The 57355-nt window shown below is 47.2% G+C and carries 57 protein-coding genes and 1 pseudogene; 5 read left to right on the top strand and 53 right to left on the bottom strand.

Annotated elements, in window-relative coordinates:
* The 8 genes and pseudogenes from GPL15_RS24460 to GPL15_RS28230 form a co-directional block, all read right to left on the bottom strand.
* Positions 1–270 (bottom strand): annotated as a pseudogene (locus tag GPL15_RS24460) (hypothetical protein); the annotation flags it as partial.
* Positions 271–598: 328 nt separating this feature from the next.
* Entirely contained in the window at positions 599–835 is a 237-nt protein-coding gene (locus GPL15_RS24455; RefSeq protein WP_215701296.1) for a hypothetical protein, read from the bottom strand.
* A 23-nt stretch (positions 836–858) separates the two neighbouring features.
* Positions 859–1401 (bottom strand): VanZ family protein, encoded by a 543-nt coding sequence (locus GPL15_RS24450; protein ID WP_215701295.1) that lies wholly within the window; start codon positions 1399–1401, stop codon positions 859–861.
* A gap of 353 nt (positions 1402–1754) precedes the next feature.
* Positions 1755–2321, bottom strand: coding sequence for a hypothetical protein (locus GPL15_RS24445; protein ID WP_215701294.1), 567 nt, complete (start codon positions 2319–2321; stop codon positions 1755–1757).
* Positions 2322–2332: 11 nt separating this feature from the next.
* On the bottom strand, positions 2333–4483 hold the full coding sequence (locus GPL15_RS24440; protein WP_215701293.1) for a hydantoinase/oxoprolinase family protein: 2151 nt from the start codon (positions 4481–4483) through the stop codon (positions 2333–2335).
* A 27-nt stretch (positions 4484–4510) separates the two neighbouring features.
* Complete coding sequence (locus tag GPL15_RS24435) at positions 4511–5791, bottom strand: hypothetical protein (protein ID WP_215701292.1); 1281 nt, start codon at positions 5789–5791, stop codon at positions 4511–4513.
* Positions 5792–5850: 59 nt separating this feature from the next.
* On the bottom strand, positions 5851–7209 hold the full coding sequence (locus tag GPL15_RS24430) for an FAD-dependent oxidoreductase (protein ID WP_215701291.1): 1359 nt from the start codon (positions 7207–7209) through the stop codon (positions 5851–5853).
* A 267-nt stretch (positions 7210–7476) separates the two neighbouring features.
* Positions 7477–8226 carry an IclR family transcriptional regulator gene (locus tag GPL15_RS28230; protein WP_215701290.1) on the bottom strand — a complete coding sequence of 250 codons (750 nt, stop codon included), beginning with the start codon at positions 8224–8226 and terminating at the stop codon, positions 7477–7479.
* 342 nt (positions 8227–8568) lie between these two features.
* On the opposite strand from GPL15_RS28230, the gene GPL15_RS24420 reads away from it, so the two are divergent.
* From GPL15_RS24420 to GPL15_RS24410, 3 genes are all read left to right on the top strand, one after another.
* Entirely contained in the window at positions 8569–9051 is a 483-nt protein-coding gene (locus GPL15_RS24420) for a MarR family transcriptional regulator (protein ID WP_215701289.1), read from the top strand.
* A gap of 85 nt (positions 9052–9136) precedes the next feature.
* The gene (locus tag GPL15_RS24415; RefSeq protein ID WP_215701288.1) at positions 9137–10048 is read left to right on the top strand and encodes a YafY family protein; all 912 of its coding nucleotides are present in this window, start codon (positions 9137–9139) and stop codon (positions 10046–10048) included.
* Between the two features lie 81 nt (positions 10049–10129).
* Positions 10130–10891 (top strand): N-acetyltransferase, encoded by a 762-nt coding sequence (locus tag GPL15_RS24410; RefSeq protein WP_215701287.1) that lies wholly within the window; start codon positions 10130–10132, stop codon positions 10889–10891.
* Between the two features lie 381 nt (positions 10892–11272).
* Here GPL15_RS24410 and GPL15_RS24405 read toward each other — a convergent pair whose 3' ends face one another.
* The 30 genes from GPL15_RS24405 to GPL15_RS24265 form a co-directional block, all read right to left on the bottom strand.
* A complete protein-coding gene (locus GPL15_RS24405) occupies positions 11273–12517 on the bottom strand; it encodes a glutamate-5-semialdehyde dehydrogenase (protein ID WP_215701286.1) in 1245 nt (414 codons plus the stop codon).
* Between the two features lie 24 nt (positions 12518–12541).
* The gene (locus GPL15_RS24400) at positions 12542–13090 is read right to left on the bottom strand and encodes a 5-formyltetrahydrofolate cyclo-ligase (protein WP_215701285.1); all 549 of its coding nucleotides are present in this window, start codon (positions 13088–13090) and stop codon (positions 12542–12544) included.
* A complete protein-coding gene (locus tag GPL15_RS24395) occupies positions 13068–13289 on the bottom strand; it encodes a DUF896 domain-containing protein (protein ID WP_215701284.1) in 222 nt (73 codons plus the stop codon). The genes GPL15_RS24400 and GPL15_RS24395 overlap by 23 nt, the downstream gene beginning before the upstream one ends.
* Positions 13290–13298: 9 nt before the next feature.
* Positions 13299–14162 (bottom strand): glutamate 5-kinase, encoded by an 864-nt coding sequence (gene proB / locus GPL15_RS24390; RefSeq protein WP_215701283.1) that lies wholly within the window; start codon positions 14160–14162, stop codon positions 13299–13301.
* Between the two features lie 86 nt (positions 14163–14248).
* Complete coding sequence (locus GPL15_RS24385; RefSeq protein WP_215701282.1) at positions 14249–15844, bottom strand: FAD-dependent protein; 1596 nt, start codon at positions 15842–15844, stop codon at positions 14249–14251.
* Positions 15845–15871: 27 nt separating this feature from the next.
* Positions 15872–17098 (bottom strand): NAD(P)/FAD-dependent oxidoreductase, encoded by a 1227-nt coding sequence (locus GPL15_RS24380; RefSeq protein WP_215701281.1) that lies wholly within the window; start codon positions 17096–17098, stop codon positions 15872–15874.
* A gap of 127 nt (positions 17099–17225) precedes the next feature.
* Positions 17226–17624, bottom strand: a complete 399-nt coding sequence (locus GPL15_RS24375) for a hypothetical protein (RefSeq protein ID WP_215701280.1) — start codon at positions 17622–17624, stop codon at positions 17226–17228.
* Between the two features lie 54 nt (positions 17625–17678).
* On the bottom strand, positions 17679–19340 hold the full coding sequence (locus tag GPL15_RS24370) for a polysaccharide biosynthesis protein (protein WP_215701279.1): 1662 nt from the start codon (positions 19338–19340) through the stop codon (positions 17679–17681).
* Positions 19327–20469 carry a DUF3048 domain-containing protein gene (locus GPL15_RS24365; protein ID WP_215701278.1) on the bottom strand — a complete coding sequence of 381 codons (1143 nt, stop codon included), beginning with the start codon at positions 20467–20469 and terminating at the stop codon, positions 19327–19329. The genes GPL15_RS24370 and GPL15_RS24365 overlap by 14 nt, the downstream gene beginning before the upstream one ends.
* On the bottom strand, positions 20466–20963 hold the full coding sequence (gene ybeY / locus GPL15_RS24360; RefSeq protein ID WP_215701277.1) for an rRNA maturation RNase YbeY: 498 nt from the start codon (positions 20961–20963) through the stop codon (positions 20466–20468). The genes GPL15_RS24365 and ybeY overlap by 4 nt, the downstream gene beginning before the upstream one ends.
* An 11-nt stretch (positions 20964–20974) precedes the next feature.
* The gene (locus GPL15_RS24355; protein ID WP_215701276.1) at positions 20975–21970 is read right to left on the bottom strand and encodes a PhoH family protein; all 996 of its coding nucleotides are present in this window, start codon (positions 21968–21970) and stop codon (positions 20975–20977) included.
* The gene (gene yqfD / locus GPL15_RS24350) at positions 21957–23198 is read right to left on the bottom strand and encodes a sporulation protein YqfD (protein WP_215701275.1); all 1242 of its coding nucleotides are present in this window, start codon (positions 23196–23198) and stop codon (positions 21957–21959) included. The genes GPL15_RS24355 and yqfD overlap by 14 nt, the downstream gene beginning before the upstream one ends.
* Before the next feature lie 21 nt (positions 23199–23219).
* A complete protein-coding gene (locus GPL15_RS24345; protein WP_215701274.1) occupies positions 23220–23492 on the bottom strand; it encodes a YabP/YqfC family sporulation protein in 273 nt (90 codons plus the stop codon).
* 167 nt (positions 23493–23659) lie between these two features.
* Entirely contained in the window at positions 23660–23836 is a 177-nt protein-coding gene (rpsU, locus tag GPL15_RS24340) for a 30S ribosomal protein S21 (RefSeq protein ID WP_004613829.1), read from the bottom strand.
* A gap of 110 nt (positions 23837–23946) precedes the next feature.
* Positions 23947–26556 carry an alanine--tRNA ligase gene (alaS, locus tag GPL15_RS24335; RefSeq protein ID WP_215701299.1) on the bottom strand — a complete coding sequence of 870 codons (2610 nt, stop codon included), beginning with the start codon at positions 26554–26556 and terminating at the stop codon, positions 23947–23949.
* A 77-nt stretch (positions 26557–26633) separates the two neighbouring features.
* Positions 26634–26759: a hypothetical protein gene (locus GPL15_RS27830; protein ID WP_275950530.1), complete on the bottom strand. Its 126-nt coding sequence runs from the start codon at positions 26757–26759 to the stop codon at positions 26634–26636.
* A 67-nt stretch (positions 26760–26826) separates the two neighbouring features.
* Positions 26827–27603 (bottom strand): lysozyme inhibitor LprI family protein, encoded by a 777-nt coding sequence (locus tag GPL15_RS24330; protein WP_215701273.1) that lies wholly within the window; start codon positions 27601–27603, stop codon positions 26827–26829.
* A gap of 180 nt (positions 27604–27783) precedes the next feature.
* Positions 27784–28266 carry a ribonuclease HI gene (rnhA, locus tag GPL15_RS24325; RefSeq protein WP_215701272.1) on the bottom strand — a complete coding sequence of 161 codons (483 nt, stop codon included), beginning with the start codon at positions 28264–28266 and terminating at the stop codon, positions 27784–27786.
* A gap of 14 nt (positions 28267–28280) precedes the next feature.
* Positions 28281–29882, bottom strand: a complete 1602-nt coding sequence (locus GPL15_RS24320) for an MBL fold metallo-hydrolase (protein WP_215701271.1) — start codon at positions 29880–29882, stop codon at positions 28281–28283.
* 48 nt (positions 29883–29930) lie between these two features.
* Positions 29931–31406, bottom strand: coding sequence for a stage IV sporulation protein A (gene spoIVA, locus GPL15_RS24315; RefSeq protein ID WP_215701270.1), 1476 nt, complete (start codon positions 31404–31406; stop codon positions 29931–29933).
* A gap of 94 nt (positions 31407–31500) precedes the next feature.
* Positions 31501–31917, bottom strand: coding sequence for an HD domain-containing protein (locus GPL15_RS24310; protein ID WP_215701269.1), 417 nt, complete (start codon positions 31915–31917; stop codon positions 31501–31503).
* Between the two features lie 70 nt (positions 31918–31987).
* The gene (locus GPL15_RS24305; protein WP_215701268.1) at positions 31988–32698 is read right to left on the bottom strand and encodes an ABC transporter ATP-binding protein; all 711 of its coding nucleotides are present in this window, start codon (positions 32696–32698) and stop codon (positions 31988–31990) included.
* A 12-nt stretch (positions 32699–32710) separates the two neighbouring features.
* Complete coding sequence (locus tag GPL15_RS24300; RefSeq protein WP_215701267.1) at positions 32711–33469, bottom strand: ABC transporter ATP-binding protein; 759 nt, start codon at positions 33467–33469, stop codon at positions 32711–32713.
* A 2-nt stretch (positions 33470–33471) separates the two neighbouring features.
* A complete protein-coding gene (locus GPL15_RS24295; protein WP_215701266.1) occupies positions 33472–34551 on the bottom strand; it encodes a branched-chain amino acid ABC transporter permease in 1080 nt (359 codons plus the stop codon).
* A 10-nt stretch (positions 34552–34561) separates the two neighbouring features.
* Positions 34562–35443 (bottom strand): branched-chain amino acid ABC transporter permease, encoded by an 882-nt coding sequence (locus GPL15_RS24290; RefSeq protein ID WP_215701265.1) that lies wholly within the window; start codon positions 35441–35443, stop codon positions 34562–34564.
* Between the two features lie 205 nt (positions 35444–35648).
* Entirely contained in the window at positions 35649–36923 is a 1275-nt protein-coding gene (locus GPL15_RS24285; RefSeq protein WP_252198601.1) for an ABC transporter substrate-binding protein, read from the bottom strand.
* Between the two features lie 152 nt (positions 36924–37075).
* Entirely contained in the window at positions 37076–38086 is a 1011-nt protein-coding gene (locus GPL15_RS24280; RefSeq protein WP_215701264.1) for an NAD(P)H-dependent glycerol-3-phosphate dehydrogenase, read from the bottom strand.
* A gap of 39 nt (positions 38087–38125) precedes the next feature.
* On the bottom strand, positions 38126–38761 hold the full coding sequence (gene plsY, locus GPL15_RS24275) for a glycerol-3-phosphate 1-O-acyltransferase PlsY (protein ID WP_215701263.1): 636 nt from the start codon (positions 38759–38761) through the stop codon (positions 38126–38128).
* 3 nt (positions 38762–38764) lie between these two features.
* Entirely contained in the window at positions 38765–40093 is a 1329-nt protein-coding gene (der, locus tag GPL15_RS24270; protein ID WP_215701262.1) for a ribosome biogenesis GTPase Der, read from the bottom strand.
* 3 nt (positions 40094–40096) lie between these two features.
* A complete protein-coding gene (locus GPL15_RS24265) occupies positions 40097–41455 on the bottom strand; it encodes a DUF512 domain-containing protein (RefSeq protein WP_215701297.1) in 1359 nt (452 codons plus the stop codon).
* Between the two features lie 269 nt (positions 41456–41724).
* On the opposite strand from GPL15_RS24265, the gene GPL15_RS24260 reads away from it, so the two are divergent.
* The gene (locus tag GPL15_RS24260) at positions 41725–42933 is read left to right on the top strand and encodes a ribose-phosphate pyrophosphokinase (protein WP_215701261.1); all 1209 of its coding nucleotides are present in this window, start codon (positions 41725–41727) and stop codon (positions 42931–42933) included.
* 84 nt (positions 42934–43017) lie between these two features.
* Here GPL15_RS24260 and GPL15_RS24255 read toward each other — a convergent pair whose 3' ends face one another.
* The 4 genes from GPL15_RS24255 to GPL15_RS24240 form a co-directional block, all read right to left on the bottom strand.
* A complete protein-coding gene (locus GPL15_RS24255) occupies positions 43018–43464 on the bottom strand; it encodes an SseB family protein (protein WP_215701260.1) in 447 nt (148 codons plus the stop codon).
* Between the two features lie 97 nt (positions 43465–43561).
* Entirely contained in the window at positions 43562–45622 is a 2061-nt protein-coding gene (gene recG, locus GPL15_RS24250) for an ATP-dependent DNA helicase RecG (RefSeq protein ID WP_215701259.1), read from the bottom strand.
* Between the two features lie 89 nt (positions 45623–45711).
* A complete protein-coding gene (locus GPL15_RS24245) occupies positions 45712–47349 on the bottom strand; it encodes a DAK2 domain-containing protein (RefSeq protein ID WP_215701258.1) in 1638 nt (545 codons plus the stop codon).
* 13 nt (positions 47350–47362) lie between these two features.
* The gene (locus GPL15_RS24240; protein ID WP_103230199.1) at positions 47363–47719 is read right to left on the bottom strand and encodes an Asp23/Gls24 family envelope stress response protein; all 357 of its coding nucleotides are present in this window, start codon (positions 47717–47719) and stop codon (positions 47363–47365) included.
* A 268-nt stretch (positions 47720–47987) separates the two neighbouring features.
* Here GPL15_RS24240 and rpmB point away from each other — a divergent pair, with 268 nt between their 5' ends.
* On the top strand, positions 47988–48173 hold the full coding sequence (gene rpmB / locus GPL15_RS24235) for a 50S ribosomal protein L28 (RefSeq protein ID WP_006775035.1): 186 nt from the start codon (positions 47988–47990) through the stop codon (positions 48171–48173).
* Between the two features lie 88 nt (positions 48174–48261).
* On the opposite strand, the gene GPL15_RS24230 is transcribed toward rpmB, so the two are convergent.
* From GPL15_RS24230 to GPL15_RS24180, 11 genes are all read right to left on the bottom strand, one after another.
* Entirely contained in the window at positions 48262–48399 is a 138-nt protein-coding gene (locus GPL15_RS24230) for a hypothetical protein (RefSeq protein ID WP_180994863.1), read from the bottom strand.
* An 80-nt stretch (positions 48400–48479) separates the two neighbouring features.
* Positions 48480–48890, bottom strand: a complete 411-nt coding sequence (locus GPL15_RS24225; RefSeq protein ID WP_215701257.1) for a GerW family sporulation protein — start codon at positions 48888–48890, stop codon at positions 48480–48482.
* A 68-nt stretch (positions 48891–48958) separates the two neighbouring features.
* Positions 48959–49924 carry a DUF2953 domain-containing protein gene (locus tag GPL15_RS24220; protein ID WP_215701256.1) on the bottom strand — a complete coding sequence of 322 codons (966 nt, stop codon included), beginning with the start codon at positions 49922–49924 and terminating at the stop codon, positions 48959–48961.
* Positions 49925–49928: 4 nt separating this feature from the next.
* Positions 49929–50243: a hypothetical protein gene (locus GPL15_RS24215; protein ID WP_215701255.1), complete on the bottom strand. Its 315-nt coding sequence runs from the start codon at positions 50241–50243 to the stop codon at positions 49929–49931.
* A complete protein-coding gene (locus GPL15_RS24210; RefSeq protein ID WP_215701254.1) occupies positions 50230–51537 on the bottom strand; it encodes a hypothetical protein in 1308 nt (435 codons plus the stop codon). The genes GPL15_RS24215 and GPL15_RS24210 overlap by 14 nt, the downstream gene beginning before the upstream one ends.
* Before the next feature lie 19 nt (positions 51538–51556).
* Complete coding sequence (locus tag GPL15_RS24205) at positions 51557–52804, bottom strand: competence/damage-inducible protein A (protein WP_215701253.1); 1248 nt, start codon at positions 52802–52804, stop codon at positions 51557–51559.
* Between the two features lie 2 nt (positions 52805–52806).
* Positions 52807–53349, bottom strand: a complete 543-nt coding sequence (gene pgsA, locus GPL15_RS24200) for a CDP-diacylglycerol--glycerol-3-phosphate 3-phosphatidyltransferase (protein WP_215701252.1) — start codon at positions 53347–53349, stop codon at positions 52807–52809.
* On the bottom strand, positions 53333–54670 hold the full coding sequence (gene rimO / locus GPL15_RS24195) for a 30S ribosomal protein S12 methylthiotransferase RimO (protein WP_215701251.1): 1338 nt from the start codon (positions 54668–54670) through the stop codon (positions 53333–53335). The genes pgsA and rimO overlap by 17 nt, the downstream gene beginning before the upstream one ends.
* Before the next feature lie 78 nt (positions 54671–54748).
* Positions 54749–55006: a DNA-directed RNA polymerase subunit omega gene (gene rpoZ / locus GPL15_RS24190; RefSeq protein WP_215701250.1), complete on the bottom strand. Its 258-nt coding sequence runs from the start codon at positions 55004–55006 to the stop codon at positions 54749–54751.
* A 20-nt stretch (positions 55007–55026) separates the two neighbouring features.
* Complete coding sequence (gmk, locus tag GPL15_RS24185; protein WP_215701249.1) at positions 55027–55647, bottom strand: guanylate kinase; 621 nt, start codon at positions 55645–55647, stop codon at positions 55027–55029.
* A gap of 12 nt (positions 55648–55659) precedes the next feature.
* Positions 55660–56538 (bottom strand): YicC/YloC family endoribonuclease, encoded by an 879-nt coding sequence (locus GPL15_RS24180; RefSeq protein WP_215701248.1) that lies wholly within the window; start codon positions 56536–56538, stop codon positions 55660–55662.
* Positions 56539–57355 lie beyond the last annotated feature (817 nt).

The following is a 57355-nucleotide window of genomic DNA, read 5'->3' as shown; positions in this document are numbered from 1 at the left end:
CGTGTTCTGGATGCCGACCTGAAACTCACGGTAACGGATCTGCATGGATGGTGCTTCCAGGCCATCCATGGGATAGGAATTAGCAGGAAGTTCAACAAAAGCCGGGGCGGGGCTTTCTGTGCTCTCTAGGTCCTTTACTTTTTTCTCCCAGTATTTATAGGTGTCATATTTCAAACCGTTGAGTTCGCACCAGTTCCGTATAGAGAGGCCGCTTTGAATCCGCTGGTTGAAAATATCTTTCCATTCGTCAATGCTGTAATGTACATTCACGTTTGATATCCTCCTTCAATCTTTTGAAAAGAGTATAGCAGATGGTTATCAGTTGTACACTACGGTCTGTTTTGTATCGCTTACCATCAGTTATTTGAAATGTCTATACCATAATCTGCTCTAAATACCAAGCAACGTCTCAATCAAACGCGTCTTTACTTTTTCTACATGCCTTCTCTAAATCTTTATTTATCCTTCATCAGACCAGTACACAGCCATGAATCCCGGGAATGGGGATGGACGGGGGCAGAGGGCTGCTTGGAGGTTTGACGCCAGGCGGAGCGGAATCCGTTGGCGATGAAAGCCGTCTGGAAACCGTTAGTGAAACTTAGGCTCCAGGGATGGAAAAAGACGGGCAGAAACTGAAAACCAAATCAGTTTCTGAGATGCCCACTGAACGGTAAAGTCCCATAAAGAGTTTACCGTGAATGGGCATCGGACCGTCTTTTTCCGTCCCTGTAGCCTTAGTTTCACTTACGGTTGGAAGCCGGTTTTCATCGCCAACGGATTCCGCTCCGCCTGGCGTCAAACCTCCAAGCAGCCCTCTGCCCCCGTCCGTCCCCATTCCCGGGATTCATGGCGTTACTTTCACCAATCAACTAAATAAAGAATCACCGCATAAATCCCCCACCCAATTCCTGCTCCCAGCGTATTCATCACCACATCGTCAAGCTGGCAATGCCCCCTCATGGTCATCCACTGTGCGAACTCCAGGGCGCTGCTGGAAAGGAGCGCGGTTAAAATGCAGAGCCAGCCCTTTTTAATGGTTCTCCATTCCGCAAGCATAGAAATAAAAAGCCCATAAGGAATGAACATCAGCACATTTTCAATCACATAAGCATGGGATTGGGCCGTAGTTCCCCAGGTCTGGAAGAGCGTCATGCTGACCGTATTGCGGGATCCCGGCGGCCGGGAAAAAAACGCTTCATACAATAGCACATAACAGTAAACGCTGAATAAAAAGATCACTCCGCTTTTATGGGACAGCCATTGGAATATATGGCTGCGTTTAAATATGATTTTTCCCAGCCAAATGAAAACTGCGATTAAAACAGCCGTGCCGGCCGCCATGGGCAGATAGTTGATTGGATGGGAAAGATCACGGATCATGTATTCAAATATATCGTTCATTATCGGTGTACTCCTTCATTTCGCTGTCATTTTAAAAGTATACCACCATTTCCAGGTAAATAAAGGGGATTCTGATAATTGTCCCAATTAACTGTCACATGGCCTTAGGACCAGCATATTCTATATTATACAAGCAATCATGAGTACGATTGAATATAAACACAGATATGGATCCCATAGCCGCCACAAATGCTGCCATATAAATGCCCTTGCCTGTTGATCCATATCTGGAAGTGTGAAAAAATAATGTAATAAAGACAAACGCTGCGGCCTGATGAACATTCCGCGTAACAGTTCAGACCTGCCTGAACCCTTACCATTCCGCTCAATCCGGCCGCAGCTTGATAATAAAATCAGATATTATCCGTGTCAAAATAATATTTTTCAATGATCTGGGGATTAAAATCCAACCCCAGGTATGTTTTTGTAAAGCTGTTTGCCGCCAGTTCCGATGCAGGAAGCATTCTCCGCTTTACGGGAATTAATCCAAAGAGCTTTACGGTTCTTATAAATCGCTCAGAAGCTCTTCCCCATCTGGCCAGTTCAAAATAGTGATACAATTCATGGCATAAAATAATATCCTCTGCCAGCCCCTTTTTCATCTTATGGTCCAGTTTTTTTACTGCCGGTCCGTTCAAACGGATTACTTTTGTTTTAGCATAGAATTCTGCAAATTTTACATAATTTTCGTTCAGCTTTTGAGCGCCGGTTTCATATTCCACCCTGATCCCCAGGGATTCCAGCAGGGCTTTCGGCATTTGCAGGCCAAACTCTTTCCTGATCTCTTCCGCCTGTAAAGCCCCTAGTTCCAGGGCCTCCTGAATGATCTGAAGTTTATCCCCATTTTCCAGATTATCCGCAAATACAAATTGATTGAATATTTCCAGTTCCGTTTTATATTCCGGTATCATTTCAGCCATTCTAACCCTTCCTATCTCTTCTTGATAACAGCCAGATAATGATCTTCTTCCCCCAGTCTCTGCAATTCAATATCCGCAAGAGATGAAATCTGCTCCAAGCTGTCCAGACCCGACAAATCCGCGATTTTACCGTTGATCAGCAGATAGATCATCGGTGAGGTCTTTCCCGATTCGTCGAATTTCATATGATCCTCTATCTGTTTTTCCAGCATTGATTTGGAACGTCCTTTGAACTCATAGAAATCCGCATTTTCTATGCTCAGTTTAATAATCCCGCTGCAGTCGATCACACACAGCATATTGATTTTTTGTTTCAAAAACGGGATTACTGATTTTTTCCGGGCCTCAATATGGAAGGCATGGAGCGTGGAGGAACCGAACACTTTTTCTACCCGGCAGTTGTCCAACTGGTTAAAAGAATCTCTCACCGTTTTTTCCAATTCCTCATCCGTCAAAACCTCTCCCATGGATGCCTTTGCACTCAGATCCGTGGTTCCCACAGCCACCGCTTTAACAATATTTTTTGCCGTATCGATATCAATGGTGACTTCTACGGTGGATGGTGCCGCCCCGGCTTTGATCACCGCCTGTTCCGCCTCATTTCTGATCTTTAAAATGTCTTCCTGGGTGGGATTTATAATCGTCCGTTCCACAGAATCCCTCACCATGGCCAGGGCTGCCCCGATTGTAGCGATGACAGGGGCATTTTCCGCAATCTTATATTTCAGCTTCATCTTATCCGCCACAGCAGGAACTACGGAACTTGCTCCGCCGCCTCCTCCGGTGAGAATCAGATAATTCTGCGACAAATTATATTCCTTTATAAATTCCTCCACAGCGGGCACCACCTTGCCAACCGCCGTATTCACAATATCCTGGGCGATTTTCTCCGGATTTTTGCCAAATGCCTCCGCCAGTATCTCAAACGCGGTCTTCACGCTCTCTTCATTCCCCCGCGCATAATCCCCTTTTGGCATATAACCGAGGCGGTTGGCAGCGCAGGTCAAGGTAACCGCGTACCTGTTTCCTGACGGGGTTTCCAACGCCAAAAAGTCCGTGGTTTTATCCTTTGGAGTGGTCACACTGACCACCTTTGAACCTTTCAGCTCTTTTGGATCGGCAAAACACGCATAGGGCAGCCCTGCGATATGGGAACTTCTGGGCCCTACGTCGATGATATTCTGGTTTTTAAACCGCACCATGCTTCCGCCCCCAATGCCGATGGTATGAATATCCAAAGAGCTGACATAGGTATTGTGTCCGCCGATTTTGGAATATTTGGTTATAACCCTGCCGTTTTGTATTGCCGATATATCCGTGCTGGTCCCGCCCACTTCCAGGAAAATGCCGTCTGAAATCTTTTCGTACATCAAAGCGCCGGCCACCCCTGCTGCCGGACCGGAAAGCACCGTGAGGATGGGCCGTTTTTTTACCTCTTCCACCTGCATGACCCCGCCGTCGCTCCGCATGATCATGAGAGGGGCCTTCACCTTTGCGTCCTTCACCGCCTGTTCCGTCATGGAGGCGGTCTGCATCATCTTAGGAAGGATTGACGCGTTGATGACAGCGGTTTTGGTTCTGGCCCTGAGGCCGTAAAGTTTGGACAGTTCATGGGTTGCGGTGACGATCATATCATTTTGGGCGGCCATTGCTGCCACCTCCTTTTCATGAGAAGGATCATCCACGGAAAATGCCTCGCTGACCACGATCACATGCCTGCCTTCCGCCTCGAAATCCTTCAGTATGTTTTCCACTTCTTCCCGGACGATTCCATTTGCCGTATTCAGGAAACGGTAGGAAGTTTTGATCGCTTTATCATCTTCCAGGGAAACATTGCCCACATCCGTATCGGCTTTAATCTTGGCAGTTCCGATCCCGCTTCCCATACCGATCACCCCGATATCAGCCACATCGCCTTCCAGCAGGGCGTTGGTCGCCTGGGTGGTGCCGTGGGCGATGAAAACCACGTCGTCAGCGTTACATTTGATTTCTTTCAGCAAAAGATTCAGAATATCAATAACGCCTTTGGTCACTCCTTCTTTCGCTTCGTGGGTGGTATGCACTTTTTTCATTCCTATAATCTCATAGGTATCATTATCCAGCGCAATTGCATCTGTGAAGGTACCTCCTACGTCAATCCCAATTCTGATTTTTCTTGCCATTTCCTATCTCCTTATACGAATAATTATTTAAATCATAAAGAAAGCCACTGCCATAATAACGCCTGTCAGTACAAATACGGCATCAATTAAAAATGTGCCCCTGGTGTATTTCCCAACTGTGAGCTGCAAATATCCGCACGCCCAGGTCACCTGGGATGCCGTGGGATCGTTGACTGCCACATAATAATCATACAGCCACGCCAAAGTCACGATCAGCCCGATCGGAAGGCTTGTGGTTAAAAGAATGCCGATTAAAGCCGCTCCAAGCCCCCATGGATTCAGCGGGCCGCGGTACATAGTCAGGAATGGGCCTGCAACGCCGAACAACAGGATCACCGGAAGGGGTGATGTGGGAACAATGCCCATAAGAAGGGTCTTGATGGGTTCCAGCAGGGCTTCCTGCTTTGCGGCTGCCAGCACCATGCCGATTCCCATCATCAGCACCACGGTTACCGCCACATTGGCAAATCCGTCATATGCCGATTTGTTCACCAGATCCAAAACACCCTTGAATTTGTTCTTCCACTGGGTCGTTAAAACTGCGTAAATGATTCCAATAATCAGCGCCGTATTCACGTTCCATTTTAAAATAAGAACCAATAAAAGGGGAATCACCGGAGCAAGAACCGCATACAGAGGGACATCTTTTCCGCCTTCTGAATTTCCCCTTTTAGCCGCCCAGGAAAATACCGGCCCCTTGATCTTAATGCCTGCTGCAATCAGCAGGATGCTGATAATGATACCGGGAATGATAACCATAATGGCTGTATTCTTCACCAGCGGATCTGTAGCTTCCAGCCCAACCAGATTGCCGATAAATGTCCATCGCGCCACGTTCATGAAATATCCGATGGACGTGCCAGCCAGCATGACGAACGCGGCTATTACTTTCGGTACGCCGACAGAGAGCATGATCGGGAATACAATCAAACCCAGCATGATCTTAGCGCCCACGCCGCTTAAACCGATGAAACAGAACGCGCAGGCCAGGAAACAAAGAATTGCCATGATATAGGGGTTATCCCCGCCAAGCTCAGCCGCGCTTCTGATCAGTTTTTCAGCAATCCCTGTCTTTCTTATCACCTCACCTAAAATTGCCGCTATCAGTGTGGAAAAAATTGCTCCGGATAAGCCGGAGATTCCTCCCCCGACCACGTCATTCATGATCGTTTTCAATGGAATGCCCACAATGACACAGAGGGAAACCGCCATCAATGGCAGAGCCACAACTGCGTTGATTTTATCGCTTACCATCAGACCTACGATCAAAAGAAATACCGCTATAATTAAAATTGTCGTAATATTCATACCCATTCTCCTGTTCTATTTTATATGATGCAGTTGGGACATCCAACTTTTCTATTTTGTTAAACTTCCAGACACTGCCCCTGTTCCCGTAATATCCGCTGCAGTTTTTTTATATCCACATCCTCCGGCCTGCAGTTGTCCTTTATACAGACCGCCGCCGCGGTCCCTGCCGCCTGGGCCATGGCGAATACCGGAGGCATTACACGAATCGCTCCCAGGGCTTCGTGGGTTGCCGACACGCATCTGCCGGCCACAAGGAGGTTATCCGCCTTTAGCGGAACCAGAATCCGGTATGGAATCCCGTACACCTCTGACACATCCGTTTTATGGCCGGTTCCCGTCATCGCTCCATTGGCCGGATGGAGGTCTACCGGATAGCTGCAAAGCGCGATTGCATCTTCGAATTCCGTGTTCTCAACCAGGTCTTTTTCCGTCAGCGTGTACACTCCCTGGATCCTTCTGGATTCCCTGATGCCCACGCTTGCGCCGCTTTGGGCAATTCTGGCATTTTCCAGTCCCGGAAGTGTTTTAAAGAAATTCATAAGAAAATCTACCTGTTTTAACCCTTCTGCATATGCCCTGCTCATGTCATTGCTGTCAACAGGGTTTAATCCCTGGATTCTGGTGGTATTCAGCCTCCATTCCCCTTCATTGATCATGTGATACATGCCGATCTTGTTGCGGTTAATGGGGAATTCCCCACGTTCTCTGGCTTCCTCAATCAATTTGTGATAGGGAAGATACCTGTTTTCTTCATCCTGGCTTAAATATTCCTCAATCTTTTTATCGTCGGCATTGTAGATCCAGAAAAACAAAGTCATGGGCTGAAGGCCTTCTGCCGGATCCTCCATATAGCAGGGAACCCCTGCCTTCAGGCTTACGATTCCGTCCCCGGTACAATCAATGATCACTTTCCCGTCAAACTGCACCAGATCGGTTCCGTCAAATGCAATTACAGACCTGATCTGGTTTTCTTCTTTCACCACATCCAGAATGCTGATGCCCAGATGAAGTTCCACCCCTGCTTCTGAAAGCATCTCCATCATGACCAGCTTCAGCGCCTCCGGATGGAACGGCGTCAGATTATTATGTCTTAACTTTATGTAACAGCCATAAGAACTGACCTGGCCTGTTTTGGATGGGTGGATTGCCCCGCCCCGCTTTTCCATTCTGAGAATCATTTCATCAAAGATCCCCTTAATCAGTTGTTTTTCACCTTTCGGATCAAAACATGTCATAAAAGGCCCCACCAATCCGTTCGTAGCCGTCCCCCCGACTACAGATGTTTTTTCCAGCAAAATGGTTCTGGCCCCATTTCTGCTGCTGGCAATTGCCGCCGCCACGCCGGCACAACCGCCTCCGCAGACAATCACATCCGCCTGCGTCACACTTTGAATCTGACCTGCGTAATTTCCCATACCATACTCCTTTCATTTTTGAGAAATTCAGTTTCGTATTACGAAACTCTATATTTGTAGAATACAATAATGAATAAATGATGTCAATGATTTTTTCTCATTTTAGCAACTTTGCACAAAACAAACGGCTGCTGTCCACATCCTTCACCAGTAAATCCGGCATACTGCCAAAGCATAGCGGCCATCAAAAAGAGCCTGTTATACAGACATCCGTAAATTCATATCTGTATAACAGGCTCTCTATCCCGTTTCCCTTATATTATGTTCTTAAATATAATTCACAAATCCCAGATCGCTTGACACCCGGCCGGCTAAATCCAGCAGTGTCAGAATCCACTTTGACATGATTTTCTTATCGGCCAGCAAACCGGAGTGGAGACTTATCACATAAACCACATTTTTAGAAAAATTAAAGACCGGAGCGGCAACCGCCGGCAAATTGGCCATATCCGAACTGTTCTCCGCATAACCCTGCAGGGCGATCTGCTTTAACTCCTGCCTGAGAACGGCATCTTCCCGGAAAGAAGCCCCGGACATGATGCTGCGCCCCTGCTGCCAAAGGGAAGCGTGGGCCATGAACGTCTGCGGGATTACCTTGCTGTTTGTGATCATCTCACCTTCATGCAGCTCCAGGCCGTCCCCATTTCCTGAACATATCCGGTCCACAGCCATGTATTCCCGGTTCAGCTCTTTGGAAATTAAAATAGTCCCCTGGAATTCTTCAAATAACTCAGACGAATGTTTCCTCACAAATGCCCTGATATCCATCTTTTCGTATAGGGCGCTGGCAATGCTCAGTATTTTCAGTCCCAGAGAATACTTTCCTGTAGTTTCGTCCTGCTCCACAAATTCCTTTTCCAGCAATGAGGTGAGGAGACGGTATACCGTCGTCTTATTCATCCCCACTTTATTGCTGATATCAATCAGCCCCATTCCCCCCGGTTCCTTACTCAATTCCTCTAAAATCGTCAGCGCTTTGCTGACAGAAGCCACTTTATCTTCAAATCTGTTTGCCACTTTTTTCCACCTGCGTCTATTTCATAATATTATAATTCTACTCTAGTGACCTTATTATTGCAACCACCAAATCAAATCCCCGTCCGGGATGAAACTCTCTCCGAAAAATAATCCCTGCAATATTGTTTAGCCATTAAACAATCCATAAGCATATCATCCATTTCTGCCGTCACTATTGCTTTTGATTGTTTAGTTATTAAACCTTTTTGTCTAAAATCCATAAATGGCGTTGTATATTTTTCCTATACTCTTCCAACATTGATCTTTATTTTAAACTATGCCATAATAGAAAAAGGAGCGGGCAGCCCCACCCCCAAAAATGCTCCGCCATAGAGGATTGATATGAAAAAAGTATCCAAAGAATCAAACCAACTGGACCAGACCTTTCGCATATTAAATGAACGAACCAATTGCGTTTATCAGTTTGCCATGCTTTACAACAGCTATATTATGTCAGAACACAATTACGGCACCGGACAGAAAGTGACCATGATTGAAGCTCATATCCTGGCCTATATCGAAGAAAATCCCGGCACTACGATTACTGCGCTGGCCCGATACTGGAACCGGACAAAAGGCGCGATTTCCCAGACCGTTGCGCGGCTGGTGGATAAAGGCCTGGTATCCCGCCATAAATCGGCCATGAACGCCAAAACCGTACTGCTCTATCCCACAGAAGAAGGGCGGAAACTGAGCCAGGCCCATAAACTTTACAACACCATTGATCTGTCCAGAACCCTGAATGAGCTTTTAAAAGAATGCACCATGGAGGAAATCGATTCATTCTATAAGGTGCTGGGCTCCTACATTAAGCTTTTGAAATGAAAATTTTATCAGAATATGACAAACAGTTGTCATCATCTCCTGGTATAATTAAATGGAATCAAATAACCAGCAAAGAGGAAATCACATGCAGATCAACCGGCTTTTTGGAATCGTATATATCCTTATGAATCAGAAAATGGCAACGGCCAAGGAATTGGCAGCGCATTTTGAAGTGTCTAACCGGACAATCCTGCGGGATATCGAAGTGTTGTCTCAAGCGGGAATCCCGATCTATACAACTCCCGGAAAAGGCGGCGGCATCTCCATTCTGGACAATTTTATTCTGAACAAAACAGCGATTTCCGATGAGGAACAGAACCAGATACTATTTGCCCTGCAGAGTTTGGGTTCCGCTGAACACATGGATGTGGCTGATATCCTGTCCAGGCTTCAGACGCTTTTTGACAAAACGGACACAAACTGGATAGAGGTGGATTTTTCAAGATGGGGAAACACCAAACAGGACAAAGAGAAATTTGAGCTGCTGAAAACTGCTGTTATTAAAAAACTTGCAATTTCCTTCACTTACCCCAATTCCAATGGCGAAACGACGGTCAGAACCGTATATCCCTTAAAATTGGTATTTAAATCCAAGGCCTGGTATCTTCAGGCCTATTGCAAGCTGAGACAGGATTACAGGACATTTAAAATCAACCGGATTCTGACGCTGGAGATTTTATCTGAATCCTTTGCCGGCCAGGATCTTGAGCCTCCCCCCATCCTCCTGTTCGGCCCCTTCCCCTCCGGCCTGGTGCACCTGACCCTTAATTTCACCAGCCAGTCCGCTTACCGGGTCTTTGATGAATTCGACATGGAAAATATCCTCCAAAACAGCGACGGTTCCTTTACCGTAACAGCCGATCTGCCGGACGACAAATGGCTCTACAGCTTTCTTCTTTCCTTTGGAACGTCAGTCCAAATCATCAGCCCTCAGCGCATAAAACAAAACCTCATAAATGAGGTGGAAAAGCTCAGAAAGGCCCTGACAGAAACATAAGGTGACATACTATTGTCACCTTATTCATGTTATAATAACTCTGTCGTACATCATAAAACATTTTAGGAAATGGAGATCAACATGAATATCATAACCATAACAGAAGAAAATCTGGAAAAAGAACATATCTGCTGCGCAATTTCCTCCAACAAAGACTGTCAGGTCGCTTCAAAAAAAGCCTGGCTGTCCGCCCGTTTAAAAGACGGCCTTGTATTCAAAAAAGGCGATGTCAGGGGAAAATGTTTCATCGAATACATCCCAGCCGAAAACGCCTGGGCCCCCATCCAGGCTGAAGGATATATGTATATCAACTGCCTGTGGGTATCCGGCCAGTTCAAAGGCCATGGCTATTCCAGCCAGTTACTGGACGAGTGCATAAAGGACAGCAAAGAAAAAGGCAAAAAAGGCCTGGTCACTCTGTCCTCACAAAAGAAACTCCCCTACCTCTCCGACCCCAAATACCTACGCTACAAAGGCTTTCGCCCCGCCGACACAGCCGCCCCCAGCTACGAGCTCCTATATCTCCCCTTTACCGAAGATGCCCCCACCCCCTCCTTCACCCCCAAAGCCAAAACCCCCCGCACCGACGCCGACGGCTTCGTCCTCTATTACACCGACCAATGCCCCTTTACCGCCAAATACGTCCCCTTAATAGAATCCGCCGCCCGCGCCCAAAACATCCCCTTCCACCCAGTCCACCTGCAAACCGCCACCCAAGCCCAAGACGCCCCCTGCCCCTTCACAACCTATTCCCTCTTCCACCAAGGCGCCTTCCTCACCCACGAAATCCTCTCCGAAAAAAAGTTCCAAAAACTCTTTTCAGACTATTACCCCAATCCATAAACCTACGATCCTATAGTATTGGATACCTATAGAACTACACGATTTCCCTTCCTTCCCTCATCCAGCGAAGCGAAGGGGAATGGCCGGGAGGAGACGGGCGCAGAGCATGTGGTGCGGATACTCATGATGGAGGCGGGGTAAAAGTTCTTAGTTAAAAACGGCAGGAAAAGGCGGGTGAATATTGAATTCCGAATCAATATTCAAGGCGCCCTGAGAGAAGAGGTCATCAAGAGATCTTCTCGAATGGCGCCGGTCCCGCCTTTTCCTGCCGTTTTTAACTTAGAACTTTCCCCGCCGTAATCCAGAGTATCCGCACCACATGCTCTGCGCCCGTCTCCTCCCGGCCATTCCCCTTCGCTTTGCGTAACTCCCCGAACAAACCTACCCCCTTATCTGCCCTTCCCCATAAATCACATATTTTGTACTAGTCAGCTCCTTCAACCCCATCGGCCCTCTGGCATGGAGCTTTTGGGTGCTGATTCCGATTTCAGCCCCAAACCCGAATTCAAAACCGTCCGTAAATCTGGTGGAGGCATTGACATAAACAGCCGCAGCGTCCACTTCATTCAGGAATTTCTGGGAATTGGAATAGTCGGATGTGATGATGGCTTCCGAGTGCTTGGTATTATATCGGTTGATATGGTCAATGGCTTCCTGTATGTTATCCACAATCTTCAAAGAAAGGATATAGTCCAGATATTCTGTCCCCCAGTCCTCTTCTGAAGCAGGCACGAATTCCGGCACGATTTGGCAGGCAGCCTCATCCGCCCGGATTTCCACATGCTTCTCATCCAGACGCTCCTTCAGCAGAGGCAGAAAGCGGTCCGCAATCTTCCTATGTACCACCAGGGATTCACAGGCATTGCACACGCCGATTCTCTGGGTCTTGGCATTATAAATGATGTCCAGAGCCATATCAAAGTCTGCGGATTCATCCACAAAAACATGGCAGTTTCCTGTTCCTGTTTCAATCACCGGAATGGTGCTGTTTTCCACTACCGTCCTGATCAGCCCGGCGCCTCCCCGTGGTATTAACACATCCACATATTGGTTCAAACGCATAAATGATCTGGTTGTCTCACGGTCGGTGTCCTCGATCAACTGGATCGCATCCATCGGCAGTCCTGCCCGCTCCAGCCCTGCCCGTATCCACGTTACTATGGCTTTATTGGATTCAATGGCATCGCTTCCGCCTTTTAAGATCACCGCATTGCCGGTTTTAAAGCAGAGCCCGAATGCATCCGCCGTCACATTGGGGCGGGCTTCATAGATGATGCCGATTACTCCCAACGGCACCCGTTTCTGTCCGATTAAAAGCCCATTGGGCCGTTTTTTCATGGATAAAACCTCTCCTACCGGATCTTCCAGCGAAACCACTTCCAAAAGGCCGTCGGCCATGGATTTGATTCTGGATTCGTCGAGAGCCAGACGGTCTAAAAGGCCCTGGCTCATGCCGTTATTCCTGGCCCGCTCCATATCCTTCCGGTTAGCCGCCAATATCTCTTCCCTGCCTTCAAGAAGCGATGAAGCAGCCTGCTCCAGCCCGTTGTTTTTTTCAGTCTGTCCCAGCACATTTAAGCGCCTGGAAACTTCCCTGGCCCGTTTCCCTATCTCTAATAATTCCATAATTTCTGCTCCTCTCTTGGATTGTTACGGAGTCACCACTTCATCCATCTTCCGGTCAAAAGCTTCAGCCGGAATGATGTCAAACATCTGAAAATCAAAACAGATTCCAATTTTATAATGATCCGGTTCCCTTTCGAAGAAACGGTCATAATAGCCGCCTCCATAGCCGAGCCGGTTATTCTCCCTGTCAAATGCAACACCCGGCACAATGACAGGAGCATGAATGTCTGCGGCCGGTTCACAATCAGGCCCCGGTTCCATAATTCCCATACATCCTTTTTCCAGCTCCTCCGGTGACCGGACGAAGTAAAAATGAATCTGATCCCCTTCCACTCTTGGAACCGCCGTTTTTATTCCCCGTTCCTGTAGAAATTCCATAATCCGGCCCGTTCCCGCTTCATGATTCATATCCATATAACAATAAACGCAGGAAGCCGTTAAAAGTTCCTCTTTTACCGACAGCTTTTTAAAGATCCCATCGTTTTGAAGTTTTTCTTCCTCCGGACTTATGCCTTTTCGTTTTTCTCTGATAAAACTGCGGATTTCCGCTTTAGACCTCTTTGATATTTCCATATTTTTTACCCAGATCCGTTATGCTGCCGTCCTTTTCCTGGATGGATATGTTATTTAAATTGGCCCGCATATTCGTGCGGATGGCTTCGATATACTCTTTTCTCAAAGCAGCCTGCTCCGCTTTTTCTTCCTCAGTCAGTCCTACCGACTTCGATTTATGATATAGGGTATTGATCCGGTCTATCATCTCCTGTTTCATAGATACCTCCTAATATTCATTGTTGATATAGTGCATTAAGTCGAAATCCAGATTATTGTGGGCCATGAACAGAGTTCCTTTATCCTGTCCGTCCATGATCTGGCAGACGATTTCCACATCATCCCCATTGGCGATCACCATATCAGAACCTCCGTCCGTAGCAATTCTGGCTGCTGCCAGTTTAGCGGCCATACCGCCCGTTCCTACGTCGCTTCCTGATGTAGATTTCCCCATGGACATTAACTGGGGGGTGATCTCATTTACCATGCTGATGAATTCAGCATGGGGATTTTTGTGCGGATCGTCGGAATAAAGGCCGTCAATGTCAGAAAGCAGGATGAGAAGGTCTGCTCCGATCAAGGCCGCCACAATCGCTGACAGCCGGTCATTATCGCCGAAATTGTCCACAAGGGGGATCTCAGAGGTGGACACCGTATCATTTTCATTCACGATCGGAATGGCCCCCAGTTTCAGCAATTCATCAAATGTATTCTGAGCATTATACCGGGATGCGTCATTGACCATGGTATCTTTTGTCATCAGAATCTGGGCGGCTGTCTGGTTGTATTCGGCAAACAGCTTTTGATACACCATCATCAGCCTGGCCTGGCCGACAGCCGCAAATGCCTGCTTCTGGGAAATGCTGGTCGGCTTTTGATGGTGTCCCAGCGCCTGGCGTCCGGCCGCAATCGCTCCGGATGACACTAAAACCACCTCTTTTCCCTGGCCCTTCAGGTCAGAAATCACCCGGACCAGCTTTTCTATCTTCATAAGGTTCATATCGCCCGTTTCCGCATGGGTGAGGGAAGAAGAACCAATTTTAATTACCACTCTCTTTTTATCCCTCAGTTTTAATCTGTCTTCTGTCAACATACTCTCCTCTGTTTCCGCTGTGCCCTTTTTCACAGCTCTATCATTCGTTTTGTCATATCTTACACCATTTTCTGCCATCCGTCAATTTACTTTAACGGCCGGTAGCGCCTTCTGATTTCCTCAGCTATTTTTATTCCGTCCATGGCCGCAGAAGTGATTCCGCCCGCATATCCAGCCCCTTCCCCGCAGGGGAAAATGCCTTTCACGCCGCTTTCAAACCCGGAATCCCTGCTGATCCGGACAGGTGAGGAAGTCCGGCTTTCAATGCCCGCAAATATGGCGTCATACCTGGAAAATCCCCGGATCATGGATTCAAAGCCGTCCACTCCTTCGATCAAAGCCTGGGAAAGATAGGGCGGAAGCATGTCCCTTAAATTAGCAAAACGGAAACGGCCTTTAAATTCAGGCTCCACATCCCCAAAGCCGGTGGTTTCCTTTCCTGCTTTAAAATCTCCGTAAAGCTGGACCGGAATTTTACCCTCTCCGTACTGATAGGCTAAATCCTCCAACATTCTCTGGTATTTGACGCCGGCTAAAGCGGTCTGGTCCGGAAAGTCTTCAGGGGTAACCGTCACAATCAGTGCGCTGTTGGCATTTTGACCATCTCTCCCATGATTGCTCATTCCGTTGACTGCCAGACGGCCGGGCTCTGACGATGCATCCACCACATAGCCTCCCGGGCACATGCAGAAGGAATAAACCCCTCTTCCGCCCGAGGTCTGTTTTGTCAGCTTATAACTGGCCGCACCCAGGATTTCATCGTACCTGTCCGTCCCATATTGGGAAAGATTGATCATCCTCTGTGGATGCTGGATTCTAAGCCCCACAGCAAAAGATTTCTGCTCCATGGGCACATGTTTTCCATAAAGGACTTCAAATGTATCCCTGGCGCTGTGTCCGATTGCCAGAACCAGGGCATCGGTTTTTATCCGTGTAACGCCATTGACCGTAATTTCCGACAGCCGGTTGTTCTCCACCATAAAATCAGTCACACAACTGAGGAAATTTACGGTTCCGCCCAGACGGATGATCTCATTTCTCATATTTTTAACAATCCCGCTGAGCACATCCGTGCCGATATGTGGTTTGTTCTGATAGAGAATAGCCGGGTCCGCTCCGAACTCCACGAGAATCTCCAGCACCTTCTGATTCCTCTTCACAGGATCTTTGACCAGGGTGTTCAGCTTTCCGTCTGAAAATGTCCCGGCTCCCCCTTCTCCAAACTGCACGTTGGACTGAGGGTCCAGAACGCCGGTCAGCCAAAATTCGGAAACCTTTTTATTCCTGGCATCCACATCCTCCCCCCGCTCTAACACCACAGGGCAGTATCCGGCTCTGGCTAACATCAGGCCGCAGAACAGGCCTGCAGGCCCGAATCCCACAATTACAGGCGGATGATCCAGTTTCTCTTCACCCGGACCGGGAAAACGGTAGGGCTTTTCCTGCACCAGGGAAACGTTGGCGTTCTTTAATTTATGTACCGTCCCGCTCTCTTTCCCGGTTTCCACATCCACCACATAACTGTAATAAATATCCGGTTTCTTTCTCGCATCCACAGACTGTTTTACGATCCGGATGCTTTTTATCTGATCAGCCGGAAGTTTCAGGGTCCTGGCCGCTTTATAAAGAAGCTGGTCTTTTCCGTGATCCACCGGCAGTTTTAACTGATTGATACGTATCATTCTTATACCTCACATTTTTTCTGTCCCTCAATTGCCCTTTGCCGCATGGATACCCGCCAGGGCGCCGCTGGACCATGCAAACTGCAGGTTATATCCGCCGCAGATCCCATCCACATCCAGTAGTTCTCCTGCAATATAAAGGCCTTTTACAAGCTTTGATTCCATTGTACTGGAAACTATTTCCGCCGTATCCACACCGCCGCAGCAGACCTGGGCATTTTCATAGGGATTAACGGCAGATACCTTTACCACGAATTTCTTGATCTGGCCGGTCAGTGATTTTACCTGATCCGGGGAAATGGAAGAAACAGCCCCATCCCCATTGATCCCGGCCTGTTTAAGCAGCACAGCCGCAAGTTTTTTATTGAGCACTCCGGTTAAGAGCTCATCACATCTTTTATAGTGCATCCGTCTGATCCGTGCCTTTAAAAACTCCCATGTCTCATCCAATGACATGTCCGGGAGAAAATCAATGGACACAGAGACCTTTTTCTTCCGGTCCAGCGCCACAGACGCAAAACGGCTGATCTGGAAGGTGGGAATACCTGAAATCCCATAATCAGTCAGCTGCAGTTCCCCCCTGTCCCGGGCCAACGGTTTTCCATCGGCCAGCAGGCACAATTCGGCGTCTGTCCTGACGCCTGTTAGCTGTTTAAAGAATTTCCCCTCACAGCGAAGCTGCACCAGGGCCGGAAGAGGCTTGATGATCCTGTGTCCCAGTCCTGCCGCCAGTTCATAGCCGCTCCCATCGGAACCGGTTGACGGAGCCGCTTTCGAACCGGCCGCCAGGATAACCGCGTCCGGCTTGTAATTTCCCGCCGATGTGATGAGTTCAAAACCAGCCCTGGTTTTTTTTATTCTCTTCACATCACAGCCGCATATCATTTCCACATTCCTGTGAACATTTTCCGATCTCAGCACATCCAGCACCGAGGCCGCCTGATCCGAATTGGGATATACATACCCCTGCCGGTCTTTAGGAAGGATTCCCAACTCCCGAAAAAAATCCAGCGTGGCCTTTACGTCAAATCCCCTGATCACGTCCATGGGAAACTCCGGCTGCCCGCAGCGGTAGCATTCCTTTTCCATATATAAATTTGTCAGGTTGCATCTTCCATTTCCTGTGGATAATATCTTCTTACCCACCCGGTCCATATGTTCCAGAACAGTCACCTTTGCCCCGGTTCTGGCCGCCCAGATGGCTGCCGTCAGACCAGAAGCTCCGCCGCCTGCAATCATTACAGTACGCTTCATTCCAACCTCATTTCCACCGCTTTTGGCGGCAGTTCTCTTTCTCTGTTGTAAAAACACAGTCAGCTATTATTGTATCCATTTTAACCGTTCTTTTCAAGTATTTTAAGCAGAAATCAGCCGGTATCAATCAACTGGTATAGGATTCCAGATAATTAAACACTTCGATCATGGTTTCAAACCAAATGCCCTCTCTCAGCTTATCCTGCTCCGTCTGGGGAAAATCACTGATAGGCATATGGGTGTACAGGCATACGGTTGCCCTGTCTTCACAGAACACCAGAAGAAATCCGTCTTCTGAAACCAGATAATAGCGTTTGGCCGGCGCTGTTTCTTCAGCGCTGACAACCGGCTCGATCTGCTTCTGGTTTAAAACCACACGGTCTTCCGTCACGGTTTCCGTTTCAATCGTAACGTTGGGAATCGGCTCCTCCTGGCGCGCGCTGTTTCTTGTAATAAAAAAACCGGTAAACAGGCAGACAATACTGGTCAATAAAAGCAAAAATAAACAGATACCATACTTTTTCATAAAGGTATTCCTCCTTTAAGTATAGTATCTGCCTTTTTTGTTATTTTAAACCGATTATAATAAATGCAGTTTGTGGGCCGCTTTCACCAGTTTCCTTCCGCCCGGCATGCCATAGAGCTCCATCTCGTCCACACAGCCGGTTTTAATGAGCAATACGCCGTATACCAAAACCGCGATCACAATTGCCGCCAACAGGCTGATTAAGTTGCTGGAACACAGACGGTAAATCATCCGGTAGGAACCGTAGGCCGCCGCTCCCATGAAGGCGGCTGAGATGGTGGGCAGCACAAATGTTTTCCTGACTTCCTGCCTGTATCTCAAATACCGCCTGATCGATCTGGCGTTTAACACGCACATCATCAGGGCGAACACGATATTGGTGCCCACAACACTGTAAATCCCCATCTTCAGCCCATACATCAGAGTCACCAGCATGGCAACATGGACAATTAATGAGATCAGCGCATTGCGGATCGGCACATTCATCCGGTTTATTCCCTGAAGCACGCCGTTGGTCACTGTAGACAGGGAAAAGAAAACGACTGCCAAAGAGCCGGTCATGGTCATTTTGATTAATTCCGTATTATCCCCACGGAACAAGAGATTACAGATCGGGGCAGCCAGAATCGTAAGGCCTACCGTAGAAGGTATGGCAACAATCATGGAAAAGCGGATCACGATCGCGACCCGGTCCTTAACAAGGGCCTTATCTCTCGCTGCAACCGCTCTGGAAAGGGATGGAATCAAAGAAGAGGATAAGGAATTGGCAATGGCTACCGGAATATTGAAAAGCAGGTGGTATTTCCCCATATAAACGCCCCAGGCCGTGGCAATCTGCTCTCCATTTCCCATAAAGGACATGGCATTGCCGAATATATAGTTGTCCACAACCGTGCCTACGTTATAAATCGCGCTGCTGATCACAATGGGGAGAACAGTAAGTCCCAGCACATAGGAGATTTCTCCATAGGATTCCAGCTTGACCGTCTTGTCCTTCCTGGCCTGGCGCTTCATAACCGGACGGTAAGTGAAGAGCAGGAACAGCACAAACAACAGGGCGATAAACGCTCCGGCGCCTGTACCGATGGTGCCTCCCGCCGCGCCGAACGCATAGGAAAACTGGGTCTCATCAAAGACCGCGTTGGATTTAAGCCCCTGGGCGAACAGATAACTGGCCGCCATGATGCTGACCACCGCATTGACGATCTGCTCAAAGATCTGGGAAATGGCGGTGGGAATCATGGTGCCATGGCCCTGGAAATACCCTCTCAGCACCCCTAAATAGGCCATAATCCATATGGTAGGCGCAAGGGTCCTGATGGCATAAGAGCTGAACGGCATTTTAACCGCATTGGCAAAAAAATCAGCTCCAAACCAAAGGGCCGCCGCCGCCAGCCCGCCGACTATAGTCGCATAAAAAAGGGATGCCTTTAAAATCCTTATGGAGTTCTTATATTGTCTTGTCCCCAATCTGGCCGCGACCATCTTGGATACCGCAACCGGCAGGCTGTAGGAGGAAACGATCAGCATGATGGAATAGATGCTGAAAGCAGAACTGTAATATCCGTTTCCTTTATCCCCGATTATGTTGGTTAACGGTATGCGGTAAAACATGCCGATCAGCCTGACAAAAATCCCCGCCGCCGCAAGAATTGCTCCCTGGATAACAAAGTTCGATCCTTTTTTCCGTGTACGTTTCTGATTATTCTTTTCCATGAATCTCCGTCTTAGAAAATGCGCTGGTCTGTATGATGCAGACCCAGGTCTTGCCCTGGTTCAGCACAATTTCATTTCCTTCTGTATCGTAATAGTGGGTGACGCCGAATTCACCGTCTTTTTTCCAGGTAACCGGTATGGCCTTCCCATTGGTAATATAATATCCGTACTCATTGGCATGTACATTGATATTGAGATACTCGGTGGTAGCATACCTGCCGGTCGGGCAATACTGGAAGATAATATTCTTAACCGCGATCTGGCCTTCGCTGCCGTTATGGGCAGCTCCATACTGGTAACGGTAATACAGGCCGTCTTCCTCATTATAAGAGAACCACGGTTTGTTCATCGGATAACCCGGATATACTTTATAGGCATCCAGGGAGTTCTCCAGATGAATTTCCTCGCCGTTCTTCGTGAACTTATAATGCCCCTGATAATCCGCGTCATACTGCTGGCTGTATCCCAGCTTCTCAATGGCTTTCTCAAGCCCTGAGGCGCTGGCGTAGGCATTATGGGGCCTGGCCTTATCTTTGGAACGGTAAAAAGCGGTATCTCCGATGCCGTCGATGCCGTTAATATTGTCCACATTCTTCAAATATGGTTTTGCAAAGGTACTTTGCCCGAAATGCGCATAGACCGCGTCAAATTCCCTGGCAAAATATGTATAATAGGTTCTGCAGCTTCTCACGGAACCGATCCGGTCCAAGTCATCATAATCCTCGATGATGGCCATATAACGGTTCATCTCGCCTTCCACCGGCGCTTCATACACCACGCCGGCCCGGTTAATGCCGTATTGGGGAAGGGCTGCTTTGTCATTGCTCATCATGATGGCAATGGGCCTTCGGTCCGCCTTGGCCACATCCACCATCTCGCCGGTAAGATAGCTTTTTATCTTCCCGTCCACCTCAATCCTTTCATCCGGCTCTGTCTCCGGTTCTGTTTCCGGCGCCTCGGTCTCAAATTCCAACACGATCTCTGTGGAAGATTCCGGTACCGTCTCTGTGGAAACTTCCGTCATGGAAACTTCAGAATATTTCTTCCGGCAGCCGCTGACGGACAAAAGCGCAGTCAAACATAAGAATACAGGCAGGGCCCTGCCTGACAGCACATTCCCATCTCTCATCTGCCGTACCCCCTGCGTTCCAGAATCTCCCGCTGCTTTGCTTCCATCTCCAGCCGTTCCTCCTCATCCATGTGGTCATATCCGCATAGATGAAGCATGCTGTGGGCAACCAGGAAAGCCAGCTCTCTTGTGGTCGAGTGGCCATATTTTTCAGCCTGCTCTTCCACCTTATCAACGGAAACCACAATATCTCCCAGCAGCAGTTCTCCTGTATCAGGGTCAAAATAATCTTCCACATAGTCTTCCACATGGTCAAAATCGGCAGGGGTCTCATAATCCACCAGCGGAAAGGACAACACATCCGTAGGCGCGTCGATTCCCCGGTGCTCTTTGTTTATTTCCTGAATCTCCCGGTTATCCGTCAGTATGACATTGACCTCCGCCTCATAAGGGCATTCCACATAATCGAGGGATTCCAATACCACATGTTCTATGATCTCCTCATAAGGGAGCTCCAGTTTTTTCTCTGCTTCGTACTCTATATTAATTGTCATATGCCCACCCTTTATTTGCTGCGGCTTCTCCTGATCCGTTCACCGCTTTTGCTTTTATTTTCGTAATCTTCATATGCCTGGACGATCTTCTGCACCAGTGGATGGCGCACCACATCGCTGCTGGTCAGGTTGCAGATGCCGATGTCATCGATCTTGCGCAGCACTTTGAGCGCCGTATCCAGGCCGGAAGCCGCTCCGGACGGAAGGTCCTTCTGGGTCTGGTCACCGGTGATGATCACCTTGGAGCCAAAACCGATTCTTGTTAAGAACATCTTCATCTGGGCCGGCGTGGTATTCTGTGCCTCATCCAGAATGATATAGGCGTTATCCAGGGTACGGCCTCTCATATAGGCCAGCGGCGCCACTTCAATCAGCCCCTTTTCCGCATTATGGAGATAGCTTTCCGCCCCCATGATCTGGTACAGGGCATCATATAAGGGTCTGAGATAAGGATCGATCTTGCTCTGCAGGTCTCCCGGAAGAAATCCCAGCTTTTCCCCGGCCTCAATTGCGGGCCTGGTTAAGATGATCCGGTTCACCTGTCCGTCTTTAAACGCCTGTATGGCCATCGCCATGGCCAGATAAGTCTTTCCCGTACCGGCCGGTCCGATTCCGAATACGATCATCTTCTTGCGGATCAGATCCACATAATGTTTCTGCCCCATGGTTTTGGGCTTCACCGGCTTTCCGTTAATGGTCCGGCAGATAATATCCTTATCAATTTCCAAAATCTGATGGTCGCTTTCCGAAAAGGAAAGGGACAGGGCATAATCCACATTCTGTTCCGTAATCACATTTCCCCGCTTGGAAAGCTCTATCAGGTTATTAAATACGCTTTTTGCCTTTTGTATGGTCTGATCCGGGCCAATGATCTTGAGAGCGCCGTCTCTGGCAATCATGGTAACATGCAGCGTTCTCTCAATTTTCTTCAGGTAGGTATCAAACTGTCCGCAGACATTCCTTTCATGTTCCACCGGAATGTCAATGATTGTCTCAATTACGCTCATCTGGTTCTATAATCTCCTCTGTTTTCATTTGCTCTTCCAAAACCGCCTGCTGTTCGCTGATGGTCTCCACTGCGAGCACATAACTGTTTACTGTACAATTTGATTCATCATCTTGTATTTTAACATTATTTTCAATAATTTGTACCCCTTTTTCCAATAAATTTTTTACAAATTCCTCGTGAATGCGCGTTCCTTTGATATTTTCCTCCTCTTTTGTATAAAAACATTCATATGTAACATACTCTTTTGCCTTTATTTTTCCCAGATAAACAGGCAGATAAAAATTCTGGAACAGTTTGAGCTGTTGTTCTTCCATGACCATTTTCCACGGATTCTCTCCGTTTGACGGCAGAATGAGCATGGCCGAATAGCGGAATGCTTTCAGATAAACCCCTTGTCTGGTCTTGCCCGTTTCCGTCACCACCGTGTGCATTCTTGGAAATGACTGCGTTACATGATATTCCGTTTTAGCCATTATATCCGCGTCCGCATGGACATAATGGACATTTACCACCTCTTCGCTGTCGTTTTTTATCTCCACCTGCCCCTTCACCAGAACCTGGCCCTTCTCCACCTGATCTCCCACTGCGGCCACCGGGGTGCCCTGTCTCACAATCATGCTGGTAATCACCCCGTCTTTGGCCGCCACAATATCACAAGGCGACGTATCCTTTTCCGGAATGGAGGACAGCACTTCGTTTTCCTTTATTTTAACCAAAAGACGTGTTCCTGATACACGGGCTGAAACCCAGGTGATTTCAGGAAATGCCAGGCGGATTTCCTCTTCCAGGGAATCACAGTCGATCAGAGATTTGCGCATGCCGAATGTGACATGTTCCGTCTCCAGAAAATCAGTAAGCGTTTCGTAGGTGTACATCCGGTTTCCTTCGAACTGGATATCCCAGACGAACAGGGACATCAGATAGAGAATCAGAAAAAAACTGGCCACACCTGTAAAGTATAATTTCCGTTTCCGGTTGCGGTATAAAAAAAAAGGAAGTCCAAACTTCTCTACGATTCTCAGTCTGACCTTCGATTTCTTCACCAACGGCTTCACCGCACGATACCCTTTTAAGGTTATGCAGAACTGGTATCCTCCGTCCCGGTATTCCAGATCCCAGATTTCGATGCGGTTGGCGCTGCACAGATTCAGAAACCGTTCAGGAGAAAATCCCCGAAGCTGCACCAGAAGATACCCATACCACAGATGTAAAAACCATGCAGGCATACTCAATCACCCAACCTCTCGTCATAATCCTTCAAACTCCACCGACTGAAGCAGGCCGGTAATCTTCATCTCATCATCCGTATAGTATTCAATCATCAGCCTCTTTCCATTAATGACCACTTTACAATTTTTAGCCTGGAGTTTCACCAGCGTATCCGTATAGATCAGAATCTTCCGGTAATTTTCAATCACAACACAGTGACGGCCCACAAATGAGATCAGCACCTCTCCCAGAACCACATCCTTGGGCAGATTCAATGCTGTTGCTACAGCTATTTTTGAATTTTCAAACATAACGATCCTCATATGGTATTTATTATATCTTATGCATTCTGCTGTCTTTATATCATATTTTTTTAACCTGAGTCTGAGAATCCGTTTCATCCCAATTTGCCGTACCGCATATCCTGGTATCGAAAAAATCCTCAGTCATACGACCGAGGATTTTTTTACTAAATAAATTAATTAAATTTACGTTTTCTAGCAGCTTCAGACTTCTTTTTACGTCTTACGCTTGGTTTTTCGTAATGCTCTCTTTTACGAATCTCCTGCTGAATACCAGCTTTAGCACAGTTTCTTTTGAATCTGCGTAAAGCGCTGTCTAATGTTTCGTTATCTTTAACAATTACGTTTGACATAGCTCACACCTAACCTCCCTCCAGTTGTGTACTTGTGCGTAAATACAACTGTTTGGGTATTTTTTATAGCACTGTAATGATTATAGCATAAATTCCTTATTCGTCAACTATTATTTTGAAATTTGTTGGGAAACTACCTCAAAAACTTTTGCCAGAGCGTCATCCACGCCTGCCGGATTCTTTCCGCCGGCCTGTGCCATATTGGGTCGTCCCCCGCCGCCGCCGCCAACAAGTCCTGCCACAGCTTTAATCAGGTTTCCTGCATGGGCGCCTTTTTTCTGGGCCTCATCCGTTGCAGTGGCCATGAGGTTCACTTTGCCGTCCTGGACGGATGCGATTACGATTACGCCTTCACCCAGTTTATTCTTCAACTGGTCCCCTAAATTCCTGAGACCGTTCATATCCACATCAGCGACTTTTGTCGCAAGGACTTTGACGCCGTTTACTTCCTTCACCTGATCCGATACATCTCCCAGGGAATCATTAGCCAGTTTGCTCTTCAGTTTTTCATTTTCAGAATGAAGGGCTTTGATCTCTTCCAGCATGGATTCAATCCTGGCTTTTAAATCAGCCGGAGTTGTTTTGGCAGCCTTTGCAGCTTCGTGAAGCTCCGCTTCCGTCTGCTGGTAATAGTGCATCAAACCGTCTCCGGTCAATGCCTCAATACGGCGCACGCCTGCGGCGATTCCGGCTTCGGAAATGATCTTAAAGGCTGAAATCACATTGGTATTGGAAATATGGGTTCCGCCGCAGAGTTCGGTGGAGAAATCCCCCATCTTCACAACCCGGACTTTATCTCCGTATTTCTCGCCAAACAGAGCCATAGCCCCTGACTTTTTCGCTTCATCCAGGGTCATCTCCTGTGTAACCACCGGAAGCCCTTCCTGGATTTCTTTATTGACCAGATCTTCCACCTGTTTGATCTCCTCAGGAGTCATGGCGGAAAAATGGGTGAAGTCAAAACGAAGCCTGTCCGCATCCACATAAGAACCGGCCTGCTCCACATGCTCTCCCAATACGGTTCTCAAAGCCTTCTGAAGCAGATGGGTCGCACTGTGGTTCTTGCCTGTGGATAACCGTCTGTCCTCACAAACGCTCAAAGTGACTTTATCCCCTACCTGGAACATTCCCTTTGTCATCTTTCCTACATGGCCTACTTTGCCGCCCTGAAGGTGGATGGTATCCTCTACCTTAAATTCACCCTTAGCGCTGACAATTACACCCGTATCGGCCTGCTGGCCGCCCATGGTGCCGTAGAACGGGGTCTCTTCCACAATAATTGTGCCCACTTCCCCGTCTGTTAGCGCCTCTGCCAGATCGGTTTCACTGGTTAATACTGTGATCACAGAATCGTGAACCAGCCTGTCATAACCTACAAATTTAGTAGTAATTGCGGGATCGATGGACTGGTATACCGTAACATCCGCGCCCATATAGTTGGTGGTTTTTCTCGCCGCACGGGCTTTTTCCCGCTGTGCTTTCATGGCGGTCTGGAACCCTTCTTCATCTACGGAGAACGATTTTTCCTCCAGAATCTCAATGGTCAGATCCAGAGGGAATCCGTAGGTATCATAAAGTTTGAACGCATCAGCTCCGGAAAGAACCGTTTCTTTCTTCGCCATCATCTCTTCTTCCATATCCCCGAGAATAGCAAGTCCCTGGTCTATGGTCTTGTTAAATTTTTCTTCTTCTTCTGCCAGAACCTTTAAGATCATGGCTTTCTTCTCTTCCAGCTCCGGATAACCGTCTTTGGAAAGTTCAATGACAACCTTGCTCAAATCTGGCATGAACCTGCCTTCGATTCCAAGAAGCCTTCCGTGGCGTGCGGCACGCCTGATCAGACGGCGCAGAACATATCCTCTGCCTTCATTAGACGGCATAATACCATCGGAAATCATAAAAGTACAGGATTTCACATGATCCGCGATTATGCGCAGAGACACGTCCTTCTTTTCATCAGTCAGATAAGAGGTATGAGCCAGTTCACAGACCGCGTCCAGAAGAGCCTTATTCGTATCCACCGTAAACAGGGAATCCACATCCTGTACCACAACAGCAAGGCGCTCCAGCCCCATACCGGTATCTATATTCTTTTGCTGAAGTTCCGTATAATTGCCGTGTCCGTCATTCTCAAACTGAGTAAATACATTATTCCACACTTCGATATAACGGTCGCATTCACAGCCCACCGTGCAGCCGGGTTTTCCACAGCCGTATTTTTCACCGCGGTCGTAATAGATCTCCGAACACGGACCGCATGGACCGGCGCCATGCTCCCAGAAGTTGTCTTCTTTTCCAAAACGGAAGATGCGTTCTGCCGGAATGCCGATCTCTTTATTCCAGATATCAAACGCCTCATCGTCATCCAGATATACGGACGGATATAACCGGTCTGCATCCAGTCCTACAACCTCTGTCAGAAATTCCCAGGACCAGGCAATCGCTTTATGCTTAAAATAATCTCCAAAAGAAAAATTTCCCAACATCTCAAAGAACGTGCCATGACGCGCAGTCTTACCGATATTCTCAATATCACCGGTACGAATACACTTCTGACACGTAGTAACTCTCTTTCTTGGTGGAATTTCCTGTCCTGTGAAATATGGCTTCAGCGGAGCCATACCTGAATTGATCAATAACAAGCTGTTATCATTATGCGGAACTAAGGAAAAGCTTTTAAGAGCCAGATGTCCCTTGCTTTCAAAAAACTCCAGGAACATCTTCCTCAGTTCGTTAACACCGTACTTCTTCACTTTTACACCTCTCTGCTATTTACATTCTGTAATTCTAATGCTTTTTAATTCGATTTCGCATCTTTATGGTCTCTGAATTTTTTGCCGCAGATAACCCCTCCATAAGCGATGGCAATAAAGAAAATGAACTTGATTGTATATTCAATGAAACTTGCCGCAAACGCACCCATGGTATTTCCTCCTATCAATTCTCTTTTTTTAAAATCATCTATCTTTATTATCCTATCATATGAGTTTTTAATTATCAAGAACATCTTTATAAGTTGCCGCTAATTCATACACTCTTTTTCTGGTAGAATCAGCAAGAGAGGCTGTGTACTCCAATCCTTCCATGGTACCGCCGCCCGACTTCTTCGCCGCCGCGACAGCCAGGGCGTCTCTGTCCTTCATCCATTCCCGTTCTTCCATAATCAGTTCTTCTTTTTCTTTTTCATCCAATTCCCCGATAATGGCGCCGTATATTAAATTCAGCTCTCCGTCCCACAGCTTCAGTTCCGTCTCAGCCGTCGTCTTGATGGAGTTGGTATTGGAATCAGTCTCCTCTTCACGCAGCCGTTTGATCTGCGCATCCAGCTCTGACAGCCGGTTCTCATATGCGTTGGTTCCTGAAACGGATGATTCCACAATTCCCGTCTCTTCCACATTCTCCGCTAATGTGTACACCCTTGTCTCAGGTTTAATCTCTTCTTTCGCTTTTCCGTTCCCGGCCTCTGCCCTCTGTTCCGCTCTGGTTTCCGCAGGGGATATGATGGTTTCCCCAATGGTCTCCATGGCGGCATCAGGCATGGGAGCCGCTTCTGCCATCCTGGCGCCGGCAGTTTCTTCCGGCGTAGTTATGATATCTTCCTTTTCTTCTTTCGAGCCAGACAAATCGACTGCTTCCGTTGCGGAAGCAGTCATGGCAGTCGTCTGCGTCTGCTGGCTGTTTACTAATTTATTCGTGTAATTGGTAGTGGCAACGCCTATGACGATGATGGCCGCGATCACATACCATATTCCGTAATTCCTTTTCATGGGAATTCTCCCTTCCTACCTTGCTGCAGGAAACCTGATATCCTGCTTTGGATTCCTGCCCGCCCCATGAGGATGAGACGATCAGAAACCCAGTTATTTTCAATTTAAAAATATCATAAATAAGGCTGAAAAGGAATAGGAAACCACAATTAGTAATATTTTGTAAGATTAATTTAATGATTATAGGGACAGCCCTGTATCCGTCATCAGATCACTGCCGTCGGCGGCGCTGGTGGCCAGCAGATCACACCTTTCATTCTGCGGGTGGCCTGCATGTCCTTTTACCCATAAAAATTTTACATCGTGGGGCTCCTTCGCTTTTAAAAGGCGTTCCCACAGATCAATATTCTTCACCGGGCCGCTCTTTCCCCGCTTCCAGTTGTTTCTGATCCAGTTATCGATCCATCCCTGGTTAAATGCATCCGTCAGATATTTGGAATCCGAATACAGTTCTACCTGACAGGGCCGGTTCAATGCCTCCAGGCCGACGATTGCCGCCATAAGCTCCATCCGGTTGTTGGTTGTCCGCTTATACCCGCCTGACATCACCTTTTCATGCATCTGTCCTTTGCTGTCCATAAACTGGAGCACCGCTCCATATCCGCCCGGCCCGTCCGGGTTGCCTCTGGCCGATCCGTCTGTGTATAACTGTACTTTTGTCATTGATTTTTGTCTCCTTATCTGTCCCATTTATCACATAATGCATTAATCTGATCCGCAAATCTTGCCAGATCTTTATTGGCTCCGCCTTCGTTGCGCAGAATAACCTGGCGCAGGCGTTCACCGGCAGCAACCAGCCGCGCAAAGACGCCGGCAGCCTTTCTGACCGCCGCGGTTTCTTTGTTCACCGGAATACCCTTGGTAACTGTGATCCATCTGCCCTGAAGCAGGTCAAAGCTGGAACCGCTGAACGGGGCCGCTGCGTTGAAGCCATATTCTTCCCTCAGGGTGCGGACAAAGATATCGCACACCGCGTCATCGCCGTGAACGGCGAATACCTGTTTCGGCTTTTCTTCATAGGCATTGATCCATGCGAGCAGCCCATCCCTGTCCGCATGGCCGCTGATGCCTTCAAGGGATTCGATATGTGCCTCCACATCAATGGTTTCACCGAACAGCTTCACTTCCCGGTTTCCGTCCATCAGGCTACGTCCAAGGGTTCCCACCGCCTGATATCCCGCAAATACAATGGTGCACTCCCTGCGCCACAGGTTGTGTTTCAGATGATGGCGGATTCGTCCGGCGTCACACATGCCGGATGCCGAAATAATAACTTTGGGCTTTGTATCGAAGTTGATATTCTTGGATTCATCACTTGTGATGGACAGTTTCAGCCCCGGGAAAGATATGGGGTTAATTCCCATCTCCACCAACTGCTTTGTCTCTTCATCATAACAGCGGAGCAGATTCTCCTTGAACACATGAGTGGCTTCCACAGCCAGAGGGCTATCCACATATACTTCAAAATTATCATGGCCATGGATCATGTGATCCAGCTTTATCTTTCTGAGGAAATACAAAAGTTCCTGGGTACGGCCCACCGCAAAGGCCGGTATCACCACATTGCCCCCTCTGTCCAAAGTTTCCTGGATGATGCGGGTGAGCTCGGTGATGTGATCCTTGGTATGAACGTGGTTTCTGTCGCCATAAGTACACTCCATCACCACATAATCGGCCTCTTTTATATACTGGGGATCGCGGATCAGCGGTTTGTTGAAGTTGCCGATATCTCCGGAAAACACGATTTTCTTTGTTTCTCCGCCTTCTGTAATCCACACTTCAATGGAAGCCGACCCGAACAGATGGCCCGCATCCGTAAAACGGATTCTTATGCCCTCCGCCAAATCCACCAGTTCATCGTATTCATATGTTTCAAAATGCTGCAATACCCCCAGCGCGTCATTCATCTCATACAGGGGAGGGACTTCCGGACTTCCGGCTCTTCTGGCCTTCCGGTTTTTCCATTCAGCCTCCATCTCCTGAATGTGGGCGCTGTCTTTTAACATAATATTACATAAATCCCCGGTCGCAACCGTTGTCACAACCGTTCCCCGGAAGCCTCTGGCATAAAGCAGCGGAAGAAGTCCCGCATGGTCGATGTGCGCATGGGTGAGCAGCACATAATCCACTTCTGAATAGCTGATCGGCAGTTCCACGTTTTCGTAAACGTTCAGCCCCTGCTCCATACCATAGTCCACCAGGATATTGGCATGTTCCGTCTCCAAACAGTGACAGCTTCCGGTCACTTCATGATCTGCCCCAATAAATGTAAGCTTCATAGAATACCCTCCTATGTCTTTTGTCGTATAATCCATTATAGCACTGAATTATATGATTATGCAAATCATACCTCCATTGCTGTCGTTAATTATTTTCTGCAGCGTATCCTGAAGCTTCATCTGGCAGTCTTCCGTCATCTGGGAAACCTTTGCCTGGATTCCGTCTTCCACGATCTGTTCGATGGATTTTCCAAAAATATTGGTGCTCCAGATGCCCTCATCGCTTTCCTTGGCGTTCTGTTTAATATAAGCGATCAAATCTTCCGCCTGCTGTTCGCTGCCCACGATGGGAGCGATCTCCGTTTCAATATGAGCTTTTATCAGATTGATGGAAGGCGCTTCCGCTTTCATCTTCACCCCGTACTTATTGCCATGTTTGATCACCTGCGGTTCATCCAGCATGATTTCAGAGCGGTCAGGCGTCACCACCCCATAGCCTTTTAAACGCACCTGGTTCATGGCATTCTGAACCTTTTCATATTCAGACTGCATTCTGGCCAGATTGGAAAGGGTCTGCATCAGCTGGTATTCTCCCTCAATGGGGATTCCCACATAGTCGCTGAGGATCTGATAGTAATAGCTGTCGTCCACATCCACGCCTACGGACACGCTGCCGTCGGCCATTTCCATATTCTGCAGTTTCAGGCCTTTGACCGCTTCGGAGGACGGAACCATCACCTCGCTGTTTACATCTTTCATATGGGACACCTTTTTCATAATGTCCCTGACCGTTTGAATCACCTGGCTTTTCAGCCAATGGGTTGCAGGCAGGATTTCCAGCCATTTGGGAATATAAAAATCCATTTCCGTTACCGGGAATTCTTTTAAAACCCGTTCCAAAATGTGGTAAATATCTTCTTTTTTCAGTTGTTCGCAGTTCACCGGCAGCACAGCAACCTGATATTTTTCCATCAGCTCCCTGGCTAAGGAAGCAGTCTCTTCCGAATAAGGTTTTAAGGAGTTCAGAAGGAGGATAAATGGCTTGCCCAGGCCTTTTAACTCCTGAACTGTTTTTTCTTCCGCAGCTATGTAATTAGGGCGTTTCAATTCCCCGATGGATCCGTCGGTTGTGACCACAATCCCTATGGTGGAATGGTCGTTGATTACCTTTCTGGTTCCGATCTCAGCAGCTTTTGTAAACGGTATCTCATAATCATACCACGGCGTTTTAACCAGGCGTTCCGTATCATTTTCAATGTGTCCGGCCGCCCCTTCCACCATGAATCCCACACAGTCGATCAGTCTGACCTTGGCCTGAATCCCGTCATCCAGCTTGATTTCAGCCGCTTCTTTAGGGATAAACTTAGGTTCGGTGGTCATAATCGTCTTTCCGGCCGCGCTCTGAGGCAGTTCATCCCTGGTTCTGGCCTTCTGATGCTCATCTTCCATATCCGGCAGCACCATCAGTTCCATGAACCGCTTGATAAACGTAGATTTCCCAGTCCTGACCGGGCCCACAACTCCTATGTAAATTTCACCTTTTGTTCTGGCTTCAATGTCTTTATAGACATTATAATTTTCCATAAAAATACCCCCTGCTATACTTTATTAGCCGCTGTTACAAGCATGCTGTGCTGATACAGTATATGCATAGGGGTATTTCTTTATGTAATCTGGTTTACTCTCCCCGCAGAATTTTTAAGGAACGCTTTGCACGTTCATCGATGGAATAAGTCTGAAAGGACATCTTCTTAACTCTGGCAATATCCTTATTATCCTCAATCTCTGCGATCTTCACTTTTGTCGCCAGTTCCGTTCCGCTGATATCATCAATATAGTCGTAATATGTGACATCTCTGCGCTTTGTCAATTGTTCAATCGCGTCCAGCACGCGCCGGCTGAATCCTTCTTCTGCAAGTTCTCCCAATGTCAGTTCGGTATCTTCAATCACATCATGAAGCACTGCTACGATCTTTTCATCTTCCGTATCCATCTTGTCCATAACCCTGACGGCATGGTCAAAATAGGAATTGCCATCGGGATCTTTCATTCCATTCAACGCTTTATTGGCAATTTCTATGGCTCTGTCAAGCAAAAAAATCACTCCCCTCTGAACATTCATCTATACTGATATTCTATCATGGGGGAGTGGAAAAATCCATTACTTATTCACTTAAATACGCTTTCTTAACCGAATCGTTGTTCATCAGCTCCTTGGCATCGCCGTTGAGGACAATGTTTCCCGTCTCCAAAACATAGGCTTTATGGGCGATGGAGAGAGCTTTCTTCGCATTCTGCTCAACCAAAAGGACCGTAGTTCCTCCGTCGTTGATCTCTTTGATGATATCGAAGATTTCATTGACATAGATCGGGGAAAGCCCCATGGACGGTTCGTCCATAACGATCAGTTTGGGGTGGGACATAAGAGCACGTCCCATGGCCAGCATCTGCTGTTCACCGCCCGACAATGTGCCGGCCGGCTGGTTCTTTCTCTCCTCCAGACGAGGAAAACGTTTATAAATCCGTCCCAGCGTCTCTTCCATCTCCGCCTTATCGTTTCTGGTGTAAGCGCCTAACTTTAAATTCTCCAATACGGACAGCTGCGCGAACACACGGCGTCCTTCCGGAACATGGGCCATACCCATGGATACAATCTTATACCCCGGCACTTTTGTTATATTCTGCCCCTCAAAATGAATGGTCCCGGCAGCCGAAGGAATCAGCCCGGTAATCGTGTGAAGAATCGTAGTCTTACCGGCTCCGTTTGCGCCGATCAAAGCTACGATCTCCCCTTCGTTAACCTGAAAGGAGATTCCCTTTATGGCCTGGATCACGCCATAATACACTTCCAGATTTTCTATTTCAAGCATAGCCATAATGTCTTCCTCCTATTCACCCAGATATGCCGTGATTACCTGAGGATCATTCAGCACCTGGCTGGTCTCACCCTGTGCCAGAACCTGGCCGAAGTTCAATACGGTCAGTTCTTCACAGATGCCGGAAACCAGTTTCATATCGTGTTCAATCAGCAGAATTGTCATGTCGAATTTATCCCGCACAAAGCGGATCGTATCCATCAGTTCTTTCGTCTCATTGGGGTTCATGCCCGCAGCCGGTTCATCCAATAGAAGCAGTTTGGGATCTGTTGCCAGGGCTCTGGCGATCTCCAGTTTCCTCTGCTTTCCATAAGGAAGATTTGCCGCCTGATAATCCGCTTCCCCATCCAGGCTGAACACTTTCAAAAGCTCCATCGCTTTTTCATCCATGGCCTTTTCCACCGCGTAATACTTGGGCAGACGCAGGATTCCTTCCAGCGTGGAATAGACAAAATGGTTATGAAGGCCTGCCTTTACATTATCCAGCACGGTCAGATCTTTGAACAGCCGGATATTCTGAAAGGTCCTGGCGATTCCCGCCTTATTGATCTCAATTGTCTTGCGCCCTGTAATATTCTTGCCATCCAGGACGATTGTTCCCATATTCGGCTTATAAACCCCTGTGAGCAGGTTGAAAACCGTTGTCTTACCAGCGCCGTTGGGGCCGATCAGGCCGTAAAGCTGTCCTTTTTTAATCTCTATATTAAATCCGTCAACCGCTTTTAAACCGCCAAAAGAGATTCCAAGATTATTCACTTCCAAAAGAGCCATGATTATTTACCCTCCTTTGCCGGCGCCTTTTTCCCCAGCATGTTTTTCAGGGAATGGCGTTTTCTAAAGTCAATAATGGCCGGACTCCAGTTGAAAATCATCATAACGATCAGTACAATCGCATAGATTAACATACGGTAGCTGTTGAGCCCTCTCAAGAGTTCAGGCAGCAGCGTGAGCGCAATCGCAGCTATGATGGAACCCCGGATATTGCCGATACCGCCTAAAACAACGAATACCAGAATCATGATGGACTGGTTGTAACCAAAGTTTTTCTGGGTAGCGGACAATGTGGACAGGTTATGGGAGTATAATACTCCTGCCGCGCCTGCAAGCGACGCGGAGATGGTAAATGCCATCAGTTTATATTTGGTAATATTGATTCCAATGGACTCCGCTGCGATCCGGTTGTCACGGATGGCCATGATCGCACGTCCGGAACGGGAATAAATCAGATTCAATACAATAAACAATGTAATCAGGATCAGGACGAAGCCAATTGTGAAGTTGGCGTCATTGGGCGTGCCCGTAATACCCTGGGCGCCGTTAATGAGCACTTTTCCGTCAGCCGCCATCTTCAGTTCAATGGCGCTTTTCATGGAAAAATGAAATCCGCTGCTGTCCTTTCCAAGATAAATTACATTGACAATATTCTTAATTATTTCACCAAAAGCAAGGGTAACGATTGCCAGGTAATCCCCTTTCAGCCTTAAAACAGGAATACCCACAATAATGCCTGCCACTGCCGCGCTGGCAGCGCCGATCAGCAGAGCCAGCGTAAAGCGGACTGCCGTAACCGGAATTGCTTCCACCATGCAGACGGAAAACAGGGAGCTGGCAAACGCGCCCACACACATAAATCCCGCATGTCCAAGGCTGAGTTCTCCCAGAATACCTACGGTCAGATTCAGGGAAACCGCCAGAATTACATAGTAACAAATGGGTACAAGCTGGCCTTTTAACAGGCTGGATATATTGCCTGACTTGACCATAACTTCCATTATAATATAAGCGATGATCACAATTGCATATGTAATCAGATTGGCCTTTGTAATTTTGCTGATTGATTTTTTCTTTTCCATCCCAACCACCTTAAACCTTTTCATTCATTTTCTTACCCAAAAGACCGGTCGGACGCACTAACAGCACTACAATCAACACTGCAAATACAATCGCATCCGCCATCTGAGATGAAATGTATGCTTTACTCAAATTCTCAATAATACCCAGCAGAAGCCCGCCGATGAACGCCCCCGGAATGGAACCGATCCCGCCGAATACGGCCGCTACGAATGCCTTGATGCCGGGCATGGCGCCGGTATATGGTGACAGAGATGGGTAAGCGGAACATAAAAGTACGCCTGCAACCGCCGCAAGAGCCGATCCGATGGCAAACGTCAGCGCAATGGTTCCGTTTACATTGATGCCCATGAGCTGGGCCGCTCCCTTATCTTCGGAAACCGCCAGCATGGCCTGGCCCGCCTTTGTCTTTTTAATGAAGGTGGTCAATACCACCATAATGATGATACAGGTAATAATTGTAACGATGGTTTCTCCCGATATGCTGAGCTGACCGCCAGCAAGCTTTAAAGGAGCGATCTTCACTACAGAAGTGAAGGATTTGGTTCCTGCGCCGAAAATCAGGAGCGCAATATTCTGAAGCAGATAGCTGACACCGATGGCTGTGATCAAAACAGCCAGAGGGGATGCCATACGAAGAGGCTTATAAGCCACCCGTTCAATGGTCATGCCTAATACGGTGCATATGACAACAGCCAGCAGAATCCCGACCACAGGAGGCAGTCCCATGGTGCTGACCGTAATAAAAGTAACATAACCGCCTATCATAATTACATCGCCGTGAGCGAAATTAAGCATCTTGGCAATACCATAAACCATGGTATATCCCAACGCAATCAAGGCATAAACGCTTCCAAGACTGACACCGTTGATAAAATAGGAAATAAAGCTCATAAGAAACACCTCTTTAGTTTATTTGTAAATACTTACTTAAAAACCATATGTGAGGAATTATATCATAGGAAACATGCCAATACAATCTTTTTTTACAAAAACGGGTATTGAAAGCATAATTGCCACAATACCCGTTATAAACTGTTAAAAGACTGCCATCAATGGGTCGGCCTGTCTCTTATAATATTCAATTCGCCCCGGCGAATTACTGAGCAGTGTAAACACCATCTACGATCTTAACAGCCTTAGGAGCCTTAGAAGGTTCACCGTCAGCAGACCATGTAATGCCCTCACCGGTCAGACCGTCAACTGTAATCTCCGTCATAGCGCCCTTCATAGCTTCGCAGATATCGGAAATGCTCATACCGGCAGTTACTCCGCCTTTTTCAGCAGCAGCCTTGATTGTGTAGATCGCATCATAAGAATCCGCTGCGAACTGGTTAGGAATGTCGCCATATGCTTCTTTATAAGCAGCAACGAATTTCTGTGTAGCCTCATCCTGTGCATCAGCAGCAAATGGTGTTAACAGCATAACGCCTTCTGCCAGAGTTTTGTCGAAGTTATCAACGGTTAAAAGACCGTCTAATCCGTCACAGCCAAAGAAAATGGGCGCATATCCCATGGTATTGGCCTGTGTTAAGATAAGAGCTGCTTCTGAGTAGTAAATTGGAAGGAATACCAGTTCAGCGCCGGCATCTTTTGCCTTCTGGAGCTGTACGGTGAAGTCAGTCTTGCTGTCAGCAGTAAACGCTTCTGCAGACACTACTTCGATTCCCTGGTTTGCAGCTTCTTCATTGAACTTCGCATAAATACCGGAAGAATACACGCTGGAGCTGTCATAGATAACAGCTACTTTCGCAGCCAGCTTGTTCTCGCCGATGTACTGTGCGGAAGCGATACCCTGGTTAGGATCTGAGAAGCAGATACGGAATGCGTTGTCATTCTGAATACATTCTACGGCTGAACCTGAAGGTGTCAGCTGGAACATATTATCTTCTTTGGTCTTAGCTGCAACTGCGATACATGGGTTTGTAGTAACGGTTCCCATCAGCACCTGCATCTTATCATCTTTTAACTGATTGTAAGCGTTTACGGCTTTTTCCGGATCACTTTCATCATCCTGGAAAGCGAACTCAACGGTCATGCCGTTAATACCGCCGTTTTCATTGATTTCTTTAACTGCCAGTTCAGCCGCGTTCTTTACAGCTAATCCATAGATAGCCGCATCGCCTGTGATCGGTCCGATTCCGCCGATCTTGATCACTCCGCCTTCACTGGATGCCGGAGCAGCGGTTGTTTCACCTTCCGCTTTTGACTCTGTCTTGTCTTCTGCTTTTTCTGCTGCGGTTGTTTCAGCTTTTGCTTCGGTTGCCTCAGTTTTTGCTTCTGTCGCCTGAGTTTCTGTCTTAGCGCCGCCGCCGCATGCTGTCAGGGAAGCCGCCATAACGGCTGCTAAACCAACACTAACAAATTTTCTCATAATCTTTCCTCCTCTTGAATACTTATCTGTCGCTTATGTACGCATAATCAAAGTGGCTTCTATCCAGTCTGTTTAGAAGCCACGCTTTAAATTAAGCTTTTTCAATTATATAATTATACTTTTACGTTGTCAAGTGTTGAATCATCTTCTTATCAATCTTCCCACGGCAAATCGGAGCTTTCCAGCTTCTTATCCCGCAGCATCAGTTCCCCCACCGCATCCGCGGCCGGTTTCCCGTCGAATAAAACCGCATTAACCTGCTCGATAATCGGCATCGGAACCTGGTATTTCTCCGAAAGCTTCAAAGCTGCTTTGGCCGAATAAACGCCTTCCACCACCATCTTCACTTCCTTCATGGCAGCTTCCATGGAATAGCCCTTGCCGATCAAAATTCCCGCCCGGCGGTTGCGGCTGTGCATGCTGGCACAGGTAACGATCAGATCTCCAATTCCGGTCAGGCCGCAGAACGTCTGGAATTTGCCTCCCATCTCCATTCCCAGCCTGGCGATCTCCGTAATGCCTCTGGTGATCAGGGCCGCCTTTGTATTATCTCCATATCCCAGGCCATCCGCGATTCCCGCTGCCAGAGCAATCACATTCTTCAGGGACGCTCCGATTTCAATCCCCAGCATATCAGGGCTGGTATAGACCCGGAATACCGGGCTCATGAACAGATTCTGTATTTTCTCCGCAGTTTCTTTATTATGGGCTCCCACCACACAGGTGGTAGGCAGCCCTCTGCTCACCTCTTCCGCATGGCTGGGCCCTGATAAAACAGCCACATTGGCAGAAGGAAGTTCTTCTTCGATGATCTCAGATAAGGTCATCAGTGTGGCTTCTTCAATTCCTTTAGCCACATTGACAATGATCTGACCGTCTTTACAGAATTTTCTCATCTGGCGGGCCGTATTTCTCGTATAAACAGACGGTACCGCCAGCACCAGAAGATCTTTGGCATCCATTGCCCTTTCCAAATCCGCCGTAAAAATCATCTGCTCCGGAAGCATTACGCCCGGCAGGCTGTGATGTTCGTGTTTTGTGCTGAGTTCCGTAATCTCCTGTTCCAATGCAGACCAGACAGTCACCTGATGTCCGTTCTCATGCAGCAGCAGAGATAACGCAATTCCCCAGCTTCCTGCGCCAATCATACCAATTCTAGCCATCTTAACCTCGATTCTGCCGCCGAAACGGCATCCATTTCATTATTTCTTTCCTGATCCCAGCTTATTCTCCGTGCCGTGAACCAGCCTGACAATATTCGCCCTGTGTTTCCAAAAGGCCAGGCCCGTTACACAGGCTGATACCAGATAAAATTCCGTCAGATAATCCGGGGACAGCCCATATGTACCGCGGCTGCTCTCAAAGATCATAAGGGCCAGAAAAAGACTGACCACCACCAGAGAGCCCAATGATACAAATCTGGTAACCGCCACGATCAAAACAAAAGCCACAAGGCAGATGAGCGTAACCGTCCAGTCCAGGGATACCAAGATCCCCGCCGTAGCGGCGATTCCTTTTCCGCCTTTAAAATGCATGTAAAAAGGATAATTATGCCCCAGAATCACACCGAGCCCGGTGTACAGTATCATGAGATACTGCACTGATATCTGGTCTTTATAGAAAATCCGTACAATAAAGCATGGGATCACCGTTTTCAAAAAATCACCCATGAAAACAGTGGCTCCCGCTTTTACTCCCATTACGCGAAGAACATTGGTGCTTCCGGAGTTTCCGCTGCCGTGCTGGCGGATATCGATCTTGTGTAATTTTCCATAGAGGTATCCGGTCTGAAACAGCCCAAACAGATAACCGAATACCAGGCAGATGATTCTATCCATGTTTTATTCGTCCTTCCCTTTCCGTTCCCGATAGATGAATTTAAGTGAAGTCCCCCGGAATCCAAACGCTTCACGAATCCGGTTTTCCAGATAACGGGTGTAGGAAAAATGTGTCAATTCCTTATCATTTACGAAAATAACAAATGTAGGCGGCTTAACGGCAACCTGAGTGATATAGTAAAGCCTCAGCCTCTTCCCTTTATCAGAAGGCGGCTGCTGGAGAGCGACCGCTTCCGACATAATCTCGTTGAGCACGCCGGTGGCAACCCGCAGGGTCTGGTTTTCCCTTACCATATCGATCATCTCATATAATTTCCCCAAACGCTGACCCGTAGCGGCTGAAATGAAGATGATTTCCGCATAAGGCATAAAGGACAGGGTGTCCTTCACCTTTCTGGTAAATTCATAGATGGTCTTATCATTCTTTTCTATGGCGTCCCATTTATTAACAGCAACGATAATGCCCTTTCCCCGTTCATGGGCGATGCCGGCGATTTTCGCGTCCTGTTCCGTAACCCCTTCTGTGGCGTCTATCACCACCACCACCACATCGGCCCGCTCCACTGCCGTAACGGTACGGATGATGCTGTATCGCTCCAGTTCTTCTTTGATCTTATTCTTCCTTCTCAAACCCGCGGTATCGATAAATACGTATTCCGTCCCGTTGTGCATCACCTTGGTATCCACCGCGTCCCTGGTAGTGCCCGCAATATTGGATACGATCACCCGGTTCTCTCCGATCAATTTGTTTATAATAGAAGATTTACCTACATTCGGTTTTCCCACAATGGCAATTCTGGGGCGGTCGTCCTCTTCCTCTTCTTCACCGGCAGGCGGGAAAAACTTAACCACCTCGTCCAGCATATCGCCGATTCCCAGTCTGGAAGCGGCCGATACAGACACCGGGTCACCGATTCCCAGGTTATAGAATTCATAAACATCGTTGCCGAACTTCTGAAAACTGTCCACCTTATTAACAGCCAGCACCACTGGCTTTTTAGATTTTCTCAGCATATCGGCAACTTTGGAATCCGCGTCTACAAGCCCCTGGCGCACATCCACGATAAAGATTATCACATCGGCGGTAGCGATAGCGATCTCCGCCTGTTCTCTCATCTGGGATAAAATGATATCACTGCTGTCCGGCTCAATTCCGCCGGTATCAATCAAAGTAAAATTTCGGTCCAGCCAGGAACAATCTGCGTAAATGCGGTCACGGGTCACACCCGGGGTATCTTTTACAATTGAGATCGTCTCTCCTGCGATGGAATTAAACAACGTAGACTTGCCCACATTGGGACGGCCTACAATTGCAACTACTGGTTTGCTCATATGCTATATCTCCTTTAACTCATATCCCTCATATTCAGTTTCTTCTGTGTATTCCGGACATAAAACTGCCTGTACAAAATCTTGTCCGCTTGATTTTACAATATTAACCGGAACTTGTAAAGCATTTTGTACCTCGCTGCGGGTGATATCATCTAAAAACACCTCTTCCCCGCTCCTAAACATACAGGCCGGCAGAAGCAGCCGGCTGCCCAGTTTCCGGTCTTTTAACTGTCCGATTAAATCCTGTCCCGTAATTAATCCGGCCACAGTGATGGATTCCCCGAAAAAGTAATTGGTTATGGGGTAGACATGAACCAGAATCCCGGGATATTTAACCCTGATTTCTTCGACGAACTCCTGTAAAAACCTGGCCGCCAGACGTCCCGTGGCGATGGAAAGCTCATCCTGCCTGCCATCCCCTTCCATCTGCTCCAAAGCCTGCTTCACTTCCTCCGTCATCAGGCGGATCATCCCAACTCCGTTCTCCAACTGGAGATACCCGTCATACCGCTCTTCCTCAGGGACCTGACGCCCGGCCAGAATGTAGAACTCATCGCTGGCATGGATAAAATGGGTCCCATATTGGGCGAACAGCTTTTTCTGCCAGCTTTCGATCAGATCTATGGTCCGTTCGGCATCCTCTTTCCCAATGGGCTCCATGGGGAAAAGGCCGTCCCGGAACTTGGAAATGCCCACAGGAACCACAGACACACTTTCCATATAAGGGAGATAACGGCTCAGATCCTCAATGGTACGGTTCAGTTCTTCCCCGTCATTCACCCCTTTACACAGCACCACCTGCCCGTTCATCGGCGTCTCTGCGTCAAACAGCCTGTCAATCTTTTTAAGAGCTTCTCCGGCAAAACGGTTGTTCAGCATCTTACAGCGGAGCTGGGGATTGGTGGTGTGGACGGATATGTTGATGGGCGAAAGCTTGAACCGGATGATCCGGTCAATATCCTTATCATCCATATTGGTCAGGGTGATATAATTTCCCTGTAAAAAAGAGAGCCTGGAATCGTCATCTTTAAAATACAGGGTCTCTCTCATTCCCGGAGGCATCTGGTCGATAAAGCAGAAAATGCATTTGTTCCTGCAGGAACGGTAATCGCTCATCAGGCCATTTTCAAAAGTTATGCCCAGATCTTCATAATCGTTTTCAATTTCAAGTTCCCATTCTTCCCCGTCCGGTTTGCGGATCAGCATCACCATGGACTCACTGTTTACATAGTATTCATAATCAAAAATATCTTCTATCTCATGCCCGTCAATGGAAACCAGGCAGTCTCCCGGCTCCAGCTCCAATTCTTCTGCAATCGATCCCGGATCTACGGACTTGATAATGTGTTCTGTTTTCTTCATAAAATCTTTGACCTTTCTTTCATATGGATCTATCATATCAATATTAATTCCCTTTGTAAAGGAATCACTTTCAGGTTTTTTGTAACATACAAGTCTGAACAGTTATGGTTTTTTTCGCAAAATCCCGGTTATCTATTGACGTGCGTTGTCGAATAATGATATAAATGAATGTAAATGTTTTTACGAATCACCCGCAGCCGGCAGGCATATACCCGTGTATGTTCCCGCTTTCTGCGGGTATATGCTGACAAAATAAAGGAGTGCTGCTCATGGCTAATAATTATGTTTTCAACGACATTCTTCCGGTTGCGCCGCTTAAAATTGCCGCTCTGGAAAGCTGCAGGGATCTGGCTCAGATGGTTAATGACCACATTGTTAAATTCAGAAGAAATGATACGGAAGAATTAATCCGCCGCAAGGAAGACCTTCACTACCGCGGATATGATGTGGATTCCTATCTGCTGAACTGTTCCTGCCCAAGGTTCGGCACAGGGGAGGCAAAGGCCCAGATCCATGAATCCGTCCGCGGAGCCGATATTTTTGCTATGGTGGATGTAACTAATTACAGCATCCCCTATACGGTAAGCGGATATACCAACCACATGTCTCCGGACGACCATTTTCAGGATTTAAAACGTATAATCGGCGCCTGTGCCGATACGGCCCACCGCGTCAATGTTATCATGCCTTTTCTGTATGAAGGGCGCCAGCACAAGCGCACAAAGCGGGAATCTTTGGACTGCGCTATGGCTTTAGAGGAACTGGTTTCCATGGGGGTCAGCAACATCATCACCTTTGACGCCCACGATCCCCGGGTTCAAAACGCCATTCCCCTCAACGGCTTTGACAACTTTATGCCTACATACCAGTTCATCAAAGCCCTGTTCGCCCACGATAAAAACCTGCAGATCGACAAAGAACATCTGATGGTAATCAGCCCTGATGAAGGCGCTATGGACCGGGCCGTCTACCTTGCCAACAACCTGAGCGTGGATATGGGTATGTTTTATAAGAGACGGGATTATTCCCGGGTGATTAACGGACGGAACCCTATTGTAGCCCATGAGTTTTTAGGGGCTTCTGTGGAGAATAAAACCGTACTGATCATTGATGATATGATCTCTTCCGGCGAAAGCATGCTGGACACTGCCAAAGAATTAAAAGAGCGGAAAGCGAAGAAAGTAATCATCTGCTGTACCTTCGGACTTTTCACCAGCGGCCTGGACAAGTTTGATGAGTTCTATGCAAAGGGCTATATCGACTATGTGATCACCACCAACTTAAATTACCGGCCGGCCGCCCTGTTAACACGTGATTGGTATCTGGAAGCCGATATGAGCAAATATATAGCGGCAATCATCAATTCCTTTAACCACGATGTTTCAATCGGAGCGGCGCTTTCACCAACAGCTAAAATCCAGAAACTGGTTCGCAGATATCAGGCAGACGGATTTGAATATTATCAGACAATCCAATAAAAGGCCAAAACAGGCGCCGGTCAATGACTTTATACGGTCATTTAACCGGCGCCTGGGCGTTTAACTGCTTTCAGACTTAAACAATTAATGGTTGTTCTTCTCGTCTTTCTGTTTTTTCAGGGAAATGATCAGCTCTCTGGATATGGTAACATTCTCTCCATACGCATTGATCACAAATCCCGCCATATTGCTGCCTTTTCTCAAAACAATGGCCGCGAAATCATCAAATTCCATGTGGACTACCTGCTGTCCAGGTTCCTTTTTCCATTTGTTCAGGGAAGCCCAATCGGTAAATGCCATGAAATACTTGTTCCCTTTATCATTCTGGATCATGGTAAAGCTGAATCTGGCATTGCCCTGTTTCTTCGCCTCATCCGAAACCGCAATCTGGCGGACTACAGGGGAGAGCATGGTTGAACCCATCAAAGCAGACACCATCTTGGCGCGGGTTTTCTCGTTATTATCTTTTAACATCTCCTGCATCGCATTCACAAGTCTGGTATTTAATACCGGTCCATTAGAATCTATCATATTATAAAACCTCTTTCATTTGTTTTTTCTTTTCTAACTATAACACATTTTATCCAAGTAAGATATGAAAATAATCTGAACTTTTTATATCTAAAAATTATAAATTCAGCTTTTCATAACTTTTTTCTAAAAAACGGTCCATTTTCCGCTTTAATTCCCTGTGTTCTTCCCTTTCAAGCTTTTCATCCACTTCGAACAAATGTTTCACTTCATCTGCAACAGTTTTCAGGATATTGGCATCTGTGAAGATATCAGCCAGCTTAAATTCCAGATCGCCGCTCTGGCGGATGCCGAAAATATCCCCCGGCCCCCTCAGCTTCAAATCCTCCGACGCAATATAAAATCCGTCATTGGACCTGTTTAATATGTCCAGACGTTCCTGGGTTCCATCCTGATCGGAACAGTTCACCATAATACAGTAGGATTGGTGTTTTCCTCTTCCCACCCTTCCCCTGAGCTGATGGAGCTGTGCCAGACCGAACCGCTCTGCATTCTCTATCATCATAACCGTAGCGTTGGGCACGTTGACGCCGACTTCCACAACGGTTGTGGATACCAAAACCTGGATTTCATTGGCGGCAAACCGTTCCATGATCTTATTTTTTTCTTTTGCCTTCATTTTTCCATGAAGATATTCCACATGAATTGCCGGTGGAAGCTCTTTTTTCAGCAGTTTTGTATAATCGATGACATTCTCCGCCTCGATCATCTCGCTCTCCTCTACCATCGGACAAATCACATAAGCCTGGCGGCCGGCATTGGCCTCCTTAGCGATAAACTCATAAGCTTTTTTGCGGTATGAGGTGCTGACCACACAGTTTTTAATGGGAAGGCGGTTTGCAGGAAGTTCGTCTATGATGGAAATATCCAGATCTCCATAGATGATGATGGCCAGTGTCCTGGGAATCGGGGTTGCGCTCATTACCATTACGTGGGGTTCCTGCCCTTTGTTGCCCAGGGCCTCCCTCTGTCCCACGCCGAACCGGTGCTGTTCATCGGTAATCACAAGGGCCAGTTTATCATAAATAACCTTTTCCTGAATCAGCGCATGGGTGCCGATTATGATATCCGCTTCATGGGAGGCGGCTTTTTCATAGGCCAGCCGTTTTTCCTTCGCCGTCATGGAGCCGGTGATCAAAACCAGCTTTTTATCAATGCCATGAGCTTCGAATAACTCCGTTATGGATTCGTAATGCTGTTTCGCCAATACTTCCGTAGGCGCCATCATGGCTCCCTGAAAGCCGCTGCAGGCTGTCTGTAGCAGTGCCAGAACAGCTATGATCGTCTTTCCCGATCCCACATCTCCCTGGATCAGCCGGTTCATGACCAAACCGCCAGATAAATCATGGTTTACTTCATCCAGCACCTTTTTCTGTGCCTTCGTCAGCTCGTAAGGAAGTTCTGCTATCAGCCGTTTAACCTCTTCTGACGGAGGAATTACATAGCTGCTCTTCTGGTCTTCCCTTTTATCTTTTAAATAGCGCACAGCCAGAAGAAACATAAAAAACTCGTCGAAAACCAGCCGTCTTCTGGCAAAAAGCAGCTCCTTTTTGTCCGTTGGAAAATGGATGTGCTCAATGGCATAATTATATTCCGCCAGTTCGTGTCTCCGCCTGATCTCCGGCGGCATATAATCACGTTCCATCTGCCTCATGGCCAGGGCTTCCAGGCAGGTTTTGGTGATGGTTTTATTGCTCAGCCCCTTGGTCTGCCCATATATGGGCTGCATGGAATGCATCACCGGTTCATAGGTATCCGGCGTAAAGATTTCCGGCTGTTCCATTACCAGCCGCCCGCTTTTTTTCACTACCCTGCCCCGGAAGATAAAACGGTTTCCGGCTTTTAAGGTCACCGCCAGAAACGGCATGTTAAACCAGGTGAGTTGCAGGCTTCCGGTAGGATCCTTTAAAGTGACTGTAATCACCTGAATATGGCTGAACCTTTTTACAACCGGGGATTTGGGCAGAATACCGGCTACAGCCGCAGTGGTATCCGGTTTCAGCCCTCCGATGGCCGCAGGAGGTTCAAATGTATCGTAAGCTCTGGGGTAATAGTGGAGCAGATCGTCCAGCGTGGAAATTCCCAGCTTTTCAAACAGCTTGGCCGTCTTTTCTCCAACTCCCTTAACCGCTGTAATTGATTGTTGATTCCCTTCCATGTTCATTCTCACATTCTTAAATATTAAAGCGCGCCTGGTACTACAAAGAAGGAGAACCGGTTTCCCGATTCTCTCCTGGTTATCCTGGTTTATTCTACAGAAATCAAATAGTAGTAGATTGGCTGGCCGCCGCTGTGAAGTTCAATCTCACATTCCGGACAGGCTTCCTGCATCTGTTCAAGCACCCTGCCTGCCTCTTCCTCAGTCACATCACAGCCGTAATAAACGCTGATCAGTTCAGAATCTTCATCCACCATTTTTTTCAGCGCTTCTACCGCTGTCTTTTCAACGGATTTACCCACAGTCAGCATTCCATGATCCCCCAGGCCCATGATATCGCCTTCCTGTATCTCCATTCCGTCGATCATAGTCGTGCGCACTGCATAGGTGACCTGGCCGGTTTTCACTTTCCCCATCTCCGTCACCATATTGCGGGTATTCTCTTCCGGAGACAAATCCGGAGCGAAGTTGATCAAAGCTGTGATCCCCTGAGGAACCGTCTTGGAAGGAACCACCACGATCTCTTTATCCGCTGTCAGGCTTTTGGCCTGCTCCGCAGCCAGTATAATATTTTTATTGTTGGGCAGGATATATATGGTATCCGCATTGACACGGTCAATGGCATTCAAAACATCTTCCGTGCTGGGATTCATGGTCTGTCCGCCTTCAATCAGGTAATCTGCGCCGATTCCCTTAAAAATCTCTCCAAGTCCGTCCCCGATGGAAACAGCGATGAATCCGTAAGGTTTTCTGGGCTCTTCCGGCTTCTTTTCCGATTCTTTAATCAGCCTTTCCTGATGTTCTTCCCGCATATTATCGATCTTCATACGCGATAAAGAGCCATAGGTGAGGGCTTTTTGGATAGCAAGACCCGGATCATTGGTATGGACATGTACTTTCACCACATCGTCATCGGAAACCACAACAATGGAATCCCCGATGGACTCCAGATAGCCTTTAAATTCCTGTTCCGTATTCAGATCATAATGTTTTTCCACATTGATGATAAATTCCGTGCAGTAGCCGTATCTGATATCAAAATCTTCTGTCCCCGCCGCTCCTGCCGGCCTGGCCGCCGGTTTGCTCTTTTCGACTGTAAGGTCGATCTCTTTGCCGCAAAGCCCGTCCAGGGCTCCTTTGAGCACCTGCATCAGCCCCTGGCCGCCGGAATCCACAACGCCGGCCTGCTTTAATACAGGCAGCATCTCAGGGGTCTGGCTGAGTACATAGTCTCCGTGTTCAATCAGTTTTTCGCAGAATGGGATGATATCTTCCGTCTGTGAAACCAGCTCCACAGCCTTATCAGCCATCCCCTTCGCAACGGTGAGAATGGTTCCCTCCTTGGGCTTCATAACCGCTTTGTACGCAGTTTCCGTAGCCCTGACAAATGCGTTGGCCAATGTGGTGGTTGTAACCACATCCACTGTTTTTATCTCTTTCGTAAAACCTCTAAACAACTGGGACAGGATAACGCCTGAGTTACCTCTCGCCCCCCTTAATGATCCTGAGGATATTGCCTTTGCCAAGGTCTCCATAGTTGGATGTTCAATCGCAGCCACTTCTTTCGCAGCCGCCATGATAGTCAGTGTCATATTCGTACCCGTATCTCCATCCGGTACGGGAAATACGTTCAGTTCGTTAATCCACTCCTTCTTAGCTTCCAGACCTTTTGCTCCTGCCAAAAACGCTTTCTGCAGCGTTTTGGCATCTATAACCTTCATATCCACGGGTTGCTCCTCCTTAATCTATCACTCTTACACCTTCTACATAAATGTTGATCTTATCAACATCCATACCGGTGAATTCTTCTACTTTGTATTTTACATTTGCGATTAAATTATCAGCAACCGCAGAAATACTTACACCATATGCGACAATGACATGAAAATCTATGGTGATATGGTTGTCCTTAATGTCCACATTAATTCCATGAGTCAGGCTTTCTCTTTTTAACAGCTTAACAAGGCCGTCTTTCATGCTGACAGCCGCCATACCCACAATCCCAAAGCATTCAACCGCAGTGGTTCCTGCATATAACGCGATGACATCGGGATTGATCTGGATTTCACCCAGTTTATTGCTGATTCGACCCTTCATATATATCAATACCTCCGTTCTTTAAGATTCACTTAAAAGCCAAGCTTCAAACCGGTCTTATATCCGGGCAGTTTCCCGGAATGCCTGGACATCCACTCTGTAGGGATATTATATCACACCCCACATATTGTGTCCATCATACATTATTTTCCTAAAAAAAGATACAATTTTTCATTTTTCTCTTGCAAATTCCTTCCTTATCTGTTAAGATACATTTGTTGTGGATTTTATAGTATCAGAATCCAAGTAGCTTTAAGGAGGTGCAATCATGGCTAAATGTGCAATTTGCGAAAAGGCTGCTCACTTTGGTAATGCGGTGAGCCATTCACATAGACGTTCAAACAAGATGTGGAAAGCAAACGTAAAATCTGTTAAAGTTAAAGTTAACGGTGGAGCTAAGAAGATGTATGTATGTACTTCTTGCTTACGTTCTGGCTTAGTTGAAAGAGCTTAATTGGATTTATTAAAGCTCCGGGCGGTATCAATTGCCCGGAGCTTGTTTTTTACACAAAACCGGCCGACAAGACGCACCGGCCGTTATTTTAACAGCAAAATAAATTATAACCCAGAATTAAACAGGCCAGCACAAAAACCAGTGTGGTCAGTGTAGTGGGAACAAACAGCAGAATTGCCATTCCTACTCCCATTGAAAATATAATCAGGCCGCATAAACGTTTCATCCAAATCCCTCAAATCTTCACATCTGCTTTCACAAGCCTTTATTTAAGTATATGCAGATGTCCGTCCAATATTCAAGGTCTTACTGATTCTTCTGAATTTCTGCCATTTCCTGGGCAGTTTTTACCGCTTCCTCCGACACTTCACCGCCTACGTTCACTTTTCCGCCGGTAAATTTATTGACAATGTCCGGCACCATGTCCAGGACTTTATTGACTGTATTCTGGTTTTTGATATTGACCAGCCTGGTGCTTCCGTTTTGGATTACCAGAATCGCGCTGGGGCTCATCTTGGCGCTCATGCCGCCTCCGCCGTTATTCTTGGCATTGGCAGAAAATGATCCTGCCCCCATACCGCATGTAACATCCACCAGAGGCAGTATGATCGCATCGTCAACTTTAACAGCTTCTCCGACCACCGTTTTGGTCGTTACAAAATTATCCATCCCTTTAAATAAAGCTTCTATGGCTGATGTAAAATTATTATCCACCATCTTAACCTCGTTTCCTCCGCCGGAAGCGGATTTTTTTCAATCATGAAACAGTAACCCGGCGTTTTTTCTTATCCCCGCCGCTGTTTGAGTAAAACCCGGAAGTTCTTATTACAATAAACCCGCAGCAGAATGAACAGCACCGTACCGATCCTGATCCTGCCCTTTAATTCCCCCTCCGCCTCAAAGACGGATTGGTCAAACATGGGGCAAATCTCCAGTTGTCTGGCATAGACCGGATAAAACACGCCGGCTGCCGATAAAATCTGGCCGGTGATATACGGATCATCAAAGCCAAACTCCACCCGCCCTTTCACTTTTCGGGGCAGCACATGCTTCAGCAGCTTTTTACCGCTCTTCCACAGCAGTTTTATAGTTTTCTTATTTTCTTCGTTCTGCAGAAACTCTTTTCCCTTTTCCAGATTCTCTTTCAAGTCCAGGACCTTTTCCTTAATCCGGTAGTAAGATCCGGTCAGGGAAGCTTTCAGCTTTTCCCACCGCCGGACAAATACTGATTTTTCTTCACCTGGTTTGGATGTGGAATCTCCCCCCGGGTTGGATGTGGAATCTTCCCCTGGTTTGGAATCGGAAGAGGACGCTCTTCCTGCTTTTTTTTCTTTTTTGACGTCATTCTGCCTTTCCGCTTTTTTCTCTTCCGGATGGGGCAGAGGTTCTTCTTCCACGTCGTCTTCCACATCATGTTCCAGTTCTTCTTCCAGTTCGTGCATCAGTTCCTGGGACTGGAGAATCAATTCCTCTTCCACTTCTTTTTCTTTCCGGCTCCCCGGCTTTAACAGCCGGATACCGAAAACCCTGACTCCCAGATCCAGCTCTCCATCATATACCGCCTTTATCGACAGGATATGTAACAGCCACGTAACCTTACCGGTTACCACAGGACTGCCGTGGTAAGAGCCTTTGACCCTGTAGCGGACCGGCGCCAGCAGAACCGCCGCCAGGACAGCCAGCAGAAGGGCAAAAAGCGCCAGCAGGATCATCCCTATTATTTTTAAAACCAACCATATTATATGCAGCACTCCATCACGCTCCGCTGTCCATAAATTCTTTCAGACAGAATCCGCCTGTCTTCTGATACATATCATCCACAATCTTTCCGGCCAATAGAAGCGCCTCCCAGTATCCGTCCGCAATGCCCAGAATCAAGAGATCCTGTTCCTGGTAATAAGGCTGCATGAGCGTAAAAGAAGGATAAATATCAAGTATATTATTCCCATTTGACGCGGGGGTAATCACATAGACGCCCGTCTGCAGCTTGGAATATCTGAGATTACAGATAATGCGGAACCTGTTTTTTTCCGCTTTTTCACCTACGTACAGATGATCAGATATACGCATTCTCGCTCTCCACTAAATCCAACAATAATTCCATACATGTTTCTTTTTCATAAATATCCGTGCAACTGTCCAGGCTGTTCCGGATATAGTCTTCAATTTCCCGAACGGAATTAAAGCAGACTGGCAGCTTTGACAGCACCTGGGCCATCACCGCACGCATGACTGGTTTTTTCATGCCCTGAAACAGTTGGTTTAATGTTTCGAAATATTTTTCCGTCTCCTGTTCCACCCATTTCCGGTCTGCCTTCTCTTCGCCGGCTGCGGGCTCTTCAAATGATGCGAAGGAACTGCCGGACATGAGAACAGATATTTTCTTTAAGATCACATCATAAGGTTTTTCGATCTCTTCATCCTGAATTTCATATTTCAGATATTTTTCATAAAAGCTTTCCTGTCTGCCTTCTAAAAACACCAGCTTTTCCGAAATCTCATCCTCGATCTCCGTCCAGTCTTCCTGGTTAAACTTCCTCATGATGCCGGAAGTGATGAATTTCAATATTTCTTCTTCCCCAAGATCCACCACAGCGTCGCTTTTCGAAAGTTCCATCAGATACAGATCATTGATCAGTTCCATGAAGGACATGACGTCCCCGAGCTGGTCCGTAACAATCTGTCCGGCGTCTTCGATTAAACGCGTTAAACGGTTGTAATCTTCTTTTGTGAGTTTAGTATAATCAGCAGCCTTCAATTCATTTATCATCTGATGGAGTTCTTCAAAGCCCTCCGCTCCGGATTCCGGCAAGTAGATCATAGCGGATGCGCGCAGAAAATACATCATATTGTCCAGGGCCAAACGTTCACCGCCTATATAGATGGACAGGGAATCGCTGACCATATTAAAGAACTTATTCCTGGTAAAGCGGACCGGAAGCTGTTCGACAACCTCTGAAATCCGTCCGTTGACCACCACGGAATCTTTGGAATTACAGATATACTGCATTACTTTGGAGATCACTTCCCCTTGTGTTTCCGGGATAGCAGTACCGGTGATAAACCTGCGCTCCAGCCGGTTTATCACATATTCATAAATCATAATGCTGTCCGCGTATGCGGTCAAAGCCTCCATCACATCCTTGACCTGGTTTCTCAGCAGGTCCAGTTCCTCTATGTTCTCTCCGCCTTCCAGAAAATCACCCAGCAGCCGGTTAAAATGGGTGGTATAGGAGGCCAGTTTTTCCTGATCTCCTGTTTTATCCATCACAGTTTCAAAGTAAGTATAGTAATTGAGCGCCAAATTCGTATACGCGTAGCGGTATACGGACGTCAACTGTTTTTTTATCATATGGGTATTCAAATCTATCTCCTGCCTCTCATTAACGGTAATTATCCAGAACGGAGCGGCGTAAAAGATCCAGGGCTTTTACCACTGACTGCTCCCGTATTTTATTTCTGTTTCCTTTAAAATGATATTCTTCTACGGAAACCTTATCTTTCAGGTAACTTGCAATATATACAAGTCCTACAGGCTTTTCGTCCGTAGCCCCGTCAGGGCCTGCCAGCCCAGTAATGGCGATGCAGATATCAGCGTCCGTGGCAAAAGCTCCGCCCATGGCCATCTCTTTTGCGGTCTGTTCGCTGACCGCGCCATATTTTTTCAAGGTACCCTTGCTCACATCCAGAATCTTTCTTTTGGACTTATTGGAATAGGTGATGAAGCCTTCGCGGAACACTTCCGAAACCCCCGGCACATTGACCAGCCGGCCGGCCAAAAGTCCGCCGGTGCAGGATTCAGCCGTGGTTACGGTCAGTCCGTACTTCTCCAGAATGCGCACAACCGCCATCTCCAGGGTTTCTTCTTCCTTTGTCGTATAGACTGCGTCTCCAAATCTGTTCTTGATCTCCTTTACCACCGGTTTGATCATCTTCCTGGCAGTCTCTTCATCAGCGGCCTTTGCCGTGACTCTCAGGTGGACTTCGCCGGTTTTAGCATATGTGGCGATCGTAGGATTGGTCTGTTTATCAATCATATCCAGAAGCCTGTCTTCCACCTGGCTTTCGCCGATGCCGCAGATTTTCACCATCTGTGAGATGATGATTTCCGGCTGAAGCTTCTGAAGATAGGGATATACCTGCTCCATAAACATGGGATAGAGCTCATTAGGCGGGCCCGGCAGCAAAATTGCCGACTTTCCGAATTTCTCCATAATGAGACCCGGAGCCGTTCCGTTATTGTTGTCCAAGATAATCGCTCCGGAAGGCACAACCGCCTGTTTCCAGTTATTGTCCGCTATGTCCTTATAAATGCTGTTTCTGAAATATTCCTGAAGACGTTCCTTGGTGTGAGAATCTTCTTCCAGCGGAAATCCCATCACCTCCGCACAGACTTCCTTGGTCAGATCGTCCTCCGTAGGCCCAAGCCCCCCGTTTAAGATGACGATATCGGATCTTTTTAAGGCCGTCCGGATTGCATCGGAAAGGCGTTCCTTATTATCGCCCACCACGACCTGGTTATACATGGAAAGGCCCAGAAGAGCGCATTTTTCAGCAATAAACTGAGCGTTTGTATTGACGATGTTGCCCAGCAGTAATTCCGTACCCACACAGACCAGTTCTACTACCATATCTACATATCTCCTTCTGTAAGTATTTTATGATTTTTTGCAATGTAATCAATCAATGAGACAACGGTGAGGATCAGGGCGATCCAGACACATGCCGTCGTAAGGATGCCGATGGCTTCGATATCCAAAATCAGCAGCACAACCGCGATCATCTGAAAGGTCGTTTTGAATTTACCCCAATAGCTTGCCGCGATCACAATTCCGTTATCAGACGCCACCAGACGGAATCCGCTGATGATGAATTCCCGGCTGATGATAATTACCACCATCCAGGCAGGAAGCTGCCCCAGCTCCACCAGACAGATCAGGGCGGAACAGACTAACAGTTTATCCGCCAGAGGATCCATAAACTTTCCGAAATTGGTTACAAGGTTATACTTTCTGGCAATCTTTCCATCCAGCATATCCGTCAGGCTGGCTATGATGAAAATGACAACCGCCGCATAGCGCAGGGCCCGGTTTTCACCTCCGCCGATCATCAGACACGCAACAAAAAACGGAATCAGAATCACTCTCAAAACGGTTAACTTATTCGGTAAATTCATGATACACCTCTCCAATCAAATCATAATCCATTGCCCCGGTCACCTTCACCCGGACAAAATCACCTGACATCAGTTCTTCCCCCGTATTTACAAATATGAATCCGTCCACATTGGGCGCATCCATATAAGTCCGGCCCACATAAGCCGGCTCATCGGCCACTTTCCCTTCAATCATCACTTCAACCACTTTTCCAACCATGGCTTCCGATTTTTCAAATGCGATTTCCTGCTGGAGCTCCATGATCTGATCCCGGCGCTCTTCTTTCACTTCTTCCGGAACCTGATCTTCAAATCCGGCAGCAGGGGTATCCTCCTCCGCCGAATATGCGAATACGCCAAGGCGTTCAAATTCCAGTTCGTCCACAAACTCCAAAAGCGTCTCATGGTCTTCCTGGGTCTCACCCGGAAAACCTGAAATCAGCGTGGTTCTGAGAGCGATATCGGGAATCTCTCTCCGTAGTTTTGCCACCATGGCCCGCAGATGTTCCTGGTCAGTTCTCCGTCCCATGCGTCTTAAAATCTTATCGCTGGCATGCTGGATCGGGATATCCAGATAGTTGCAGACTTTTTCTTCCGTTTTCACAGCTTCAATCAGTTCATCCGTAATCTCTTCCGGATAGCAGTACTGAATCCTGATCCACTGGATGCCGGAAATCCGGCAGAGCTTGTGCAGAAGTTCATGAAGCATCTTTTTTCCATACAGATCCACACCGTATAAGGTGGTTTCCTGGGCAACCAGAATAAGCTCTTTCACTCCCTTTTCAGCCAGGCTCTCCGCCTCTTCCACTAATTTTTCCATAGGGACACTGCGGTAACTGCCTCTCAGGCTTGGAATGATACAGTAAGTACAGCGTTTGTCACAGCCCTCTGCAATCTTTAAAAACGCATAATATCCGCCGGTGGTGACCACCCGCTCCGCTTTTACATCAGGCAGCAGATCCAGATCATGGAAACAGCTCACATGTTCTCCTTTCAGCGCCTGTTTTAAGACATTGGAAATCTCATCATAAGTAGAGGTTCCAAGGATGCCGTCCACTTCCGGGATTTCATCAATGATTTCCTGTTTATACCTCTGTGCCAGACAGCCGGTGACCACCAGAGCCCTGCACTTTCCGCTTTTCTTTAATTCCGCCATTTCCAGAATTGTATTGACACTCTCTTCTTTCGCGTCATTTATAAAACAGCAGGTGTTGATCACAATTACATCTGCTTCCTGTTCATCGTCGGTAAATTCATATCCGTCTTTATTTAAAAGGCCCAGCATCATCTCCGTATCCACCAGATTTTTGTCGCAGCCCAGGGAAATACATAATAATTTCATAAACAATCCTTTCTTCCGTTCCTCATCCATGCCATTAAGAAAAAGCCATCTCTGTCATTGTGGAGACGGCTTTGCTGGTCAGCTGTTGATTTCATCTTCCGGAAGATCTTCTTCGCTAACGATTTTAACTTTAGATTTATATAACTCTTCAATTGCAACGGAAAGAGGTTTTTTGCCGTAAGACGGCACCATAGCGTCCTCTCCGGCAATTAACTGCCGCGCCCTTTTGGAAGTTGCGATTACGATGGAATAACGGCTCTGAACCACCGGCTGCTCGCCAGGTTCCACCTCGCTGTTTACGACGTCAATTAAATCACTGTATGATGGATGTAACATTCTCCATTCTCCTTTCGAAATTAAATATTTTTCAGTTCTGCCTTCATTTCGGCTATTAATTCTGAATTTTCCGAAACACGGCTGTGCTGTGTCTGGATCAACTGATGCATCTCTTCCACACAGACATCTATATTATCATTAATCAACAGATAATCATAGGATTCGATTCCCGCAGCCTCTTCCACAGCCCGGTGCAGTCTTGCATCGATCACTTCCATGGTCTCTGTGCCGCGCCCAACCAAACGGCGTTTTAATTCTTCTGCACTGGGCGGCATCACAAAGAGAAGCAGGGTCTCCGGAAATCGCTGTTTTACTTTCAGCGCTCCCTGAATCTCAATTTCAAGGATAACATCTTTCCCCTCCGCCATCTTGTCAAACACATATTCTTTGGGGGTTCCATAATAATTATCCACATATTTTGCATATTCAATCAATTCATCATGATCAATCATGCTCTCAAACTGTTCTTTTTCAATAAAAAAATACTCCCGGCCGTTTTCTTCACCTTCCCGCGGCTTTCTGGTCGTAGCTGAAATTGACAGCGCATAATTGTCATAGCGGTTCATCAAGGCTTTCATCAAAGTTCCTTTTCCCGCGCCGGAAAATCCTGAAACGACAACTAAAATCCCTTTTTTGCTCATCTTTATCAACCTCTATTCAATATTCTGGATCTGCTCTCTCACCTTTTCAATCTCGGTTTTTAAAGCGATGGCTTTGTCCGACACTTCCAGATCATTGGCCTTTGATAAGATTGTATTGGCCTCACGGTTCATCTCCTGGGCGATAAAATCCAGTTTTCTTCCGATGCTGCCGCCTTCTAAAAGCTCTGCCCTGGTATTCTCAATGTGGCTTCTCAACCGGACGGTTTCTTCATCCGTACAGATCTTATCCGCAAAAATGGTCGTCTCCGTCACAATCCGGGATTCATCGATGGTGCTGTTAGCCAGCAGTTCTTTTACCTTATCTTCCAGTTTCATGCGGTATTCTTCTATGATCTTAGGGGAACGTTTTTCTATGTATTCCACCAGTTCCAGCATATAATCCAATTTTCCAATCAAATCCTGTTTCAGGTTTTCCCCTTCCACAATCCGGGTTTCCACAAATCTTTTAGCGGCCTCTTCAATCACTTCTGAAAGAATCTTCCACAAATGCTCTTCATCGTCCGGCACCTGTTCCATCGTAAGGACTTCCGGCATCCTGCTGAGAACGGAAACTTTAACATCATTGGAAATATTGAACTGTTCTTCCATCATGGCAAAATACTTCATATATTCCGCCGCCAGGGAACTGTTATAGCTCAGGCACATATTGCCCTCTGTATAGTCTTCATAGTTAATGAACAAATCCACTTTTCCGCGCTGGATGTACTTTTTAAGCAGGGTGCGGATCGCAGATTCGAAGTAATTAAACTTTTTAGGCATCTTAATACTTAAATCAAGATATCTATGATTCACGGCTTTCATTTCGACAGAAATCTTATACTCATCGGTCACTGTTTCATGCCTGCCGAAACCAGTCATGCTTTTTAACATTTCTTATGCCTCTCTTTCACCATAGTCACAGTTTATTATAATTCAAATGGGGAGGCAAGTCAACCAGACATTGAGGGGGAATGAAAATTGGGATTTAATTGGTGAAAGTTACGCAGGAAAGCGGGGAGGACGGATGGCGGGAAAGAAGACCGGAGCGCGAAACGGGGGGAAACAAACGCTACAGGGATCTGATTCCAACCGTTAAGTGGAACTAAGGCTTTCAGCAGGAAAGAAGGAGGTCCGATGCCCATTCACGGTGAACTCCTCATGACTTCACCGTTCAGGGGCATCTCAGAAACTGATTCGGTTTTCAGTTTCTGCCCGCCTTCTTTCCTGCTGAAAACCTAAGTTCCACTAAACGGTTTCCACACGACCCCTGTAGCGTTTGTTTCCCCCCGTTTCGCGCTCCGGTCTTCTTTCCCGCCATCCGTCCTCCCCGCTTTCCTGCTGGTTTTCTCAGGCCAAAGTAATTAAAAGCAAATTTAACATAAAGGGCGAAGTCATTTTCGAAAATGCCTTCACCCTTTAATGTAAATCCCCACACCATTTAATATCAACCCTCAAGGCATTTTCGAAAATGCCTTGACGCTTTACTGTTAATCCCCAGGTCAGTTACATAAAATATCTATGCCATAATCTGCACAAAACACCAAACAACGCCTCAATCAAACACGTCTTTGTTTTTTCTGCATTCCTTCTCCAAATCTTTATTTATCCTTTGCCAGTCCAGTACACAGCCATGAATCCTGGGAATGGGGACGGACGGAGGCGGAGGCCTGCTTGGAGGTTTGACGCCGGGCGGAGCGGAATCCGTTGG

Source organism: Clostridium sp. MCC353, assembly GCF_018785315.1.
GTDB lineage: Bacteria > Bacillota > Clostridia > Lachnospirales > Lachnospiraceae > CHH4-2.
The sequence above is the reverse complement of the archived record's forward strand: the minus strand, read 5'-3'. Positions and strand labels throughout refer to the sequence as shown.

Excerpts from the sequence above, each read along its gene's own strand:
- GPL15_RS24455 (WP_215701296.1), bottom strand. The coding sequence starts at position 835 with ATGGGGACGGACGGGGGCAGAGGGCTGCTTGGAGGTTTGACGCCAGGC.
- GPL15_RS24450 (WP_215701295.1), bottom strand. The coding sequence starts at position 1,401 with ATGAACGATATATTTGAATACATGATCCGTGATCTTTCCCATCCAATC.
- GPL15_RS24445 (WP_215701294.1), bottom strand. The coding sequence starts at position 2,321 with ATGGCTGAAATGATACCGGAATATAAAACGGAACTGGAAATATTCAAT.
- GPL15_RS24440 (WP_215701293.1), bottom strand. The coding sequence starts at position 4,483 with ATGGCAAGAAAAATCAGAATTGGGATTGACGTAGGAGGTACCTTCACA.
- GPL15_RS24435 (WP_215701292.1), bottom strand. The coding sequence starts at position 5,791 with ATGAATATTACGACAATTTTAATTATAGCGGTATTTCTTTTGATCGTA.
- GPL15_RS24430 (WP_215701291.1), bottom strand. The coding sequence starts at position 7,209 with ATGGGAAATTACGCAGGTCAGATTCAAAGTGTGACGCAGGCGGATGTG.
- GPL15_RS24420 (WP_215701289.1), top strand. The coding sequence starts at position 8,569 with ATGAAAAAAGTATCCAAAGAATCAAACCAACTGGACCAGACCTTTCGC.
- GPL15_RS24415 (WP_215701288.1), top strand. The coding sequence starts at position 9,137 with ATGCAGATCAACCGGCTTTTTGGAATCGTATATATCCTTATGAATCAG.
- GPL15_RS24410 (WP_215701287.1), top strand. The coding sequence starts at position 10,130 with ATGAATATCATAACCATAACAGAAGAAAATCTGGAAAAAGAACATATC.
- GPL15_RS24405 (WP_215701286.1), bottom strand. The coding sequence starts at position 12,517 with ATGGAATTATTAGAGATAGGGAAACGGGCCAGGGAAGTTTCCAGGCGC.
- GPL15_RS24400 (WP_215701285.1), bottom strand. The coding sequence starts at position 13,090 with ATGGAAATATCAAAGAGGTCTAAAGCGGAAATCCGCAGTTTTATCAGA.
- GPL15_RS24395 (WP_215701284.1), bottom strand. The coding sequence starts at position 13,289 with ATGAAACAGGAGATGATAGACCGGATCAATACCCTATATCATAAATCG.
- proB (WP_215701283.1), bottom strand. The coding sequence starts at position 14,162 with ATGTTGACAGAAGACAGATTAAAACTGAGGGATAAAAAGAGAGTGGTA.
- GPL15_RS24385 (WP_215701282.1), bottom strand. The coding sequence starts at position 15,844 with ATGATACGTATCAATCAGTTAAAACTGCCGGTGGATCACGGAAAAGAC.
- GPL15_RS24380 (WP_215701281.1), bottom strand. The coding sequence starts at position 17,098 with ATGAAGCGTACTGTAATGATTGCAGGCGGCGGAGCTTCTGGTCTGACG.
- GPL15_RS24375 (WP_215701280.1), bottom strand. The coding sequence starts at position 17,624 with ATGAAAAAGTATGGTATCTGTTTATTTTTGCTTTTATTGACCAGTATT.
- GPL15_RS24370 (WP_215701279.1), bottom strand. The coding sequence starts at position 19,340 with ATGGAAAAGAATAATCAGAAACGTACACGGAAAAAAGGATCGAACTTT.
- GPL15_RS24365 (WP_215701278.1), bottom strand. The coding sequence starts at position 20,469 with ATGAGAGATGGGAATGTGCTGTCAGGCAGGGCCCTGCCTGTATTCTTA.
- ybeY (WP_215701277.1), bottom strand. The coding sequence starts at position 20,963 with ATGACAATTAATATAGAGTACGAAGCAGAGAAAAAACTGGAGCTCCCT.
- GPL15_RS24355 (WP_215701276.1), bottom strand. The coding sequence starts at position 21,970 with ATGAGCGTAATTGAGACAATCATTGACATTCCGGTGGAACATGAAAGG.
- yqfD (WP_215701275.1), bottom strand. The coding sequence starts at position 23,198 with ATGCCTGCATGGTTTTTACATCTGTGGTATGGGTATCTTCTGGTGCAG.
- GPL15_RS24345 (WP_215701274.1), bottom strand. The coding sequence starts at position 23,492 with ATGTTTGAAAATTCAAAAATAGCTGTAGCAACAGCATTGAATCTGCCC.
- rpsU (WP_004613829.1), bottom strand. The coding sequence starts at position 23,836 with ATGTCAAACGTAATTGTTAAAGATAACGAAACATTAGACAGCGCTTTA.
- alaS (WP_215701299.1), bottom strand. The coding sequence starts at position 26,556 with ATGTTCCTGGAGTTTTTTGAAAGCAAGGGACATCTGGCTCTTAAAAGC.
- GPL15_RS27830 (WP_275950530.1), bottom strand. The coding sequence starts at position 26,759 with ATGGGTGCGTTTGCGGCAAGTTTCATTGAATATACAATCAAGTTCATT.
- GPL15_RS24330 (WP_215701273.1), bottom strand. The coding sequence starts at position 27,603 with ATGAAAAGGAATTACGGAATATGGTATGTGATCGCGGCCATCATCGTC.
- rnhA (WP_215701272.1), bottom strand. The coding sequence starts at position 28,266 with ATGACAAAAGTACAGTTATACACAGACGGATCGGCCAGAGGCAACCCG.
- GPL15_RS24320 (WP_215701271.1), bottom strand. The coding sequence starts at position 29,882 with ATGAAGCTTACATTTATTGGGGCAGATCATGAAGTGACCGGAAGCTGT.
- spoIVA (WP_215701270.1), bottom strand. The coding sequence starts at position 31,406 with ATGGAAAATTATAATGTCTATAAAGACATTGAAGCCAGAACAAAAGGT.
- GPL15_RS24305 (WP_215701268.1), bottom strand. The coding sequence starts at position 32,698 with ATGGCTATGCTTGAAATAGAAAATCTGGAAGTGTATTATGGCGTGATC.
- GPL15_RS24300 (WP_215701267.1), bottom strand. The coding sequence starts at position 33,469 with ATGGCTCTTTTGGAAGTGAATAATCTTGGAATCTCTTTTGGCGGTTTA.
- GPL15_RS24295 (WP_215701266.1), bottom strand. The coding sequence starts at position 34,551 with ATGGAAAAGAAAAAATCAATCAGCAAAATTACAAAGGCCAATCTGATT.
- GPL15_RS24290 (WP_215701265.1), bottom strand. The coding sequence starts at position 35,443 with ATGAGCTTTATTTCCTATTTTATCAACGGTGTCAGTCTTGGAAGCGTT.
- GPL15_RS24285 (WP_252198601.1), bottom strand. The coding sequence starts at position 36,923 with ATGAGAAAATTTGTTAGTGTTGGTTTAGCAGCCGTTATGGCGGCTTCC.
- GPL15_RS24280 (WP_215701264.1), bottom strand. The coding sequence starts at position 38,086 with ATGGCTAGAATTGGTATGATTGGCGCAGGAAGCTGGGGAATTGCGTTA.
- plsY (WP_215701263.1), bottom strand. The coding sequence starts at position 38,761 with ATGGATAGAATCATCTGCCTGGTATTCGGTTATCTGTTTGGGCTGTTT.
- der (WP_215701262.1), bottom strand. The coding sequence starts at position 40,093 with ATGAGCAAACCAGTAGTTGCAATTGTAGGCCGTCCCAATGTGGGCAAG.
- GPL15_RS24265 (WP_215701297.1), bottom strand. The coding sequence starts at position 41,455 with ATGAAGAAAACAGAACACATTATCAAGTCCGTAGATCCGGGATCGATT.
- GPL15_RS24260 (WP_215701261.1), top strand. The coding sequence starts at position 41,725 with ATGGCTAATAATTATGTTTTCAACGACATTCTTCCGGTTGCGCCGCTT.
- GPL15_RS24255 (WP_215701260.1), bottom strand. The coding sequence starts at position 43,464 with ATGATAGATTCTAATGGACCGGTATTAAATACCAGACTTGTGAATGCG.
- recG (WP_215701259.1), bottom strand. The coding sequence starts at position 45,622 with ATGGAAGGGAATCAACAATCAATTACAGCGGTTAAGGGAGTTGGAGAA.
- GPL15_RS24240 (WP_103230199.1), bottom strand. The coding sequence starts at position 47,719 with ATGAAGGGTCGAATCAGCAATAAACTGGGTGAAATCCAGATCAATCCC.
- rpmB (WP_006775035.1), top strand. The coding sequence starts at position 47,988 with ATGGCTAAATGTGCAATTTGCGAAAAGGCTGCTCACTTTGGTAATGCG.
- GPL15_RS24230 (WP_180994863.1), bottom strand. The coding sequence starts at position 48,399 with ATGAAACGTTTATGCGGCCTGATTATATTTTCAATGGGAGTAGGAATG.
- GPL15_RS24225 (WP_215701257.1), bottom strand. The coding sequence starts at position 48,890 with ATGGTGGATAATAATTTTACATCAGCCATAGAAGCTTTATTTAAAGGG.
- GPL15_RS24215 (WP_215701255.1), bottom strand. The coding sequence starts at position 50,243 with ATGCGTATATCTGATCATCTGTACGTAGGTGAAAAAGCGGAAAAAAAC.
- GPL15_RS24205 (WP_215701253.1), bottom strand. The coding sequence starts at position 52,804 with ATGGTAGTAGAACTGGTCTGTGTGGGTACGGAATTACTGCTGGGCAAC.
- pgsA (WP_215701252.1), bottom strand. The coding sequence starts at position 53,349 with ATGAATTTACCGAATAAGTTAACCGTTTTGAGAGTGATTCTGATTCCG.
- rimO (WP_215701251.1), bottom strand. The coding sequence starts at position 54,670 with ATGAAATTATTATGTATTTCCCTGGGCTGCGACAAAAATCTGGTGGAT.
- rpoZ (WP_215701250.1), bottom strand. The coding sequence starts at position 55,006 with ATGTTACATCCATCATACAGTGATTTAATTGACGTCGTAAACAGCGAG.
- gmk (WP_215701249.1), bottom strand. The coding sequence starts at position 55,647 with ATGAGCAAAAAAGGGATTTTAGTTGTCGTTTCAGGATTTTCCGGCGCG.
- GPL15_RS24180 (WP_215701248.1), bottom strand. The coding sequence starts at position 56,538 with ATGTTAAAAAGCATGACTGGTTTCGGCAGGCATGAAACAGTGACCGAT.